A 48,145-nucleotide genomic window follows, 5' to 3' on the forward strand; every position below is an offset into this window, starting at 1 on the left:
CTTCTTCTGATCTGGCTGGTTTCGATCAAGCTGGATCTGCTTCCAACGAGCGGAAGCGGGAGCTTTAAACACCTGATTCTGCCATCGTTTACGGTATCATTGAGTTATATATCGACGTATATCCGCCTGATCCGCAATAATATGTTGGAAAACATGAAACAGGATTATGTTCTCTATGCCAATGTGAGAGGCATTCCAAACCGGCAGATTCTTCTTAAACACATTTTGAAAAATTCGATGCATACTTGTATTGTAGCGATCGGAATGAGCATACCGCAGCTGATTTCCGGAACGATCGTCGTTGAGAATGTATTTGCCTGGCCGGGGCTTGGGACACTCTGTATCAGCTCGATTTTTAACCGGGATTATCCGGTGATCCAGACGTATGTGCTATTGATCGGAGTACTATTTGTCGGATTTAATTTATTATTTGATATTCTTCAGACAATTTCAGATCCGCGTCTTAGAAAGGAGAGTCATTGATGGTAGGACGATTGATTCGAAACCGGGCGGCCGTTGGAACGATTGGTCTGGTGCTTATCGTGGCGCTCATAGGGATCTTTGCACCGTTTATCGCACCGAATGATCCGTATGCAACGGATATTTTAAATAAATTTGCCGGATTCAGCCAGCAGTATCCACTTGGTACCGATAATCTGGGACGGTGTATTTTGTCGAGAATGATTTATGGAATCCGTCCGACGCTGGGGCTGGCAGTCCTGACCATGCTTGGAACGATTGGCCTGGGAGCGTTGATGGGACTTTTGGCAGGTTATTTCCGCGGGATCGTGGAAGAGGTGATCATGCGCACAGTCGATGTAATGCTTTCATTTCCGAGCCAGATCATGGTGTTTGCAGTGGTAGCCCTGTTGGGAATCAGCGTGCAGAATGTAATTCTGGCCAATGTGTTTATTAAATGGGCCTGGTATGCGCGGATGATCCGGACAGGTGTTATGCAGTATCGTGACCGGAACTTTGTGCGCTTTTCACGATGTATAGGAACACCAGAATCTTTTATATTATTTCGCCATCTTGTACCGTCAATTGCGGCAGATCTGGCAGTTTTATCCTCTCTGGATGTCGGATGGGCGATTATCAATATTTCAACCCTCTCATTTCTGGGACTGGGTGTACAGGCACCGACACCGGAATGGGGAGCGATGCTGAGCGAGGCGAAGAATGTCCTCACCAGCAATCCGGTACAGATGCTGGTTCCGGGAATTGCGGTGGTAATTCTGGTAGCAGCGTTTAACCTGATGGGAGATGCCCTGCGGGATGTGCTGGATCCGAAGGAGGTGCAGAAATGAGCCTGAATCATGAGCGGGTGCAGCCGATTCTGCGGGTGGATGGACTGAATGTAGAACTGAAAATCAGAAATAAACAGAAAAAATTGGTCGAGAATGTAAGCTTTGAGGTAGAGCCGGGGCAGTGCCTGGGTATTCTGGGAGAATCCGGAAGCGGAAAAAGCATGACGGTAAAAGCAATTCTGGGACTTCTGGACCGCCAGTTCCGGATAGAAGGACAGGCATGGTTTGAGGGAAAGGATCTATGCCGGGCAGGACGGGATGAACTGCGGCGGCTGCGTGGGCAGAAGATAGGCATGGTTCTCCAGAATCCGATGACCTGCTTTGATCCACTTTACCGGATTGGAAGCCAGATGGCCGAGACCTTTGCAGCCCATACAGATTGGGATCGGGCAAAGATCCGGGAGATTTCCCTGGAAGTATTGGAAAAAATGAGAATTCATAATCCGGAGGAAGTGCTGGGGCAGTATCCACACCAGCTTTCCGGAGGAATGCTTCAGAGAATCATGATTGGGCTGGCACTGGCGATGAAGCCGGCACTTCTGGTGGCAGATGAACCGACAACGGCAATCGATGCCATCACCCAGGCTGAAATTTTGAAGGAATTTCAGCGGATCAAGGAAGAAAGTCATACGGCGATGATATTTATCTCCCATGATTTGGGGGCGGTTTCGAAGATTGCGGACGAGATCGTCGTGATGAATGGAGGAAAACTGGTCGAACAGGGCGATTTTGAACATATCTTAAGGCATGCAAAGGATCCGTATACACGGATGCTTGCAGAGACACGGCGCTCGGTCATGGAGCGCTACCGGCTTTGCCTGGATAATCAGGAGGAATTATGCTTGAATTAAAAGATATATGTGTCAGCTTCCGGAGTGAGCGTCAGGATAAATTGTTTGGAACCTCCAGGGACCAGGTGCTGTTTGACGTATCTTTGCAGGTGGAAAAGGGAAGCTGCCTGGGGATCTTAGGAGAAACCGGAAGCGGAAAATCGACGGTTGGACGTGTCCTTTGCGGACTTTTAAAACCGGATTCCGGGCAGGTGCTTCTGGATGGGGAGGAGATTTATCGAAACCGTCAGGGGAGAAAGAATCTGCAGAAGAAAATCAGTATTGTTTTTCAGGATTATACAACCTCGGCGAACCCGCGTTTCCGTATACGGGATATTCTGGCGGAGGGACAGCGGGCAGCAGCACGTAAAAAGGGAATACGGAAGCTTTCAAGAGAGAAAATAAAAAAAGGTGCCGGAGAGCTGATGGAGATGGTGGGACTAAGTTCAGATTTTCTGGATCGATATCCCCATGAATTGTCCGGCGGTCAGCTCCAGCGAGTCTGCATTGCCCGGGCGGTAGCCTGCGAACCGGAGATAATTCTGTTCGATGAGGCGATTTCATCTTTGGATGCACATACGCAGGTGCAGGTTATGGATCTGCTTATAGATTTAAAGGAGAAACTGAATCTGACGTATGTATTTATTACGCATGATTTGACGTCGGTTACCTATCTGTGCGATGAGGTGCTGTTTTTATACCGCGGACATATCACAGAATGCCGTCCGGTCCGGGAGCTGGGAAAGACAACGGATGAATATGCGCGCAGGCTGCTGCAGGCGATCGTTTAGATGGAATTGAGTAAAAGGAGCAGAAAAGTTCTCAGAACAGGAAATAGAACATGAAAATATATGAAACGAAGGTGGAGGCAGGCACGAAGCAGTGGCTGAAAATTCCGGTGGATGAGGAATGCAGCCTGAAAGCGGCGGCTTTCTGTGGTTCAAGACCGGGAAAACGGTTGATTGTTACAGCGGGGGTACATGGCTGTGAGTACATAGGAATTCTGGCAGTTTCCCGTCTGATTCAGGAACTGGATCCGAGGCAGATGAAGGGAGAGGTTGTATTTCTTCCGATTGCTAATGAAGGTGGATTTTATAAGGAAATCAAGCAGCTGGTACCGGAGGATGGTGTCAATTTAAATCGGGCATTTCCGGGAACGGAAATGGGAAGCCGGTCAGCGAAGATAGCAGCAGCTGTGGAAACGTATCTGTATCCAGATGCGGACTTCCTCGTGGATCTCCATAGTGGAGATATTCACGAGATGGTAGTTCCGTTTGCCTTTTTTCCGGTGGCAGCAGGCGAGACGGTAGAAAAAAAGGCGGCTGCAGCGGCAAGAGCGATGTCTTTGTCGTGGAGAGTGGCATCAACGGCGAAAAATGGTCTGTACAGCTGGGCAGCGCAGAAAGGAATCCCGGCTCTTCTACTAGAACGGGGCGGACTGGGACGTTGGACAGAACGGGAGGTGGATGCATATCGGATAAACCTGTATGAACTGCTGGTTCATCTGGATATTTTGCCAGAAAGTATTCTGGAATCAGTCAAAGGAATGAATTTAAAAGATTCAGAAAGCTCCCCGGAATCAGAGGTACTTCCATCCGGGAAAATAGAGCAAAGGGAGATTCGGATCATGCGCTATCTGGAGGCACCGGGAAATGGATTCTGGTATCCGGCTATCCGGGAAGGAAGCTGCCTGAAAAAAGGAGATTTACTGGGAGAAATCCGGCGGCTTGACGGCAGCCTGATGTATCGTTATGAATCAGAGCTTGACGGCATGGTCTTTTACTATACCTTGTCACTGGGGGTAAGTGAGGGAGAACCGCTGGTAGCATATGGCGAATGCTAAGAAAAAAGCATCTTTGGATGAAAGGATCCAAAGGTGCTTTTTGCATAGGAAAAGACGGTCAATAAAAAAATATCTGTCAAAAAAAGGGGATTATATGGTATGATAAATAGCAGAAAATAGATTTTTGAGGATAAATATAGAAATAGAGGAATATATATGAGACGAATTAAGCTAGTGGTTTCCTATGACGGAACCGCCTACTGCGGGTGGCAGCTACAGCCCAACGGAGTCACGATCGAGGAAGTGTTAAACAAGGCGCTTTCTTCTCTTTTAAAAGAGGATATCCAGGTCATCGGGGCGAGCCGGACGGATTCGGGTGTCCATGCGATGGGAAATGTGGCAGTTTTCGATACCGAGAGCCGGATTCCGGGGGATAAGATCTGCTTTGCACTCAACCAGCGCCTGCCGGACGATGTGCGGATCCAGGCGTCGGAGGAGGTGCCGCTTACCTTCCATCCACGCAAGGCAAACTGCGTGAAAACGTATGAATACAAGATTTTGAACCGCAAGATCGATATGCCGCTGCAGCGCTTATACAGCCATTTCTGCTATTTCAATCTGGATTTAGAGAAAATGCAGAAGGCGGCATCCTATCTCATCGGCGAGCACGATTTCAAGAGTTTCTGTACGGTGCGGACGCAGGCGGAGGAGACGGTGCGGACGATCTACAGCCTGACCGTGACGAAGGCGGACGACCTGATTACGATTCGCATCAGCGGCAGCGGTTTCCTCTACAATATGGTCCGGATCATCGCCGGGACGCTGGTTAAGATCGGCATGGGAGTTTACCCGCCGGAGAAGATGGAGGAGATTCTGGAGGAGAAAAACCGGGCGGCAGCAGGTCCTACGATCCCAGCACGCGGGCTGACGCTCGTAAGCCTGGAGTATGAAAAAGAGCTGGCACCGTACCTGGAGGGCGAAAATAAGCACTGGCACTATGTGCTCGATCAGAGAAATGTCCCGGAGAAAGGGCTTGCATACCTCACGATCGAGCGCTGTGAGCCGGAAGAGCTTGACGGTGTGCTGCGCCGCGTGATCCATCAGGCATACCGAAACGGCGCGAAACGGGTGTTTGTGCGGGATACGTTTGGAGAAGAGGGGAGCATCTGCGGATATTACCGGCTGAGACGGCAGCCGGAGACGGAAGAAGGCTGGCTGGAAGCCGTCTACGAGGGTGAACATCGGTGAGCATGAGTAGAACATTTGATTATCTGGTCTGTTTCAGCGTCTATTCGCTGATTATCCTGATTATAGGAAAATCATCGTTCGGTGAGAGCGATTCGATAGGGAAATTTTTTATCGGAGAACGGAAATGCGGGTTCTGGCGGCTGTTTTCCACCTTCGTCGGGACCTGGGTGTCCGCTGCGACCATTCTGGGATACACGGGCAATGTTTTTGAAAATGGAACCTCCGTGATCGCTGTGACGGTTATCCCGTGGTTCATCGGCGCGGGGCTGCTGTATCTCATCAGCGGTCGTATCTATGACTGCGACATGCTCACGATCCCGCAGTTTATCGGGGAGCGCTACCATTCCCGCTTTCTGCGGACCTGCTGTGCGCTGCTGCTCTCGGGCGGTTACGTTTTTTATCTGGTGATCCAGATAAAGGGATTTGGAATTGCGGCGGCGACGCTTTTAAATATTGATTATAAAGTTGCAATTTTTTTGGTTTATCTGTTTATTCTGTATTCTACCTTTGGAGGATTCAATTCAGTTACCAAGACGGATGGCGGAAACCTTATCATGCTCACGATCAGTATAGTGGTTGTCTATTTTGTCGTGGTCGGAGGAATAGAGGGAAGCGGATTTTTGACAAACGCGGAGGTGTTTAGCCGAAATGCGGCGGGCAGCGGGACGGACAGTTTTGGAAATCTGATGAAAGATTACAGCCTTACCATGTACCTCACGATGTTTTTTGGCTGGGGTATGGGGCTGGCAGCGAACCCACAGTATCTGATCCGGATTGTGGCGGCAAAGAGCCGTGAGACGGCGCGGAAAGTCCTGATCTGTTCGCTGGTGTTCTTGACATTTTTTTATTTCTGCCTGACCCAGATCGGTCTGGGGCTTCGGATCCTGTTTCCTTATCTGTCCTATTACTTCGGATCAGACGATATTTTTGTCTACGCAATTAATTATTTGCTCCGATCGCGGTTCAGCGGATTTTTCTTAATCAGCGTGATCGGCGCGTGCATGTCGACGGCGAACTCGCAGCTGCTTCTGATTGGCTCGATGATGTCCTACGATGTGGCGGCGCAGTATGGAAAATGGAAGAAAACAGAGGACCGTATCCTGGGGCTGACGCAGCTCTTTATCTTTCTCGGCGGAACGCTGGCGCTTCTGCTCTCCTTAAATCCACCGTCCAACAGCCTGTTTTTCGGCGCGGATATCTGGGGATTGTTTTCAGCAATTCTGACGCCACTTCTCTACGGCACGCTTTATTATAAGCGGGCAACGAGGACGGGCGCATGGGCGGCATTTGTGACAGGGGTAACCGGGACGGTGCTGCTTCAGCCACGCGAGCTGCCGGTTTACTGGGGATTTCCGGTGACGCTGTGTTCGACCCTGGTTTTTGTCCTTGCCCCGGTGCTGGAGAGTATATGGAAAAAACGTGCTTGCTAAAGGCGGGCATTTGGAAACATGAAGCTGTCAGACAACAGCGAGAAGGAGGCGAAAACGAGCGATGAATAAATGGCTGAAACGTCTTTCAAATTGGTTTTTCCAGATTGAAAATGAGGTCATGATTCCCTTTGTTCTGGTGGGAATCCTTGTCATCGGAAGTTTCAGCGTGATTTCCTATTATAATGGCTACACGATGCAGAAAAACAGCGAGCTGGAGCTGGCGGATACGCTGTTTGAGGATGTAAACCGCGATCTGCATTTTCTGGAAAAGCGTCTGCCGGAGGAGGAGATCGCGGAAAAATACCGGAATTTTGAGCGCGGGCGGATTCGGATTCTGGATCGTGACGGTGAGGAGATCACGGCTGGAACCCGTTGGGAAAACACATCGGTACTGGCAGTCAGCAAGGGGGACAATCCATTTGGCTGGCGGCTGGAGTACCGGATGGATGAGAGAATATTCGGGGAACGCATCTTAGAGCAGCAGAGCTATCTGGTAGTCGGCGCGATCGCGTCGCTGATTCTCATCTGCCAGGCAAGCATTTTCATTTCCCACAGTATCACGCGCCCCATCCGCCGGATGAGCCATACCTGTAAGGAAATCGAGGAAAACAAGGGCAGTTATCAGAAATACCGTTTTGAGGCGGTCAGCCGCCACGACGAGATCGGACAGCTGGCGGTTACCTTTGAGGGGCTGCTCAAAAACATGGATAATTACACGAAAATGGAATATACCAGCCGGATGGCAGCGACGCTGGCGCATGAGATCAAGAACCCGATCGCGGGCATCCGCTCCGGCATTCAGCTTTTAAAGGGCAGGACGGTCAAGGACGGCGATAAAATGCTCTGTGACAGCATGATCCATGAGATCGACCGTGTCACGGCGCTGATCATGAACCTTCTGACTTTGTCAATCCGGCGTGAATCACCGAAAACGGAGATTTCTGTGACCGGTGTTTTAAAGGAGATCGGAATGATCTATGCGAAAGGACCGGACAGCCGCCGCGCATCGCTTTTTGTGGAGGCAGAAGAGGGACTGAGGGCGTGTCTCAATGAAAATGAGTTTCGCCAGATCATTCACAACCTGATCAGCAACAGCCTGAGGGCGCTGGTACCGGACCGCGAGGGACAGATTAAGCTTATGGCAGCCGCGCAGGAGAAAGAAGTGATTGTGACGGTGCGGGACAACGGAAAAGGCATGACGGAGGAAGAAGTCTCCAAGGCGCTGGAACCATTTTATACAAAGAGCATCAACGGAACCGGGCTTGGGCTCTCAATCGTGAGCCGCCTGGTGGAGTCAAATGGAGGAACGATGGAGATCGTGAGCAAGCCGGGGGTAGGGACAGACGTGGTTTTAAAATTTCCGGGGAAAATGGTATAGTGTGACCATTTAATGAGGTATTTCACGAATTTAGTATTTAGAGTATAATGTTATGAAACAGGGAGGAGGATGCACATGGATCGAATTTTGATTGTGGACGATGAATTTCTGATTCGCTATACACTGGAGGAAGGACTGAAAGACAGGGGATATGACGCCTATTCAGCCGCAACCGTCGAGGAAGGGCTGGAGTTTGTCAGGAAATATCATCCGGGTGTGCTCCTTCTCGACAATCTCCTCGAAAACAGTGTCGGGATGGATGAGATTGTCAATTTCAAAAATGCAGATGAGGAACTGCAGGTCATCATGATGACGGCGTACGGTTCCGTCTCCCAGGCGGTTGAGGCGACGAAGCGCGGTGCATATGATTATATTTTAAAGCCGTTTGATGTGGATGAGATCGATATGCTGATCAAGCGGTGTCTGGAGCAGAAGCGCAACCGGGATTCACTCGTCTTCCTGAAAGGCGATGTGCCGCAGTTTTTAGGTGTCAGTGAGGCAGCTGCCCGGATCCGGCACCTTATTCAGGTGCTTGGGGAAAATTTGTCGGTCAATGTACTCCTGCGCGGGGAGACGGGAACGGGCAAGGAAGTTGTGGCGCGGCAGATTCATGCGAACAGCGCCCGCAAGGATAACCTGATGGTACGCATTAACTGCGGTGCGATTCCGGAAAATCTGATGGAGAGCGAGCTCTTTGGCTACGAGCGCGGCGCGTTTGCGGGGGCGCTCAAGACGAAAAAGGGCTTGATTGAGCTGGCGGACGGCGGTACGGTCTTTTTGGACGAGATCGGCGAATTGCCGATGGCGATGCAGACGAAACTTCTGACCTTCCTGGATGACCGGAAATTTAAGCGGATCGGCGCGCTGGAGGACACGGCGGTCGATGTTCGGATCATTGCGGCGACGAATAGAAATCTCGAGGAGGCGATCAAGGCGGGGCAATTCCGGGAGGATCTGTTCTACCGGCTGAATGTCATGCAGATCGAGATTCCGCCGCTTCGTGACCGGCGCGAGGATATCCCGGTGCTCTGTGACTATTACCTTGACTATTATAATAAAGCCTTTGCCCGCAATATCGAAAAAGTGGATCCGGATTTCATGCGGGAGCTGCTCTTGTACGACTGGAAAGGCAATGTCAGGGAGCTTAAAAATATTTTTGAGCGTTGTTTTCTCTTCAGCCAGGGAAATATCCTGGAAAAACACGTGGAGCTGGCGCCGGTCGAGCGGGAGGCAAGGCCGGAGAGCGGGGACTGCATCTATCTGAAAGATTTGAAAAAAGGACCGATCGACCTCGAGCAGGAGGTCGCGGCGCTGGAGAAACGATATATGTCGGAGGCGTTGAAACTTTCCGGCAATAACCTGACGCGGGCGGCGGCACTGCTCGGCGTCACCCGGTTCTCAATGAAACGGAAGATGGAGCGGGAAGACGGGGAGAAGTAGAAAAAGCAGAAAAACTGTATCAGGAGGAAGGACGAAAATGGTTGTCTGGTAAACCGGGTGCAGGAATGAATGGTAAAAGAGTGCAAAAAATCACATCGTGCAAAAACGCACGCCTAAAACGTGCGTTTTTGCACGATTTTTGTATATAAATTAAATTATTTTAAAAAATATTAAAATTATGATTGAAAAATACATAAAAGTCAGATAAAATATCATTAGAAGCAAAAAAACAAGGGGAACATACAAAAAACATCTCATCTTAAAAATAGTTTCCGATGGTTGTTGAAAACAGACAGAAGAAACGCTAAGCCGCAAAAATGAGATGTGTGAGCTAAGAAAGGGAGGAATGAACCATGTTTTATGTCGATTTAAACAGTGATTTAGGTGAGAGCTTCGGTAACTATACGATTGGTATGGATGAAGAAATTCTTCAGTACGTGTCTTCCGCCAACGTAGCCTGTGGATGGCATGCAGGTGATCCGATGGTTATGGATAAGACCATCGCATTGGCAAAGAAATACGGAACCGCAGTAGGAGCACATCCGGGATTTCCGGATCTGATGGGCTTCGGTCGAAGAAACATGGTGGTAACTCCGGAAGAAGCGAAAGCATATCTGAAATACCAGCTCGGCGCATTGAGCGCATTTACTAAGAGCCAGGGCGTAAAAATCCAGCACGTAAAACCGCACGGTGCATTCTACAACATGGCAGCTGTTGATGAGAAGCTGGCGAGAGCGATGTGTGAAGCAGTCTATGAAGTAGATAAAGATATCATCTTCATGGGTCTGGCAGGATCCCAGATGATCAAGGCGGCTGAGGAGGTTGGTTTACAGGCAGCGAGCGAGGTGTTCGCAGACCGTGCATACAACGATGACGGAACCCTGGTTTCCAGAAAACTTCCGGGAGCAGTCATCAAAGATAAAGACCTGGCAATCAAACGTGTCGTAAGAATGGTAAAAGAAGGAAAAGTTGAGAGCATCAACGGAAACGACATTTCCATCAAGGCAGATTCCATCTGTGTACACGGAGACAACCCAAAAGCGCTGGAGTTCGTAAAGAACATTCGTGAGACCCTGGTAGCCGAGGGAGTGGAGATTAAAAATCTGTTCCGCTAATACATATGTAAGGAGAAGAGAAATATGGGAGAAAAGAAAAAAAGTAATGCGAACACGACAGCCCTGATTGGCGCCGCGTTCCTGATGGCAACGTCCGCGATCGGACCTGGTTTCCTGACGCAGACCGCAACCTTTACCGGTCAGTACGGCTCTATTTTCGCACTGGCAATCATCTGTACCATTCTTCTGGATGTTACAACCCAGTTAAATATCTGGTCCATCATCGGTGTGTCTGGTATGCGTGGACAAGATATCGCAAATAAAGTTGTTCCGGGACTCGGATATTTCATCGCGTTCCTTGTGTCTCTCGGCGGTCTGGTATTCAATATCGGTAACGTCGGCGGCGCCGCAACCGGTTTTAACATCGTATTCGGTTTTCCGCTGAAAGTCGGAACCGTTGTAGCCGGTGTCATCGGTATTCTGATCTTCTTATCCAAGGATGCGAAAAACTTCATGGATAAGCTGACCAAATACTTAGGAAGCATCATGATTGTTACCGTACTTTATGTAGCATTCCGTTCAAAACCTCCGGTTGTTGAGGCAATCGGCAGTGTTGGACATCTGAACGAATTCCCGAACCTGGTATTCCCGATTATTACCTTGCTTGGCGGAAGCTGCGGCGGTTACATCACATTCTCCGGTGCACATCGTCTTCTGGATGCAGGTTTCTCCGGAACCAAGGATCTTCCGCATGTTCGCCGCTCCGTATTAATGGGCATCAGCGTATCGGGAGTTATGAGAATTTTACTGTTCCTCGCAGTTTTAGGCGTTGTTACAGCAACTCCGGAAGTAGTTGGAAGCGAAGCATGGGTAGCAAGCCCGCCAGCAGCAGCTTTTAAGGCAGGCGCAGGCATCATCGGTTATAAGATCTTCGGTCTGGTTATCCTGTTTGCAGCTATCACCTCCATCATCGGTGCAGCGTATACATCTGTATCCTTCTTAAAGACCCTGCATCCGTTCATCATGGAGAATGAGAAATGGTTCGTTATCGGCTTCATCGCTGTATCGACCGTTATCATGACATTACTTGGACAGCCGGCAACTCTTCTGGTTCTGGCAGGTTCCGTAAACGGACTGATTCTTCCGATTACACTGCTTGTCATTCTTCTGGCAAGCCGCAGGAAAGATATCGTCGGTGAAAATTACAAACATCCGACCGTACTCATCGTACTTGGTGTATGCGTTGTCCTTCTGACTGGTTACTCAGGAATCAAGGCTCTGCCGAAGATTCTTACCATCTTTGGTTAATGAATGAAAAAACGCGAAAAATGTGGTAAAATAATAAAAAACGATTAAACGGACAGGCGCCCGGCGGACTGGCTGGATGAGCACGCAGATGGCTGGCTTATGGTAGCAGGTCTGCCGGGCGTTTCCCTGTAACTGGCTTGTTGGGTCGGAAGCAGTTTTTAGGTTTTTCGAAGAAAAGCAGAACAGGCAGGCGGGGGCTTCGTTTATCTGACAGGAGGTATATATGAGCGAGGTAAGATACCTTGTAGCGGGCGACAGCGCTGTGTGCGTTGAGTTTGGCAATGAAATCAGCCCGGAGATCAACAAGAAAATCCGCGCATTCAAGATTGCGGTTGAAAAAAGTGATATACCGGGAATTGTGGAGACGGTTCCGACATACCGCTCCTTATTAGTACATTATCATCCGGAAGTGATCGGATTCAAGGCACTCACAGAAGAATTTGATAAATTGATGGGTTCCTTATCCAGCATTCCGATCCCGCCGCCAACCGTTATCGAAATTCCGGTTTTCTACGGCGGAGAGATGGGTCCGGATATTGAAAATGTAGCGGAGCACAATCACAAGACCGTGGAAGAGGTTATCAAGATTCATACATCTGAAGAATATCTAATCTACATGATTGGATTTATCGCTGGATTCCCATATCTGGGCGGTATGAGCAAAGAGATCGCAACCCCGCGTCTGAAGAGCCCGAGAGTGAAGATTGAGGGCGGATCCGTCGGTATCGCCGGTGAGCAGACCGGTATCTACCCGGTAGCATCTCCGGGCGGCTGGCAGTTAATTGGACGGACTCCGTTAAAACTCTATGATGCAGACCGCGAGAAGCCAGTGCTTCTGGAAGCGGGACAGTATATCAAGTTTGCTGCAGTAACCGAGGAAGAGTATAAAAAGATAGAAAAAGAAGTCGAAGACGGAACCTACAAATACGTTGTGTACGATAAGGAGGTATAAAGATGGGCATTAAGTTTGCAAGCGGCGGATTCCTCACAACCGTACAGGACATGGGACGCATCGGCTATCAGGAGTCCGGTATGTCTGTATCAGGCGTTATGGATCAGCGTTCCGCAGCGATCGCGAATATTTTAGTGGGAAATGATGAAAACGAGGCGGTTCTGGAAGTAACCCTGATGGGACCGATGATGGAATTTACAGAAGACAATATTATCGCAGTAACCGGCGGCAATCTGGTTCCGAAGGTAAATGGAAAAGATCTTCCGATGTATCAGGCAGTTTTAGTACATAAGGGCGATTCCATGAACTTTGCCGGTATGACAAGTGGAAGCCGCGCGTACATTTCAGTGGCAGGCGGGCTGGATATCCCGGTACAGATGGGCAGCAAATCCACTAACTTAAAGCTGAAAGTAGGCGGTTATCAGGGAAGAAAGATCGGCGGCGGAGACGAGATTGGTTTTGCTGCTCCGAAGACGACCCTTCCAAATATGAGAAAGAGAAAAGTGACGCCGGAGGACTTCTCCCAGACTGAGAAAACCATCCGCGTTGTCATGGGACCGCAGGATGACTGCTTTACCGAGAAAGGTGTAGAGACGTTCTTAAGCAGCACATATGCATTTACGAATGAGTCCGACCGTATGGGCTGCCGTCTCGAGGGCGAGGTCATCGAGCATAAAAATGGCGGCGATATTATCACAGACGGTATCGCCTTTGGTGCGATTCAGGTGCCGTCCCACGGACAACCGATTATCATGATGGCGGATCATCAGACCACCGGCGGTTATACGAAGATTGCTGGCGTTATCTCTGTGGACCTTCCGCTGGTTGCACAGTCCAGACCGGGTTATAAAGTACATTTCCAGAAAGTAACGGTTGAGGAAGCACAGAAGCTCTACATTGAGCAGGTGGAAAAACTCAAGGCACTCAAAGAAGAACTGGCAAAAGTACCGGAACCGTGCGGAGAACTCGATGCAGTGATTCAGGTAGTGGTTGGATGTGAATCGAAGAAATACTGGAATCCGATTGGAACCTACCGGGTTGTGATCGATGGAACTGAATATATGGTTGAATTAGAGGAAGAGACTGAAAGATTCAGATAAACCTCAGATTCATTGAAAGATATGGAGGGAACGTATATGGCAGATTATAGCAAAATGACACCACCGGAAGTATGGAAACTGATTCGGACTGGCGAGATTACCCGCCCGACGGCTGGCATGTGTGCCGGATATGCACAGGCAAATCTGGTTATCCTGCCGAAGAAGTACGCGGATGATTTTAAAGAATTTGCAAGAAAGAACCCGAAACCGTGCCCAATCCTGGAAGTCGTAGAGGGCACACCGGATATCCACGATATGGGCGAAGGCGCGAGCATCGTGACGGACATCCCGAAATATTTCATTTACCGCGACGGCGTGAAAGTCGATGAGGTGACAGATGTTTCTTCTTATTGGAAAGAAGATTCGGTTGCATTCCTGATTGGCTGCAGCTTCTCCTTTGAGGAGGCGCTTATGAAAGCCGGCATTGAAGTGCGCCATATCGCGCAGGGCTGCAATGTTTCCATGTACAAGACCAACATCCAGTGCGAGAGCGCCGGCGTGTTCAAGGGACCGATGGTTGTCAGCATGCGTCCGATGACACCGGAAAACGCACAGAAAGCCAAAGAGATCACAGACCGTTATCCAAACGTACACGGCGGTCCGGTCCAGATCGGCGATCCGGCAGCGATCGGTATCAAGGATATTTCCAAACCAGACTATGGAGATCCGGTCGAGATCCGCGAGGGTGAGATCCCGGTATTCTGGGCTTGCGGCGTTACCCCGCAGGCAGCGATTGAAAATGCAAAACTTCCGTTAGTCATTACTCACGCGCCGGGACATATGTTCATTACCAATGTCCTGAATACGGAGCTGAATGATTATCTGGAAGCGAAGAAGCAGAAATAGGCAGAATCGGTTCTTCCATTGCAGGAACGGTTTTATCGAAAAATAAGGTTTGACGGAGATTTCCCAGTCTCCTTCAAATAAATTCTCTTGAGAAAAGAGAAAAAGTTCATTACCAACCTAAAAAGCGGCGAAAAAGGAAGATGGAATCTGAGAGGAGGAAGTCTTCCTTTTTCATGTGTATCTCATGCGTATATCATACGCTTGGGATGAAACGCACTTACCTTGTAAATTCCTTGAGAAAATCGTTGAAAAAACCTTGTATTTTCAAGGAAAAACCGCTTGACACGTCCGGAAGCGTGTAATATAATAAGTCAGTATGACATGAGTCAGGAAGATGTCAGCACCAAAGCCCCGGAGCAGGCATTTCATGATATAGTTAATCTCAATTATATGAAGTAAAACAGGAGGTCAACCAATGAAGAGTTTTATGGCTAGTCCAGCAACAATCGAAAGAAAATGGTATGTAGTTGACGCTACAGGATATACATTAGGTCGTCTTGCATCTGAGGTAGCAAAGGTATTAAGAGGCAAGAACAAACCGATCTTCACACCGCACATGGATTGCGGCGATTATGTAATCGTAGTAAACGCAGAGAAGATCAAAGTAACCGGTAAGAAGATGGATCAGAAAATCTACTACAATCACTCTGATTATGTAGGTGGCATGAGAGAGACAACCCTTCGTGAAATGATGGCTAAGAAGCCGGAGAAGGTTATCGAGTTAGCAGTTAAAGGTATGCTTCCAAAGGGACCTTTAGGAAGAAGCATGATTACAAAACTTCATGTATACGCAGGTCCGGAGCACGAGCAGGCAGCTCAGAAGCCGGAAGTTTTAGAAATCAAGTTTTAATTAAAGGCACTGGAAGGAGGAAACTATAATGGCTAACAAATTTTACGGAACAGGCAGAAGAAAAAAATCTATCGCTAGAGTATACCTTGTACCGGGAACCGGCAAGATTACTATCAATAAAAGAGACATCGACGAGTACTTTGGTCTTGAGACCCTGAAAGTGGTTGTTCGTCAGCCGCTCGTAGCAACCGAGACAGTTGATAAGTTCGATGTACTTGTAAACGTACGTGGCGGCGGCTTCACAGGTCAGGCTGGCGCTGTAAGACACGGCATCTCCCGTGCACTTCTTCAGGCAGACGCTGATTACCGTCCGGTACTGAAGAAAGCTGGCTTCTTAACTCGTGACCCGAGAATGAAAGAGCGTAAGAAGTACGGTCTCAAAGCAGCTCGTCGCGCTCCGCAGTTCAGCAAGCGATAATCTACAGCTTAATAATGCTAAAAAAGCCCGGAAATACGCCATTTTCCGGGCTTTTTCTATGCCTGAAATCACCTGATTCCGATGGTGAAATTTGAGGAAATTTGACTTCAAATTAGCCCATTTTGATGGGTTTACCATGGGTTTACGGTCTATTTTTGAGCCTAATGGGTGGGAAAATGGGTTTACAGAAGGCCATTTTGGAGGGGAAATTCGCCCCATATCCTTGACAGATTTTCGGGAAAAATCCGGCTGAAACGGAATGAAAAATGGTGTCGGATTCGTTTGGCGAGTTCTGACGAAATCTGCAAAAAAATAATATCAGGTATCCTGTTACATAGAGCCTTGGCTCATTCTTTGAAAACGAGAATGGGTCGAGGCTTTATTTTTTTCGCCCGAAATCCGGCGAGACAAATTTGAGTAGGAGGTAACAGGTATGACGGATTTCAATCAGAAGACCCATGACACCGATGTGGGCAGTCATGGCAGACAGTCGAGGCAGATGATGGAGGTGTTTGAGAACCAGGAGTTTGGTTCGATCCGGTTGTTACAGGAGGCAGGCAAGACCTTCTTCTGTGCAAGCGACGTGGCGAAAGCGTTGGGATATGTGAATCCCTACGCCGCAGTGAAACGCCATTGTAGAGGCCCCCTAACGAAACGCGAGGGGGTCGTTCAGAAGGTGAATCAGTATGGAGATGCTGGAGAGCAGGTCGTTGAAATCTCCTTTATCACGGAAGGTGATGTTTACCGGCTGATCGTTCACAGCAAGCTGCCATCGGCAGAACGGTTTGAACACTGGGTGTTTGATGAAGTTCTCCCGTCCATCCGAAAGCATGGTGTGTATATGAGCGATTCTATTTTGGATCAGGTGATTTAGCATCCGGAGGTCATCTACACTCTGGCGCAGGAGCTTGTGGCCGAGAGAGAGCAGCTTGAGGGTATCCGCAAACAGCTGGATGCGGCGCAGCCCAAGGCAAACTACTTCGACACCTTTGTAAATTCTGAGGATTGCACCTGTATCCGGAATTTCTGTAAGGAAATCGGAATCCCGGAGAAGACGGCAGTGGCTCTCTTACTGGATCACCGCTATCTGTACCGTAGTCCAAGCGGCTGGCTGATGCCTTTTGCAGACAAATCTGCAAGGGGCTATTTTATTGTCCGGGATTGCTACGGCAGAAGTGGAAAGCTGGTGCAGCAGACGAGAGTGACCTGCAAGGGAAAGAATCATCTCTTCAAGTTGTTTAAGAAATGGGGTGTGATCGAATGACGCTTTTTACTGAGGGACGCCTTCAGGCGTTTGAACGCATGATGCAGGATACCGGTAAATACCATCGTCGGGAGGACAGCGAAGATCGTCCGCGCAAATGTTCGAAGAAAAAAGAGGAGCCTGCGAAAAAGGATGGTGAGCACCATGCCGATATTCAGGGTTGAGAAAAACAGCAATTACACAACGATGTGCAATTACCACCTGCGGGATCAGGGCCTCAGCCTGAAAGGGAAAGGACTTCTCTCTATGCTGCTCAGTTTGCCGGACACATGGAATTATTCGGTACGGGGATTATCTTCGATTACACCGGACGGCGTAGATGGAGTGCTTACAGCTCTGAAAGAGCTAGAGCGTCTTGGGTATCTGGAAAGGAACCAGCAGCGTGAGAGCAACGGTCGGATGGGCAGAGCGGAGTATGTGATCTATGAGATGCCAAGGAAAAAGCCGTGTTCGGAATCACCGTGTACGGAAAAGCCGTATACGGTAAATCCGGATACGGACACACCGGTTACGGAAAATCCCGCGCAATTAAGTACTAATAGAACAAGTACTGAAACAATCAATAAAAGAGAGAAGAAGGAAATCCAGCACCGGTATGGCTCATACGAAAATGTCCTTCTCTCTGACACGGAATACGGCAAGCTCCGGCAGGAGTTCCCAGGAGATTATCAGATGCGGGTGGAACGGCTCTCTGAGTATCCGCTTTGAGCTTTCTTTTATGAATATGGCTACGGATGCCTCGAATTTTGAGAAGATGGTGCGCATCCCGTACCAGAAGGATCATTTCAATCCGGTGCGCACGGAGTACAGCACCATGCTGCGCCGCCAGCTTGCCCAGGGCAACAACGGCCTGACCAAGACGAAGTACCTGACGTTTGGCATTGAAGCAGAATCCATGAAACAGGCAAAGCCGAGGCTCAATCACATTGAGAGCGACCTGATGAACAACTTCAGTCGGTCATTTTTTGCGGACAGTTCATACATGCTATCCTTTTCTGTTCTCTGCTCCTGCGTTTGCTCTCGTTTGATTTCTCCCTCCGTATCTTCTTGGCACAAGCAGGACAATACCTTGATGCACCAGAGCCCGGGACATATTCAACGCCGCACACCGTACAATTTTTAGCGGGCATTGCTGCCCACCGTTTTGTAGGTATGATATGTAATTCATCGACAAAGCCGATGAATTTATAGTAAATCTTGATTTCCTGCTTCACTGTTCCGTCTGCCATCTTCTCACGCTCCGAAACAAGTATCTTGTCTATGAGTGCGTTTATAACTGTTGCATCCAGTTCTTTTAAGCCTTGATAATTTCGGATAAGGGCGAGGAAGTCACGGATTCCCCGTGATTTCTCGTAGCTTTCATTAAGAGTTTCCGTCACCTCTTTCAGCCTTGCTTCAATTTCAAGCTGCTCTTTCTGGTATTTCCCCGACATCATCTCAAAATTCCGCTCGGTAATACGCTCCATGACCTTATCCTCGTAGAGAGAGGAAAACAGCCTGTCCAGTTCCGCAAGGCGTTTGTTCAGCTTCTTACGTTCTTTCTCTAATGCTTTCGCCCTGCTCTGGTCTGTTTCCGTGAGCCGCTTTTCTATGGCCCTGACCGCCTTTTCATCATTCACTGCCATATCCGCAAAACAGTTGATGTCGGCAAGAACGGCATTGAATAAATCCCTTGCTTCTATATTGTGGGCACTACACTCGCTTCTTCCGTTTCTTGCATAATTATTACATGAATACTGTACACAGTCGATAATCTCTGGGCGTTTCCTCCTGTGTACGTTCATTGCCCGCAGAGCACATCCGCAGTCCACACACTTGATAACGCCTGCAAAAATATTTACAAATCCTCCCTTGTTCTGTGGAAGCCTACGACTTGTAATAAGCTGTTGGACAATATCAAATTCCTCCTGCGTGACTATTCCCTCATGGGTATTGGGTATCACTTCCCATTCTTCGGGCAGCTTAGAGGGGCGTTTCTTGCTTTTCATATTGGCGGCAATCCGTTTGTAGCCTACAAGATTTCCCGCATATATCGGGCTTCTTAAAATGCTCCTCACGCTGTTCCCACTCCAAATATAGCGTTTGTCCTCGTTCCCCTCAAAATGACGTTCAAAGCCTGTTTCGCCACGCTCCGCCGCATAAGCGGCAGGGCGTAGGATATGCTGTTTATTAAGATGTCTGCAAATTTTGGCAACTCCATTCCCTTTTAATGCAAGGTCGAATATCTCTTTTACAACATGTGCCACTTTATCATCTATCAGCAGATGGTTGTGGTCGGCAGGGTCTTTGATATAGCCATAAGGGGCGGTAGTTCCCATGAATTTCCCCTGTTGAAACCTCGCCCGATATGCCGATTTTATCTTAACAGATATGTCAGCGGCATACATTTCGTTTAAAATGTTGCGGAAAGGCGTGATGTCCATAGCAGATTTATTCAAGGTATCTACGCCGTCATTGACCGCTATATACCTCACGTTATGCTCTGGGAAGAAAACTTCCAGATATAACCCACAATCAAGATAGTTTCTCCCCAGACGGGATAAATCTTTCGTAATCACGCAGTTTATCAGACCGCTTTCAATGTCTTTTATCATATTCTGGAAACTTGGTCTTTGGAAATTTGTACCAGAATAACCATCGTCCACATACGTTTTTGCTATGTGCCATCCCTGCTTTTTCACATAATCCGTGAGGATGGATTTCTGTGTCGCAATGCTCGCACTCTCGTTATCCGTACCATCGTCTTTAGATAAGCGGCAATAAATGCCGACTAAATAGATTTTCTTTTCTTCTTTGATTCCTGCCATACTGTAAAACCTCCGTATCTGTCCTATCTGTTTTCATGTCCCATTGCGTACATTCTAAGCGGACAGCCCCTCATTGTCGAAGGTGTCGCCCTCGGCAATCTTCTTCCGAATATCCTCGGAGATAATCGGGACAAACGCTTCTGTAACGGTCTGTGTGCCGACATATTCACGGCTGATTATCATCTGCACTGGTGCTTTTGGCACGATACGCTTTCTCTTTTTATCTGCTTTCTTATCCTCGCCCATACTTAAATCTTCCTTTCCAGACAGGGCAGGGAAGAGTTTGGAAATGTCCCCGCCCTGCCAATCAGATACCATTAATCCTCGCTGTTTAATTCTTTCTGTAATGCTTTAAGGAGTGCCGCCGCTTCATCAGCGTTCAGCGTGATTCCCTTGCCGCACTTTTCACGGTTCGGGGAAAAGCTGCGGATGTCATACTTCGGCTCTTTCCCATTCCATGAAATGAGATTGATTTCCTTTGTGTAGCCACTGTCGCCCGTAGACAATACTGCGATTTCCTTTACGATTTCATACTGGATTTCTCTCATTCTCCATACCTCAACTCTCTGTATTTACTTCCCGAAAAAAGAAGATTAGCGGCTGTCACGGTTGCGTTTCCTCTGCAACTCACGCTCCAAAAGTTTGATGATGGTTTCCTCCATCTGCTTCGGCGTTGTGTTCTTCGGAAAGTATTTTTTCAGCTTGCTTGTGTTGATTTTCAAGGTTTCTTTCTGGTTGCCCTTTTCCTCCGTCATAATCGCAAATATCGTATCCATGTCAAGCCGCCCGCTCTGGCTTAACTGTTTCATCCGCTGTGCCTGTGAGAGTGAGGGCGTTGCTTCTTCGCTCTCCATCGTGGCAAAGAGGTTTTCCTGCTCGTCTTTCTTCAAGAAGGACAGTTCCACCGCAGGCGTGAGGGCGATTTTCCCCTCGTCCACCATCTGCAAAATCGGCGGTATCAGTTCCGTCAGGCGGATAAAACGCTGCACGGTCATCCTGCCCACGCCGAAGCCCTGTGCCACCTTGTCGTCCGTCCGCAACTTCGTCACAACTTGTGACGAGGTTAAGTCTGTGCGGAAACCCTGCCGCTTCATGGCTTCGGATTTCATCTTGTAAGCAAACGCCCGCTCCGATGGCAGGATATTCTCACGCTGCAAATTGCTGTCTACAAGGGTGATGATGGCTCGGTCACGGTCTAAGGGCAGGACAAACGCAGGCACGGTATTTATCCCTGCAAGTTCAGAAGCACGGACACGCCGCTGTCCTGCAATCACTTCATAACCGTCCCCGTCCTCTTTCGGGCGTGTGATTATCGGCGTGACAATGCCAAATTCCTTGATGCTTTCCGCTAACTCTGACAGTGTTTCATCTTCTGCCACATGAAACGGATTGTCGGGGAACGGGTACAAGTCTTTGGTCTTTAACACCTTAAAATCCTGTTTCTTCATTCACATATCTACCTTTCTTTCGCTCTGCTTCTATGATTTTTCTGCAATTCTTCCAACACTTCGGGCGGTATTTTTGACAGCAGCCGCCCCATCTGCTCGTTGGTTCTCTGCAATTCAAATATCTTCTGATTCGCTTTCTGCACCTTTAGTTCCTGCTCGTACTTTTCATCACGCATACGCCCCGCATAGTCTGATTCCTGCCCAATTCTCTCTTTCAAACTGTCGATATACGCCTGCTGTTTCCCGATTTCCTTAGAGAATTTCTCCACGTCTGGCAGCCATGCAGAGAGTAAATCTAACGCTTTATCCCTTTTCTTCCCTGCGTTAAAGGCGTTGATGTCGGATAGGGCAGACACGATTTCTTCATACTGTTTATCAAGCCTGCCGCCTAATTTATAGAGCCATGTGGGGACGTGTTTCCGCTTGGTTTCCATTGAGGACTGCCCCCGTTCAAGCTGATTCCACCGTGAGGACATCCGCTCATGGTAGGCGGTCTGCCACTCGGATAATGATTTCTGGTTGCCTAAGATAGCTTTCGCTGACAGCTTATTGTCTGGCGTAATCGGCACAAAGCAGAGGTGCATATGGGGCGTTCTCTCGTCCATATGGACGACAGCGGAGAGGATATTCTGCTTTCCAACACGCTCCGAAATGAAGTCAAGAGCCGTCTGGAAATACGCTTTTTGTTCTTCGGGCGGTAACTGGTTCATAAATTCTGGTGAAGCTGTGATGAGCGTTTCCACCATCATCACGCTGTCTTTCCTTGTCCTGCACCCCGCTTCGGCTACCATGCGGTTAATCTCTTTCTTGTAGGTGTACTTTGGTGGTGCTATGAGATGGTAATTGTTTTTAGAGCGTTCCATATCTATATCTGGGTTGCTTTTGTAGGCTTCTTTCTTCCGCTCGTTGTGGCGTTCACAAGCCGCAACGCCGCCCGCTTTTCGTTTCTGGAAACGCAGGATTGCATAAGGCATAGGCGGATTCCTCCTTTCTTTCGGCGGGTGACCGTCCTTTGGGGTGACAGCGGTGACGGTGGTGACAGCAGTTTTGGGATACCCCCTGCCGACTGCCGCAACTGTCACCCTCACCCCCTGCATGACGGTCATGTCGATGATGACGGTGTTTTTGGGATACCCCCCTCGCAAGAGCCGTCACCGTCATGCCGCCATTCTTTTATCCGAAGCCGTAAGGCGTAGGATAGCAGGGCACAGCCCTGCCTTAAGGGAGTCCAGAGGGAACGTCTGGCACACGACTTTGCAGGGCAAAGTGTAGTGTGTTACACCCTGTAAACGCAGTCGGAAAAATCGGAATGATTTTTCTGACCGCAGGGGTGGTTTTACACGACCGAAAAGGGCGAGTAAATCTCACGCCTGCATTTTGCGTTTACGGGGTGTTCTCCCGTAGGGATGACAGCGGCAGGGTATCCTAAAATCACTGTCACCACCGTCACTGCTGTCACCCGCAGGGCAGAGCCGCCAGCTTTACATGGCTTTAAGCGTCAATGACAGTAACAGGGGGGTATCCTAATATCGCTGTCACCACCATCACCGCTGTCACCCGCCCTCCTTGCAAGGGCAATCCGCCTGCCGTCTTTCCTGCGGCTGTACTGGTAGCAGATACGGTTCTCGCTTAAAAATGTGGTGCGGTATTCATTCAGCCATTTCGTAATCACCGTGGGTATGGTTTCCGTTTCCCCCATAGCGGCTAACAGTTCCGTTGCCGTGCCTATCCATTCTTCCTTATCCCTCATAAAATCCACCAACCGAAAAAGGACATCTGGTATCGTTTCTTTCGCAAGCTGCTCCTGCGTTTTCCGCTCCACAAGCTCCCAACGGCAATCACGGAAACGCAGCGTGTATTCCTGATAAGGCGTGTCCCTGCCCGTCACATACAGCTTGGCGGTGTCAGACGCACGTTTCTCCTTTTCCAGAACAAAGGTAGCGTCCGCACTCCCCGTTAATCCTGTCGTCCCAGACACCTTGTTGAACACGTCGCTGTCATTCTGCTTTCGGATGTGGTGTACGACAATGACCGCCAGAGAGTGCCTGTCGGCAAAGTCTTTGATGAGGGAGATGTCCCCATAGTCGCTTGCATAGGCATTGTCTTTTGAAGCTGTACGGACTTTCTGCAAGGTATCAATGACAATGAGCCTGCTGTCTGGGTAATCTTTCAGATAATCTTCAAGCTGCACGATAAGACCGTCTGACAGCTTGCAGCTTGCCACGGCAAAGTGGAGCCGCCCGCTTGCTTCGTCCGTCAAACGAAATAACCTGTCCTGTATGCGGCAGAACGTGTCCTCAAGGCAGAGGTAAAGCACATCGCCCTCCATTGTCGGCATATCCCATAAAGGGATTCCCTGCGACACGCATAAGCATAGCTTCAGCATGAGCCAGCTTTTGCCTATCTTCTGTGAGCCGCAGAACAGCGATAAGCCTGTCGGGATAAGGCTGTCCACCACAAAGGATGGTTTCTCAAGCGGTTCATAAAGGAGCGTTTCGGCGTTGACTGTCTGTAACTTCTGCATGGCTTTCCTCCTTTCGGGCGGTGTCTTTGTTTTCGTTGCACATAGGCGTTGACCTCCTTAAAAATAGATTTACTCCCACGGAAAAAAGTGAGAGTATGTAATGCCGCCAATCCCACACAAATAAAAAACAGATTTCTTTTTCGGGCGGTGTCGGTCACGGTTGGAGATATTTCTTCAATTTCCGCCTTTACTTTCTCCTTTGCAATCGCAACAGATTTCTGTATTGCCGAAGCGGTGCAATGCTCCATAGCGGCGATTTGGTAAAAATTGAACTCATACTCGTAGTAGAGCAGGAAACGCCGCCTTTGTATCTCTGGAAGGCTCCCAACCGCCTTATAGAGCGTTTCATTCCGTTCTTCCTCAACCATGCGTTCATCAAGGCTCTTAGGCACACGCAACGCCCGTCTGTAAAGGGTTTCGTCCCATACCTCGTTAAACTCCCTGTGCCGCTCGTCCCATTAGAAAAGATTCCTGTTCCTGCGCTCCATCTGCCGAAACTCCATAAAGAACTGTTCCGACACTTCCAACTCGTGGGATTTGCCCTGCCCGTCCTTAAAGCTGATAAAATACCTTGTGCCGCTTTCCGTGGATTCCTCCCGAAGCGTGTATGCCTTAACCCTGTATGCCATCCTGTTGTCCTCCTGCAAAAAATGAGTGAGGGGATTTCCATCCCTCACCCAGTAGCCCGCAGGATGGCAGGCTGTTTTAGAAGCTATAAAATTTTCCGCAGCTTCTTCCGCAGATGGTCTAACCTCGCATAGATGGCACCAGTCGTCAAATGCACAAGCGGGGCAATCTCCTTTGTGGAATACCCCTGCATTTTCAGCAGGACGATTTTCAAGGTACGCCCGTCCACCGTGACTAATACTTGATAGAGATTTTCGCTCTCAATCTCTTCCAGTAACTCCGCAACCGTACCCACTTCCGCCTGCCGCTCCCTGCCTGCCATGTCCTCAAGATATTCCGCAACGTCATTCGTCCATCGGTAAAACCGCCTGTTGGAATTGAAGTCTGCCCTGTCCGCCATGCGTATCTGCTCAATGGTCGCTTCATCAACGCCGCACTCACGCAGCAGCTTTTCCTCCGCTTCTTTCCAGATACGCCATTTCCTGTCCTCCCGTCCGTGGTTGTATGCCATTCTTACTTCCTCCAATCAGAATTGATTGAGAGGGCAGAGAAAAGCCCCCTCATCTTCCCAAAGGAAAAAACAAGGGGGCTGAACGCCTTAAATTTTAATTTTCTATTATCTTTCTTAGTTTTATTAGGATTCTGGCTTTGCGTTTGTTTACAACGCTCTGGGTTATGCCCAACCTCGCCCCGACTTCACGCTCGGAAAGTCCGTCAAAAAAGATTGCCTGTATCAGCTCCTGTTCACTATCCGACAGCAAAGGCAGGGCGGCTTTCAGCCTGTCCACCATGACCGCATTGACAACGGTTTCTGCAATGTCCACCGCTTCATCAGTGATAAAGTCCAGAGGATTCCCCTCGCTGTCCGTAAATCCGTCGAGAGATAGCAGTCTATTCTTTGTATCTAATTTTTGCAGATAACGCCACCGTTCCTTGTCACGGTAGAAGTCTGTGTATTGCTCCCTCACGACTTCAAGCAGACAGCCTTGAATGGGGATAAACAGCTTGTCCATATAGGTCTGGTCGGATTCCCTGCAACGGCAGAACTCCGTGTAGGATAATTCCACATAGCCGCCACTTTCTCTGATATATACCTTTCTTGGTGCATATTTCACCATAAATACCTCCCATCTGAATTTTTGAAATGTAAAAAATCCAGATGGAGAGGCGGAGAACGACACCGCATATCAGAAACAGCCCTACGGCACTTTCCAACAAAAATCGACAAAAGAAAAACCGCAAAGGCTCTGTGACCTTTACGGTTATAGGAAATAGTAATTCTATTGTATGGAGATTGTACTTCTACTTTCAAGGTGAGAAGTACCGTTGCACTGGCAGAAATTTTTTAACTGGTTTCCTGCCGTTCTCTGATATGCTATGTATTGATAAATTTTGCTTCGTATGAGCAGATAGATAACTGCCCGAAAAAAGGACATAAAAAAATCCCTCCAAATTTAAAAACAAATTCAGAGGGTAATTTAGGGTATAACAAAATAACCCACCCGAATATCGTTTTTTTTATTTGGTGAGTTTGTTCTTTCAAATACGAAACAAAAAGAGCCGATGATTCGTGAATTGTTCCACAATTTCATCGGCTCTGCGTCTTAAGCGTCTGGCTCTTTGATGACAGTTATCTTCAAGTTGTCAACTTTAATCAATCTTTCTTGTCTGCATTTTGGACAATAAAGGGGATAATTCTCCAAAACAGTGTCCTTCCTAATTTTATTACGGGTTTTGCTCCCACAAACAGGACACAATATCCATTCGCATTTCATCATAATTAGTCTCTAATCCTTTCAAATCTCATTTTATATGACTTTTGCAAGCTGTTAAGCTAACTTGTGGAACATATGCCGAACCTTATCTATACGGCTATTCGGGCGGCGGGGTTGGCAAATAAATTTACCAATAGCTGGCTGGTATCCTTTTAACTCTGTCAAGCAGACTCCCTGCCCATTTGTGAAATAAGTTAAATCGTTCCTGTATTCTTGAATACATCTAGCAGGGATTTCTCCTTTCAGAATGACCTCGTCATTCTTTATCTGAGTACTTACAATATCTGCACAATACCTTGGAGCATCATGATACGCCCGTGAGAGATATTCCTGCGGTGCATAAATTTCAAAGTGGAGATATGGCTCTAATAGTTCTGTCCCTGCTTTTTTTAAAGCCTGCTCCAATACGATAGGGGAAAGCAGCCGAAAGTCTGCGGGGGTACTTACAGGACTATAATACAATCCATATTCAAAACAGATTTTACAGTCTGTCACTTTCCATCCATACAGCCCCTGCTCGCAGCCATAAAGAACCCCCTCCATAACCGCATTTTGGAACGATTGATTTAAATATCCAAGTGAAACTCTGCTTTCATACTGCACTCCGCTTCCAATAGGGAGCGGCTCTATGGACAACCCGACAGAAGCCCAGAAAGGATTTGGCGGGACTTCTATGTGGATGGTATATTCTGCTTTTCTAAGCGGTCTTTCCATATATATAACAGTAGGCTCTTTTATTTCTGCCTCCACATGATATTTTTCCTCAAGGATGGCACAAATGACTTCCATCTGCACATTCCCCAAAAAAGAAAGTATAATCTCATGCGTTGTAGTATCCACATAATATTTTAAAAGAGGGTCGCCATCTGAAATTTCTGTAAGTGCCCCAAGCAATATTTCCCGCTGTTCAGATTTCTTTACTGCAATCGTTGTTTGGAGCATAGGGAGAGGATTTTCAATAAATTTTCTCTGCGGCAACAGTATTTCGTTCCCCAAAATACTGTTTAGCTGCAAAACATCATTTGGTAAAATTACAATATCACCAGAGCAGGCTGTATCGGATGAATATAATTCACCGTTTGTCGGAACACACATCTCTGTGATTTTTATTTTCTCTTTTTCAGATATTCTAATAACATCCCTCAAATGCAATGTTCCGCTATATATACGCACATAAACAAAACGCCGCCTTTTCTCTGAATATTCAATCTTAAAAACCTGCCCGCATAGTTCAGATTGACCTTCAGGCGTTGATGAATAAAATTTACTGGCAATTACTTCTATAAGCTGCCGAATCCCCAGATTGTTTTTAGCGCTTCCGTGATAAACGGGAAATAACGTTCCGTTTTGGAATCTCCTGTTTTCTTCCTGTTCCAGTTCTGACATTTTAAACGGTTTCCCTGACATATATTTCTCTAATAGTTCATCGTTTCCCATAATTACCGCATCCCACTGTTCCATATCGTCATTGTCCGTTACATTTATATGGGGATGCTGCCCAACCTTTTGCTTCACTATAATTTCCGAAGAAAGCTTTGCTTTCATTTCCCGATATACCATTGGCAAATCAATCCCCTCTTGGTCAATTTTATTGATGAAAAAAATTGTCGGAATCTTCATTATCTGTAGTGCATGAAACAGTATACGGGTCTGTGCCTGTATGCCATCCTTTGCAGAAACTAATAATACTGCTCCGTCTAATACGGATAAAGAACGGTATACTTCCGCCAAAAAATCCATATGGCCTGGCGTATCTATAATGTTGACTTTTACATCCTCCCACTGAAAAGATGTCACTGCTGTCTGGATAGTGATTCCCCTTTGACGCTCCAAATTCATTGTATCTGTCCTTGTTGTGCCTTCATCTACGCTCCCTAGTTCTGCAATTGCACCACTGGTATACAATAAACTTTCCGTTAATGTTGTCTTTCCTGCGTCAACGTGAGCCAGAATGCCTAAGTTAATTATTTTCATGTGATTTTCCTCCTATCAACACCCAAAAAAGGGCATAAAAATACCCAGTGATAAATACTCCTATCACTGGGTAAATAACTCCAATAGCCCCAAAACACTTATATGTTTTCGGGCATATAAAATTACATGATAAAAGTATTCTTAAACTGGGTACAAAAAACTAAGCCCCATATTAAAAGTGAAACGGGACTGCTACTTTTTGTTCCCACTATCAAATTGACAGTTTATTTAAGAATACCTTGCCGCATATTTATCAACTCCTTGTATAATACTGAATCTAATTATATTCCTTAACCCTTTATTTGTCAAGCTGACAAACTAAAGCAGAAAAAGCGGCAGGATTTCCCCCTGCCACTAATCATCTGTTTATGCAAAAATAATTTCCTTTTCCACAATCTCCCTCGCACAAGCCCTTATGTTATTGAGGCATCCTGTCCATTCTAAGGCGTTTTCTGCCTTTAGCTGTTCCGTTATGCCCTGTGCCTGTTTCATACCCTCTATGAGCCTTTCAAAGCGTTCCTGTGCCTGTCTGTTGATGTCGGCAAGGTAGGCGTTTAGCCTGCCGCTTGTAAGAAGATTGGTGTATGTAACTTTACGGTACTGTTTTAGATAATCTAAATGCCGTTGCCCCCAGATGCCTATTGCCTGTTCTTCTTCGGCGGGTACAGTTAAGCACGGTATCAAATAATCCCCTTGCCTTTCGTATTTGCCGCCCAGTTCCTCAAATAATGATTTTGCCATTGTCTGTTACCTCCACATTCTTTTTTATTTTGAATGTCCGCAAAATCCGTCCTACATCAAACGCTTGGGTGTCCGGGCAAAATTGCTGAACGGTAAGGAACGGCTTCATCTGATGCACGATATGTTCCACATGGGTGACCATGACCGATTCAATTTCGATTGGAAGTGGCTGCCGGAGAGCGGGCTGTCGGTAAAGGACTTTATTGCCCCGACCGGGTTTGCCTTTCCGAAGAACCGTGTTTTTCAGATGGGTGGGATGTATGGTTCCATGTCCTATCTCCAGATTACGGCTTCCGACCTGTCGGATCAGCTGCTGAAGGACTTTCTGGATATGGAATCCAGCCAGATTGTGACCATGCACATTCAGTCGGTAGACCAGAACAAAGCAATCAAATCCATCAAGCACACCATTACGGAGCTGGATCGTTCCAAGATTGAGGAACAGAAGAAAGCTGTCCGTTCCGGATACGATATGGACATCATTCCGTCAGATTTGGCAACTTACGGCAGGGACGCAAAGGCACTGCTGAAGGAATTGCAGAGCCAGAATGAGCGTATGTTCCTGCTGACCTTTCTGGTGATGAATACCGGCGAGACGGAGCAGGAGCTGGAAACCAATGTGTTTCAAGCTTCCAGTATCGCGCAGAAGTACAACTGCAACCTGCGCCGTCTGGACTTTCAGCAGGAGCAGGGGCTGATGAGCTGTCTGCCGCTGGCACAGAACCTGATTGAGATTCAGCGCAGCATGACTACCAGCAGCACGGCAATTTTCGTTCCGTTTACCACCCAGGAACTGTTTCAGACCGGGAAAGAGGCTCTGTACTATGGGCTGAATGCTCTGTCCAACAACCTGATTATGGTTGACCGGAAAAAGCTCAAAAACCCCAACGGGCTGATTCTGGGTACTCCCGGTTCCGGTAAATCCTTCTCTGCCAAGCGAGAAATCGCCAATGCGTTTCTGGTGACGGATGACGATGTAATTGTGTGCGATCCGGAAGCCGAGTACACGGCACTGGTGAAGAAATTTGAGGGGCAGGTCATTAAAATCAGCCCTTCCAGCGCGCAGTATATCAACCCGATGGACATCAATGCGAACTATTCGGAAGAGGATACCCTGCGAAGTTCTGTCAAATGTAGATAATCTGACAATACGAACATGGCTCACACGTAGTCTTCGACACCGAATATCAGCCAGCACACATATGAGGATGGAAAATGTAGCAGCTTTTGAAAAATTGCTTTTTCTGCTCAAAGTGCTATAATTGGAATATACCGAATACAAAGGGAGGAAAGCTCCCATGCCAAGACCGCCACGGTGCCGTCGAATTTGTGGCGTACCACAGGTCGATACATTCTGTCCTAACGGGTGCGAGAATACCGAGCCGATCCTGCTGACGCTGGACGAATACGAGGTCATTCGGCTGGTTGACTTGGAGCAGCAAACCCACGAGCAGTGTGCCGCTCAAATGGAGATTTCCCGCTCTACCGTGCAGGAGATTTACGAAAGCGCACGGAGCAAGATCGTAGCGTGTCTTGTCCACGGGAAACCGCTGCACATCACCGGGGGAAACTACCGCATCTGCGGAGGACAGGAGGCAGCTCACTGCGGCCGTTGCTACCGGATGCAGAGAGCCAACATGGAAAAATCAGGCAAAACTTGCAAAGGAGATTCCATTATGAAAATTGCAGTTACCTATGACAACGGTCAGATCTTTCAGCATTTCGGTCACACCGAGCAGTTCAAGCTTTATGAATCTGTGGACGGCAAAATCGTCCATGCGGAAGTCGTTGATACCAACGGCAGCGGTCACGGCGCACTGGCAGGATTCCTGATGCAGAACGGCGTGGACACTTTGATTTGCGGAGGCATCGGCGGCGGTGCGCAGGCAGCACTCGCCGAAGCGGGCATCAAGCTCTACGGCGGTGTCAGCGGGGACGCTGACGCGGCGGTGAGCGCATTGCTCAACGGAAGTTTGGGCTACGATCCCAATGTTCACTGTGACCACCATGACCATGAACACGGCGAGGCTGGTCACTCCTGCGGTGACCACGGCTGCGGCAAGCATAGCTGCCATTGATATGGAACGCACACTGACACAACTTCCGTTCTGGTCATCCTTGACCGAACGCGAAATGGACATACTACGCCGAAGTGCCTTTGTCCGTCATTATAAAAAGGGTGCGTTCGTTCACAGCAGCGACAATGAATGTCTCGGAATGCTGTTTATTCTTTCCGGCGAGATCCGCACCTATCTTCTCTCTGATGAGGGGCGGGAGGTAACGCTGTTCCGCCTGTATCCGGGCGAACTATGCGTGCTTTCCGCCTCCTGCGTGATCAGTCAGATCACCTTTGATACACAAATGACTGCCGGAATGGATACGGACATTCTGATTATCTCTGCAAATGTCATTGCTGCACTCAAGGAGAAAAATCTCCATGTCCGCTGTTTTCTTTATGAACTGGCAACGAAACGGTTTTCTGATGTGATGTGGGCGATGCAGCAGATTATGTTCAAGGGATTGGATCAGCGGCTGGCAGAATTTCTCTTTGCCGAAGCGGAACGTACCGGCTCCGACACGATACGCATGACCCATGAGCAGATCGCCCAGCACATCAGCTCGGCACGGGAGGCAGTGGCACGGATGCTCAAAAGCTTCTCGGAGGACGGGCTGGTGGAGCTGAAGCGTGGTGCAATCACGCTGCGGGATAAGAACAGACTAAATCGTCTAAAATAAAAAGAAATGTGACTTCGTTACAGAAGAAAATCATAGATTTGCTACAATAAAAGCAGAAAAACAGGAAGGAGTATCCGCCATGAAAGAAACGAAATACGCAGGAACTCAAACCGAAAAAAACCTGATGGCTGCCTTTGCCGGTGAGTCCGAGGCGCGCAACAAATACACCTATTTTGCATCCAAGGCCAAGAAGGAAGGCTACGAGCAGATCGCGGCGCTGTTCCTCAAAACCGCTGATAATGAGAAGGAACACGCCAAGCTGTGGTTCAAAGAGCTGAACGGCATTGGCGACACCGCCGAAAACCTTCTCTCCGCCGCTGAGGGCGAGAACTACGAGTGGACGGATATGTACGACGGCTTTGCCAAAACCGCCGACGAGGAGGGTTTCCATGAGCTGGCCCAGCGTTTCCGCCTGGTAGCCGCCATTGAAAAGCATCATGAGGAGCGCTACCGTGCCCTGCTGCACAATGTGGAGATGGCGGAGGTCTTCGCCAAGAGTGAGGTCAAGGTATGGGAGTGCCGCAACTGCGGGCATATCGTGATCGGTGAGAAAGCACCGGAGGTCTGCCCGACCTGCAACCATCCCCAGAGCTACTTTGAAATTCACGCAGAAAACTATTAAAGAGAAAAGGAGAACGAATCATGGAGCAGAAGTTTTACATTTGCAAGCATTGCGGCAACATCATTGCCAAGGTCAAGGACACGGGCGTTCTCGTCATCTGTTGCGGTGAGCCGATGAGCGAGATCATCCCCGGTACCACCGACGCCGCCGTGGAGAAGCACGTCCCTGTCTGGACTGTGGAAAACGGCATCGTTCATGTCAAGGTCGGCTCCGTAGAGCATCCCATGCTGCCGGAGCACTACATCGAGTGGGTGTCCCTCCACACCAAGCAGGGCAACCAGCGCAAGGAACTGCACCCGGGCGAGAAGCCGGAGGTCTGCTTTGCGCTCTGCGAGGGCGACGAAGTCGAGGCGGTCTACGCCTACTGCAACCTCCACAGTCTGTGGAAAGCGTGATCGTTCCGCGCATGGTATCTTAGAACCAACATAGAGAACTGAATGTCATGTATTGCAGGCAGGAGGCAAACAAGTCATGAAAGCACATAAATATTGGTCAATCGGAGCGGTAATTACCATGTTTGGAACTTTTTGCACTGGATATAAAGGCTCAAAAACAACGCATAAGTACCTTGCGCTTAGTTCCTTGATCTGCATGGTTATGGCAGTATATACGGGTCATAAAATGATTTCAGGGAATAAGAAAACAAAGAGAGTAAAACAAGCGGAAGCTGTGGATATTCTTTGAGTAAGATAGGAATCGTTATTGTTTCTGATGACGATAAAGTCGGGCTAATGTTGTGTGCGAAATAAAAAACAAGAAAGAAGAATTTCATTATGAAATATGTATGCGATGTGTGTGGTTGGGAATACGACGAAGAAAATGGCTATCCGGAAGGCGGCATTGCACCGGGTACAAAATGGGAAGATATTCCGGATGATTTTGAATGCCCCTTATGTTTTGTTGGCAAAGACCAGTTTTCTGTGGCTGAGTAAGGAAGCACAACAAAACCTATAAACAAAGAGCCGTGAAGCAGTATGTAAGATACCGCTTCACGGCTCTTTCTCACTTATATAAAAATTTGCCGTAACGTAACCTCGTCACAGAAAAATGCTTTGTACTGCGGTATGATAAAGCCACAATCAATCAACAAGAAAGAGGTGGCGAACATGAAAATCAAGCTCAATTCCGATCAGGAGATTGTCAGCACCATCAGAGAAGGACTCAAGCGCACCGGCGGGTACTGCCCCTGCCGCAGGGAGAGCACAGAGGCGACCAAATGTATGTGCCAGGAGTTTAAGGATCAAATTGCAGATCCGGGCTTCGAGGGATTCTGCCACTGTATGCTCTATTACAAATCCTTGCAGGATTAAGGGAGGAACGCTATGCTGTCAAAGAAACTGGCCGCCATAGATAAGACGCGGTGCGTCGCCTGCGGCGTGTGTGAAAATACCTGTCCACTGGGGGCCGTCAAGGTGCGCCGCGGCTGCTACGCCGCTGTGGAGGCGGAACGATGCGTAGGCTGCGGCAAGTGCGCAAAGATCTGTCCCGTCGGCTACATTGAGGTGAAAGTGAGGGCTGACGCATGAAAGTAAAGCATTGGTACGATTACCTGTGGGTATATGCAATCATCTATTTTGCACTGGGCTTTTTCAATATCCTGTTCGCGTGGCTGGGCATGATCGATTTTCTTCTGCCGCTGTTCTTAGCCATCTTTGGTGGGAACAAATACTTTTGCAACCACCTCTGCGGACGAGGTCAACTGTTCAGCAAGCTGGGGACAGACCTTAAATGCTCCCGCTGCAAGCCCACGCCCCGCTGGATGTCCTCCAAGTGGTTCCGTTATGGCTTTTTGATCTTTTTCCTGACGATGTTCGGCAACATGGTGTTTCAGACATATCTGGTCGCTGCGGGTACTTCGTCCCTGCGGGAGGCCATTAAGCTGTTCTGGACCTTCCGTGTGCCGTGGGGCTGGGCCTACACCGCCGGAACGGTGACAGACTGGGTAGCCCAATTCAGCTTCGGCTTTTACAGCCTCATGCTGACCTCGCTGCTCATCGGCCTCATCGTCATGGTGCTCTACAAGCCCCGTACATGGTGTGCCTTCTGCCCCATGGGAACCATGACGCAGGGGATTTGCAAGCTGAAAAACAAAGAATAAACAAAGATAACAGAAAGGAGCCTTACTCATGGCTGAACTGAAAATTACTGCTGCGAATTTTGAAAATGAGGTACTGCGTTCCGACAAGCCCATTTTGCTGGACTTCTACGCCGACTGGTGCGGACCGTGCAAAATGCTCTCTCCCATACTGCATGAGCTTGCCGAAGAAAAAAGCGGCGCGCTCAAGGTGGGAAAGGTCAATGTGGACGAGCAGATGGAGCTGGCAATGCGTTTTCAGGTGTCCAGTATCCCGATGCTGGTCGTATTCAAGGATGGAAAGGCCGTTGCCAAATCGGTGGGCTATCGGCCTAAGTCGGAGATTGCCGCAATGGTGGAGGGCGCAAGATGAAAGTTGTAATCGTAGGCGGTGTGGCGGGCGGTGCTTCTGCCGCCGCCCGCATCCGCCGTTTGGATGAACACGCGCAGATCATCATGATCGAGCGCAGCGGCTATGTGTCCTATGCCAACTGCGGTCTGCCGTATTATGTGGGCGGTGTGATCAAGGAGCAGGAAGAATTGACGCTGCAAACTCCGGAGAGCTTTTGGGATCGCTTTCGCATTGATGTGCGAGTACGGCAGGAAGTAACTGCGATCAATCCCGCAGAGAAAACCGTCACCGTCCACGCACTGGACAGCGGGAAGGTCTACACGGAAACCTATGACAAACTGCTTCTTGCCCCCGGCGCAAAGCCGACGATTCCTGCGCTTTCCGGTGTGGACAGCGAGCGGGTCTTTACCCTGCGCACCGTGGAAGACACCCTCCGCATTCGACGCTTTGTAGAGGATCAGAAGCCGAAAACCGCTGTTTTGGCTGGCGGCGGCTTTATCGGTCTGGAAATGGCGGAAAACCTTGTGGAGATGGGCGTTTCGGTTACCATCGTCCAGCGTCTGAAGCAGCTATTAGCGCCGCTGGATGCGGATATGGCCAGCTTTGTCCATGCGGAAATGCGCAGACACGGTGTGGCTCTGCGGTTGGATGAAACCGTCACCGGATTCCGACAGGACGGAGATTCCGTGCTGACGCTGCTGGAGGAAAGTGAGCCGCTGCGCTCCGACATGGTGCTGCTGGCCATCGGCGTCACGCCGGACACCCATCTGGCAAAAGAGGCCGGACTTGAGCTGGGCATCCGGGGCAGCATCGCTGTCAACGAGCGGATGGAAACCTCCGTGCCGGATATCTACGCTGTGGGCGATGCCGTAGAGGTCACCCATTTCGTGACCGGCCAAAAAGCATTGATCTCGCTGGCGGGGCCTGCCAACAAGCAGGGACGCATTGCCGCTGACAATATCTGCGGCGGAAACAGCCGCTTTCACGGCTCTCAGGGCTCGTCTGTTCTGAAACTGTTTGGCTTGACAGCGGCCTCCGCGGGGATCAATGAGAAGGCAGCGCAGGCAGCAGGGATCGCTTACGACAAAGTCGTATTATTCCCGGCATCCCACGCTATCTATTATCCCGGCGCACAGTCTATGGCAATGAAGGTGATGTATGAAAAAGAAAGCCTGCGGCTGCTGGGTGCGCAGATCGTTGGCGGCGAGGGCGTGGACAAGCGCATTGATGTACTGGCAACGGCCATTCGCGCAAAAATGACAGCCTTGGAACTGACGGAGCTTGACCTTTCCTATGCGCCGCCCTATTCCTCTGCCAAAGACCCGGTCAATATGGCCGGTTTTATGATCGAGGATTTGGAGAGCGGGAAGGTACGGCAGTTCCATTGGAATGAGGTTGAGGACTTGCCTTGCGATGGCAATGCGACACTGCTGGATGTCCGTACAGAAGGCGAATATCGGCGTGGGCACTTGAATGGATTCCGCAATATTCCACTGGACGATCTGCGGGAGCATTTGGACGAGTTAGACCGGGGTAAGCCTGTTTATGTGAATTGCCAGACAGGGCTTCGCAGTTATCTGGCCTGCCGACTTTTGACGCAGTACGGTTTCACCTGTTCCCATCTCTCCGGCGGATACAGTTTTTATCAGGTCGTAATACAAGAGCGGCAGACAGCGCGGAGCGCCTATCCCTGCGGAATGGAGAAGCTATGAGTGAGAATTTATTTGGCTTGACGGTTGCGGCAGATAAAGGCTTAGATGATTTGCAGTGCCAGCGCCTTTTAAGCGAAAATCGCAGGTATCAGGAAGTCATGCTGCAATACCGATGTGCGCTGAAAGCACTGGAAAGCAGGTTGGAAATTCTAAACGAAGAGTTTTCATTGCAGCATGATCGCAATCCGATAGAAAGTATAAAAAGCCGCTTGAAGTCGCCGTCCAGCATTATGAATAAGATGCAGAAACGCGGACTTCCTCTGGATTTTCCGACCATGCAGACAAATATCATGGATATTGCCGGTGTGCGGGTGATCTGCTCTTTCGAGGAGGATGTGTTCTTTTTGGCAAAGTGCTTAAAAAAACAGTCTGACATTGAAATCATCACAGAGAAAGATTATATTTCACACCCTAAGCCAAATGGCTATCGCAGTCTGCACCTGACGCTCCGGCTGCCGGTATTCTTTGCGGAAAAAGTGATCCATGTGCCGGTGGAGATACAACTCCGTACAATCGCTATGGACTTCTGGGCAAGCCTTGAGCATACCATCCGCTATAAGAAAAACTTGCCGATAAATGCTGAAGTCGAAACTGAACTGAAAGAGTGCGCCGATTCCAGCAGAGAATGGGACGGTAAGATGGAACATTTACTGCATATCATAACATAATGTGTCGAATATAAAATGAAAAGCACGCACTTTGGTGCTTGCCTTGGACTTGCCAGGGACCGCCTTATCCGCCTTGGGTGGGCGACCCCTGCGAGCCCCAACCAATTTCTCCGCTTTCTGGTTTTCAGGCATAGTCTTTTCTGCTTTCGGCGGACTGCCACGGCACAGCTTTTTCGGCTTCTATATTGTAAGGAACATGGCTTTTCGCTGAATGGAAAGCGAAGCTGACCCGGGCTGGAGCGGTCTGTGTTAAAACGATATATTTTTTTGGAAATTATCTTGATAAAATTTATCAAGATTGATATAATGGCATTAACAAGCAAGCGAAAAGAGGATGTGGAGCATGATCATCACCAAAGAGACGGACTACGCACTGCGCATTTTGCGGGTGCTGCTGGACGGGGAGAAGCATTCGGTGGCCGAGATGTCGGAAACGGAATTGATCCCCAATCAGTTTGCCTACCAGATTCTGCGCAAGCTCTCCGCCGGCAATTTGGTGCGGGTGAGCCGCGGCGCCCTCGGCGGCTGCGCGCTGTCCTGCGATCTGGACGCGACCTCCCTCTACGATCTCATGGGGGTCGTGGGGGAGCGGGGCATCCTGTGCGCCTGCATGGAGCCGGGATATGAATGCCGCTGGCAGGACAAGCATGGGCGGTGCGCCATCCACTGTCAGCTGGCGGCCTTGCAGCAAAAGCAGGACGAGGCGTTCCGTGCCGTGAGCCTGCGCAGGCTGCTGACCGGCGGATACGATCCCCAAGATACAAGCAAGCTGTAAAATTTTAAGAGGAGGTACCCATATGCTGTTTCAAACCACGGCGGCGCACGAAGAGCTGCGCGCGAAGATCCGGAGTTTTGCGGAGGAGGAGATCAAGCCCCTCGCATTTTTAATGGATCAGAACAATGAGTTTCCCGAGGAGGCTGTCAAGAAGCTGGGTAAGCTGGGCTGGATGGGCATTCCCTACCCCAAGGAGTACGGCGGTGCCGGTCTTGATGCCCTGAGCTACGCCATCGCGGTGGAGGAGCTGGCCCGTGTGGACGGCGGCGCGGGCGTAATCCTCTCCGCCCACGTCTCCCTCGGCTCATGGCCCATTTTCGCCTATGGCACCGAGGAGCAGAAGAAGAAATATCTGGTTCCGCTGGCCAAGGGCGAGAAGATCGGCGCCTTCGGCCTCACGGAGTCCAACGCCGGATCCGACGCCGGCGGCACGGAGACCACGGCGCTGGATAAGGGGGACTACTACCTCCTCAACGGCGGCAAGATCTTCATTACCAACGCCCCTAAGGCGGACACCTATGTGGTTTTCGCCGTCACCACGCCGGACATCGGCACCCGGGGCATCTCCGCTTTCATCGTGGAGAAGGGCTGGAAGGGCTTTGAGTTCGGCGACCACTATGACAAGATGGGCATTCGCTCCTCCTCCACGGCGGAGCTGATCTTCAACGACGTGAAGGTTCCCAAGGAAAACCTATTGGGCAAGGAGGGCGAGGGCTTCAAGATTGCCATGTCCACGCTGGACGGCGGACGCATCGGCATCGCCGCGCAGGCGCTGGGCATCGCCCAAGGCGCGTTTGAGCACGCGTTGAGCTATTCCAAGGAGCGCGTCCAGTTCGGCAAGCCCATCGCGGCCCAGCAGAGCATCGCCTTCAAGCTGGCGGATATGGCCACCAAGCTGCGCTGCGCCCGGTTCCTCATCTACTCCGCGGCGGAGCTGAAGGAGCAGCACGCGCCTTACGGCATGGAGTCCGCCATGGCGAAGATGTACGCCTCGGACATCGCGCTGGAGGTCACCAACGATGCCTTGCAGATCCACGGCGGCAGTGGCTTCCTCAAGGGCATGGAGGTGGAACGGGCCTACCGCGACGCCAAGATCACCACCATCTACGAGGGCACTAACGAGATCCAGCGGGTGGTCATCGCCTCTCATCTGGTGGGCAGGCTGGGCAAGAGCTCCGGCGGCGAGAGCCGTTCGGCGGCCAAGAAACCCGCGCCCATCACCGGCATTCGCAAAAAGACCATCTTCCGGGAAGGGGATGCTGCCCAGCAGGTGGCCGACCTTGTAGCGGCGCTGAAGAAGGATGGTCACGACTTCTCCGTGGGCATCCCTATGGATACGCCCATCCCGCAGGCGGAGCGGGTGGTCTCCGCGGGCAAGGGCATCGGGGAGAAAAAGAACATGAAACTGGTAGAGTCGCTGGCCAAGGCTGCCGGCGCGGCCATCGGTTCTTCCCGCCCTGTGGCGGAGACTCTCAAATATCTGCCGCTGAACCGCTATGTGGGTATGTCCGGTCAGAAGTTCACCGGCAATCTGTACATCGCCTGTGGCATCTCCGGCGCATCCCAGCACCTTAAGGGCATCAAGGACGCCTCCACCATCGTGGCCATCAATAAGAACGGTAACGCGCCTATCTTCAAGAACTGCGACTACGGCATCGTGGGCGATGTGGAGGAGATCCTGCCCCTGCTCACTGCTGCGCTGGATAGCGGCGAAAAGCTGCCCGCGCCGCCTATGGTAAAGATGAAGCGGCCCACACCGCCGAAGCCCGCCCCCATCGGCGACCGCTACGTCTGCAGCGGCTGCGGCTACGAGTATGTGCCGGAGTTGGGCGACGAGGACGGCGAGATCGCGCCGGGTACGCTCTTTGAGCAGCTTCCCGCCGAGTGGGTGTGCCCGGAGTGCGCGGAGACGAAGGATCAATTTGTAAAGGCTTGAGCCGTGAAGGAGGTAAGATAAGATGTATTGCGTGCGTAAAGTAACAAACGACCTCTACTGGGTGGGCGCCAACGACCATCGCCTGGCCCTGTTTGAAAACTGCTTTCCCATTCCCCGGGGCGTAAGCTACAACGCTTACTGCCTGCTGGATGAAAAGACGGTGCTCTTTGACACGGTGGACTGGTCTGCCTGCCGCCAGCTTTTGGAAAATCTGGCGTATGTGCTGGATGGCCGCGAGCTGGACTACCTGCTGGTCAACCATCTGGAGCCGGATCACGCCGCCTGCATCGAGGAGATCCTGCTGCGCCATCCTAAGGTGAAGCTGATCTCCAACGAGAAGGCATTCATGCTCATGCGGCAGTTCGGCTTCCATGTGGACGGACATGAGTGCATCGAGGTGAAGGAGGGCGACACCTTCTCCTTTGGCAAGCACACCGTCACCTTTGTGGGCGCGCCTATGGTTCACTGGCCGGAGGCCATGGTGACCCTCGACGTCACCGACGGCGTCCTCTTTTCCGCCGACGCCTTCGGCACCTTCGGCGCGCTGGACGGTAAGCTGTTCGCCGACGAGGTGGACTTCGAGCGGGACTGGCTGGACGACGCCCGCCGCTATCTCACCAACATCGTGGGCAAGTACGGCCCCCACATCCAGCTCCTGCTGAAAAAGGCCGGCGGCGTTTTGGATCAGATCCAGTACATCTGCCCGCTCCACGGCCCCGTGTGGCGCAAGGATCTGGGCTGGTTCATCGAAAAGTACGACACATGGAGCCGCTATGCCCCTGAGACCCAGGGCGTGCTCATCGTCTACGCCTCCATGTACGGCAACACGGAGAACGCGGCGCAGGCGCTGGCGGCGTCGCTCTGCGATAAGGGCATGAGCAAGGTGGCGATGTACGATGTGTCCTCCACTCATGTCTCCCAGCTGATCTCCGAGGCGTTTAAGTACAGTCACATTGTCCTGGCCTCTGTGACCTACAATCTCGGCATCTACCCCGCCATGCATGACTTCCTCATGGATATGAAGGCACTGAATCTGCAAAACCGCACCTTTGCCATCATTGAAAACGGCTCATGGGCGGTGAAGTCCGGTGACCTCATGCAGAAATTTGTCAACGATGAGCTTAAGAACATGACGGTGCTCAACGAGCGGCTCAGCCTCGCCTCGTCCATGGGCACGGACAAGCGCACTGAGCTGGAAGCACTGGCGGACGCCATTCTGGAATCTATGAAGTAACTGGCAGGAAAGCCAAAACCAAGACAACAGACAACAAACAGCCCCGCCGTGTCGGCTGCAGAAAAACCGGCTTTCAAAAATAGAGCGGGCAAGCGTGATACTGCGCTTGCCCGCTCTTTGCCCAAAAGGACATGAAAAGTGACCGGAGAAGATGAGAGGATCGAAATGGAGATCAGAAAACGAAACGGGAAGTCTGTTCCTTTTCAACAGGAGAAAATTTTCAACGCCATGAAAAAAGCGTTTGATGGACAGGGAAGGGAGATTGGGGGCGGAGAACTGGAGGAGATCCTCACCGCCGTTCTCAACAATCTCTCCGTCACAGTACCGCTCACCGTGGAACGTGTGCAGGACGAGGTGGAGCGGACGCTCATGGAGCGCGGACACTATGAGGTGGCCAAGGCGTACATCCTCTATCGCGAAAAGCGGTCTGCGCTGCGCCGCGTCCGGCATACCATCGCGCAGACGGTGGGGGATAACTCGCTTGACGAGGTGCTGCGCCGTATCCAGATGGATTTTACCGAGGAAATCTACTCCCTCGCGGCGCTTCAAATGAAGTTTGAGAGCTTCTGTCGCCCGGGCATGACGGAGGATGAGAGGGCTGAGGCACTGACCAAGGCAGCGGTAGAGCTGACTACGGCAGAGGCACCCAAGTGGGAGTTCATCGCGGCGCGGCTTCTGAACCACTCCTTTCGCTGTCGCAACGCACAGGAATGGGAGGGGCGCGGCGTCGGCGACCTCTATGGCAGGCTTCGCTATCTGACGGATAAGGGACTCTACGGTGACTATATTCTTGCCCACTATACCCACGAGGAGATCGCTATGGCGGAGGACTTTCTCTGCCCGGAACGGGACGAGTTGTTCACCTACTCCGGCCTTGACCTGCTGCTCAAACGCTATGTGATCCAGTCACGCAGCCGCGTGCCGCTGGAAACACCGCAGGAGATGTTTTTGGGTATCGCGCTGCATCTTGCTATGAACGAAGGCTCTGACCGCATGGGGTGGGTAAAACGCTTTTACGATATGCTCAGCCGTATGGAGGTCACGATGGCGACACCTACCATGTCCAACGCACGAAAGCCCTACCATCAGCTTTCAAGCTGCTTTGTGGACACTGTGCCGGACAGTCTGGACGGCATCTACCGCTCGCTGGACAACTTCGCAAAGGTCTCTAAATTTGGCGGTGGAATGGGGATGTACTTCGGTAAGGTGCGCGCTGCAGGCAGCACCATCCGCGGCTTTCAAGGGGCGGCGGGCGGTGTTATCCGCTGGATCCGGTTGGTCAACGACACCGCCGTGGCGGTGGATCAGTTGGGGATGCGGCAGGGCGCTGCGGCGGTTTACTTAGACGCATGGCACCGGGATCTGCCTGAATTCCTTCAACTGCGCACCAACAACGGCGACGACCGCATGAAGGCGCATGATGTGTTTCCCGCCGTGTGCTATCCGGATCTCTTCTGGCGACTGGCGGAGGAGAACATAGACGCGCCGTGGCATCTCATGTGTCCGCATGAGATCCTCACGGTCAAGGGCTACGCACTGGAGGATTACTGGGGTACGGAATGGGAGAAGCGGTATCTGGACTGCGTCAATGACCCGCGCATCGAAAAGCGCAGCGTCACCGTCAAGGACATCGTGCGGCTGGTGCTTCGCTCGGCAGTGGAGACCGGCACGCCCTTCGCCTTCAACCGCGACAGCGTAAATCGTATGAACCCAAACGGCCACACGGGAATGATCTATTGCTCCAATCTCTGCACGGAGATCGCACAGAACATGGCGCCCATCGAGCATATCAGCACTGAGGTGCACACGGAGAACGGCGACACAGTGGTGGTGACGGCCACACTCCCCGGTGAGTTTGTGGTCTGCAACCTGGCGAGTCTGTCTCTCGGTAATCTGGCGGTGGAGGACGAGGCCTATATGGAACGCACGGTGGAAACGGCCATCCGCGCACTGGATAATGTGATCGACCTCAACTTCTACCCGTTGGAATACGCGCGGCTTACCAATCAGAAGTACCGCAGCATCGGCCTGGGCGTCAGCGGCTACCACCACATGCTGGCAAAGCGCGGCATCCGATGGGAGAGCGATGAGCACCTTGCCTTCACCGATGCGGTATTCGAGCATATCAACTACGCCGCCGTCAAGGCGGACACAGCACTGGCACGGGAAAAGGGTCGCTATGCGCTCTTTGAGGGCAGCGACTGGCAGACAGGCGCGTATTTTGAAAAGCGAGGTTATACCTCAGAAAAGTGGCGGGCGCTTGCGGAAACGGTGGCGGTGCAGGGAATGCGCAACGCCTATCTTCTGGCTGTCGCACCCACTTCCAGCACATCCATCCTCTCCGGCACGTCGGCGGGCATCGATCCAATTATGAAGAAATTCTTTTTAGAGGAAAAAAAGGGCAGCATGCTGCCCCGCGTTGCTCCGGAGCTTTCTATGGATACATGGTGGTACTATAAGGCGGCGCATCTGATCGACCAAAGCTGGTCGGTACGCGCCGCGGGCTTTCGCCAGAGACATATTGACCAGGCGCAGAGCATGAATCTCTATATCACCAACGACTATTCCATGCGTCAGGTGCTCAGACTGTATTTGGGGGCGTGGAGGGCCGGCGTCAAGACCATTTATTATGTCCGCAGCAAGGCCCTTGAGGTCGAGGCCTGTGAAAGCTGCTCGTCATAAGGAGGATAGCATGATGGAACTGAAGAAAAAGCCCCTCTTTAACCCGGAGGGCGACCCTGATGTGCGCCTGCGGCGCATGATCGGCGGCAATACCACCAACCTCAACGACTTCAACAATATGAAGTACGCTTGGGTCAGCGACTGGTACCGGCAGGCCATGAACAACTTTTGGATCCCTGAGGAGATCAATCTCTCGCAGGATGTGAAGGACTATCCCCGCCTGCTGTCAGCCGAGCGCAGCGCCTACGATAAAATTCTGAGTTTTCTTGTCTTTTTGGATTCCATTCAGACAGCGAACCTGCCTAATATCGGCGCCTACATTACAGCCAACGAGGTCAATCTCTGCCTGTCCATTCAGGCGTTTCAGGAGTGTGTCCACTCACAGAGCTACAGCTATATGCTCGACACCATCTGTTCCCCCGTGGAGCGCAATGACATCCTCTACCAATGGAAAACGGACGAGCATCTGCTGCGCCGCAACACCTTCATTGGGGACTGCTACAACGAGTTTCAGGAGCGGAAGGACGCTCCCACGCTGCTGCGCGTGATGATGGCGAACTATATTTTGGAGGGCATCTATTTTTACAGCGGCTTTATGTTCTTCTACAATCTCTCCCGAAACGGGAAGATGCCCGGCTCGGCGCAGGAGATCCGCTATATCAACCGCGACGAGAACACGCACTTGTGGCTGTTCCGCAATATCATCACGGAGCTGCAAAAGGAGCAGCCGGAGTTGTTCACCGCCGAGAGCGTACAAGCGCTGCGCGAGATGATGCGTGAGGGCGTGGAGCAGGAGATCGCATGGGGGCATTATGTGATCGGCGACGACATCCCGGGGTTGAACCGGCAGATGATCAGCGATTACATCCGCTATCTCGGCAATCTTCGCTGGACGAGCCTTGGCTATCCGGCATTGTATCCGGGCTTTGAGAGCGAACCGGAGAGCATGGAATGGGTCAGCCAGTACGCTGACGCCAATATGGTCAAGACCGATTTCTTTGAGGCACGCAGTACCGCCTACGCCAAGAGCACCGCACTGATAGACGATTTATAAGAAAACCAAAGACATCAGAATAGGAGGTATTTTTTATATGGATATCCGAACGGTAACAGATGCCATCCGCTATGTAGGGGTGGATGATAACACATTGGCACTCTTTGAAAACCAGTACCCCGTCCAGCCTATGGGAGTGAGCTACAACTCCTATGTCATTCTGGACGAGAAAATCGCCGTGATGGACAGCGTGGACGCACGGGCGGTGGAGGAATGGCTTTCCAATGTAGCGCAGGTGTTGGGGGGGCGCAACCCCGATTATCTTGTGGTCACACACATGGAGCCGGATCATTCCGGCAGCCTCATGCGGATAGCGCAAGAGTACCCGGAGATGAAGATCGTGGGAAACGCGAAAACATTTACCCTGATCAAGCAGTTCTTTGGCACGGGTGCATTGTCGGAAGACCGTATGCTGGAGGTTGGCGAGGGCAGCACGATCTCTCTGGGCTCACACCGGCTGCGCTTCCTGCTGGCACCGATGGTACACTGGCCGGAGGTGATGACGGCGTATGAGGAAACGGAAAAAATCCTGTTCTCGGCGGATGCCTTCGGACGCTTTGGCTCACTGGAACGGACTGCCCGTGCCCCCTGGGTGCCGCAGGCCCGACGGTATTATTACAATATTATCGGGAAATATGGCGCACAGGTGCAGGCTCTGCTGAAAAAGACCTCCGCGCTGGAGATCCAAACGATCTGCCCGCTCCATGGTCCCGTGCTTACAGAAGGGCTGGAGGAGTGTCTGCGGCTCTATGATCTCTGGTCACAATGGGAACCAGAAGAATCGGAGAGCATACTGATTGCCCACGCATCCATCCATGGAAATACTGCCCATGCGGCGAAGACCCTCAAGGGTAAATTAGAGAAAAAAGGCGTGCAGGTCAGCATATGTGATCTCACTGTGACAGATCTTTCCTACGCTGTTGCCAGTGCGTTCTACTGCGGGAAACTGGTGTTGGCCTGCTCCACTTATGACGGAGGACTGTTCCCGCCCATGAAGGCCTTTTTGGATCATTTACAGACAAAGGGATTCCGAAACCGCCGGATCGGCCTCATGGAAAATGGCTCATGGGCCCCTGCTGCCGCGCGGCTGATGCGCGCCGAGTTGGAAAAGATGAAGGAACTCCGACTGTGTGAAACGGAGGTATCGCTGCGCGGCGCACTGAACCAAACCAGCGAAGCGCAGATGGACGCTCTTGTGGCGGAGCTCTGCGCGGAATAAGCTGCAACAAACCGCAGCTATTCTCGTACAGATGATGGTCTTACTCATCTGCTTTATGTCCCAAGGGCAGAGTACCGTCATCTCAGGTTGAGGTCACGATGTGGTGTGGGGCGAGAACGGAGTCTTGAGAATACCCAAACAAAAGAAAGGAGCTGACAGATATGGCAGCTATGAATATGAATCAGGAGCAGTTTGAGCAGGCGACCCGGGGCGAAAAGCCCGTTTTGGTGGATTTCTGGGCGCCCTGGTGCGGCTATTGCCGGAGGATCGGCCCTGCGTATGAGAAGATCGGAGAGGAATACGCGGACAGCCTCGTTGTCAGCAAGATCAATATTGACGAGGAGCCGCGGCTGGCGGGGGCCGAGGGGATTGAGGTCATCCCAACTCTGGTGCTGTACCGGAACGGAAAGGCCGTGGATTCCATCACCGCGCCCGGCTCAAAGGCAGAGATCGACCGCTTCATTCAGGAAGCCTTGGCGAAATAACGGAGGGTTCAGATATGAACAACAATCATGTTTATGATATGCTCGTGGTGGGCGGCGGCCCGGGCGGGGCTGGACACCGTCGTGCTGGAAAAGCTGTCTGCTGGCGGGCAGATGGCCCTGACCGAGCAGATCGACAACTACCCCGGCTTTGAGAACGGGATCGACGGCTTCTCTCTGGCGGAGAAGATGCAAAAGCAGGCGGAGCGTTTTGGGGCACGCAGCGAATACGCGGAAGTTCTCCGCATGGATCTGACGGCGGTTCCCAAGCTCGTGGAGACCAGCGAGGGGATCTTACGGGGGAAAACCGTGGTGCTGGCCACCGGCGCAGACCCCAGAACGCTGGGAGTTGCCGGAGAGACGGAGCTGTTGGGCCGGGGCGTGGCCTACTGTGCCGCCTGCGATGGGATGTTTTACAAGGACAAAACGGTGGTCGTGGTGGGCGGCGGCAATTCCGCCGCGGCAGATGCCCTCCTTCTTAGCCGCGTGGCGAAAAAGGTGATCCTCGTCCACCGCAGAGACACCCTGCGGGCCACCAAGATCTATCACGAGCCACTGGAACAGGCCGAAAATGTGGAATTCCGCTGGAACAGCACCGTTTCCGCGCTGCTTTCCGGGGACAGGCTGACCGGCGTACGCCTGCGGGACACCGTCACCGGTGAGGAAAGCGTGGTGGACTGCGACGGCGTATTTGTCAGCGTGGGTCGACAGCCCGCCACGGCGCTGGCGGTGGGTCAACTGGCGCTGGACGGCGGCGGCTATATCGTGGCCGGAGAGACCACGGAAACCAGTATTCCCGGCGTTTACGCCGTGGGCGACGTGCGGACGAAGCCCCTCCGTCAGGTGGTCACCGCCGTGGCGGACGGCGCGGTGGCAGTCCACATGGCGGAGAAACATATCGCGGAAAACCGATAAGGAAGGTAGATTGAAAAAGCCATGTTTAAGGTCAGACCGGATACGACCGCAGTGGGGATGCCGACATATCTGCAAGGAAAACTGCCAGAGTGATGGCAGATAAGATCACCCATGTAAGATCGGGAGATATGTTGTCTCTCCATATCCAGTCCACGCAACAGTGAGCAACTGAACACAAAACACAGCCACAGATGTACTCTGCGGCTGTGCTTTTATGCATAGTACTTACGGAAAGGATTCGATGAGCAGATTTCTGTGATACGGATTTTGGATTCTCGCAGAGAGGAATTTCGATTGAGTAAAGCATATGAGCAGAAAATTGACGTGGTAAATGTCATTACTGCTCCAGAAATTGAAATGCTGATTATTCATGCAGAAGGAGCATATGATCAGTTTAAGCGTTCTGGAAAAAAACAAGCGAATTTTGTAAAACAAATCTTCGGATGCATGATGTGAAGTCGTATGAGATAGAATCGTCTTCGATGCCTCGTTGGGAAACCAACGAGGTATTTTTTTTGCCCCAATCCGACTGCATAGGACACTGAAAAAATCAAAACAAACCATATGTAGTCCTGCAAG

Annotated in this window: 51 protein-coding genes and 4 pseudogenes (1 of these 55 only partly in view); 43 read left to right on the plus strand and 12 right to left on the minus strand. The window is 50.6% G+C overall.

All coding sequences use genetic code 11. The features are described from left to right. The 21 genes and pseudogenes from opp1B to DXB70_RS14260 all read left to right on the plus strand — a co-directional run. Positions 1-483 carry the 3' portion of a nickel/cobalt ABC transporter permease gene (gene opp1B / locus DXB70_RS01385; RefSeq protein WP_117796486.1) on the plus strand. Its footprint begins 459 nt before the window's first position, so the window shows 483 of its 942 coding nt (coding positions 460-942); the start codon falls outside the window, past its left edge; the stop codon is at positions 481-483. Next, entirely contained in the window at positions 483-1,307 is an 825-nt protein-coding gene (gene opp1C, locus DXB70_RS01390) for a nickel/cobalt ABC transporter permease (RefSeq protein WP_107000778.1), read from the plus strand. Before opp1B ends, opp1C begins: the two co-directional genes overlap by 1 nt. After that, the gene (locus tag DXB70_RS01395; protein WP_107000777.1) at positions 1,304-2,158 is read left to right on the plus strand and encodes an ABC transporter ATP-binding protein; all 855 of its coding nucleotides are present in this window, start codon (positions 1,304-1,306) and stop codon (positions 2,156-2,158) included. Before opp1C ends, DXB70_RS01395 begins: the two co-directional genes overlap by 4 nt. Further along, positions 2,146-2,928 (plus strand): dipeptide/oligopeptide/nickel ABC transporter ATP-binding protein, encoded by a 783-nt coding sequence (locus tag DXB70_RS01400; protein ID WP_118481851.1) that lies wholly within the window; start codon positions 2,146-2,148, stop codon positions 2,926-2,928. Before DXB70_RS01395 ends, DXB70_RS01400 begins: the two co-directional genes overlap by 13 nt. A gap of 50 nt (positions 2,929-2,978) precedes the next feature. Further along, the gene (locus DXB70_RS01405; protein WP_118481850.1) at positions 2,979-3,980 is read left to right on the plus strand and encodes a succinylglutamate desuccinylase/aspartoacylase family protein; all 1,002 of its coding nucleotides are present in this window, start codon (positions 2,979-2,981) and stop codon (positions 3,978-3,980) included. Between the two features lie 156 nt (positions 3,981-4,136). Next, the gene (gene truA / locus DXB70_RS01410) at positions 4,137-5,168 is read left to right on the plus strand and encodes a tRNA pseudouridine(38-40) synthase TruA (protein ID WP_118672529.1); all 1,032 of its coding nucleotides are present in this window, start codon (positions 4,137-4,139) and stop codon (positions 5,166-5,168) included. Between the two features lie 2 nt (positions 5,169-5,170). Beyond that, complete coding sequence (locus DXB70_RS01415) at positions 5,171-6,598, plus strand: sodium:solute symporter family protein (protein WP_118293461.1); 1,428 nt, start codon at positions 5,171-5,173, stop codon at positions 6,596-6,598. A gap of 61 nt (positions 6,599-6,659) precedes the next feature. Continuing rightward, positions 6,660-7,976, plus strand: a complete 1,317-nt coding sequence (locus DXB70_RS01420) for a HAMP domain-containing sensor histidine kinase (RefSeq protein WP_117796482.1) — start codon at positions 6,660-6,662, stop codon at positions 7,974-7,976. 75 nt (positions 7,977-8,051) lie between these two features. Then, entirely contained in the window at positions 8,052-9,416 is a 1,365-nt protein-coding gene (locus DXB70_RS01425) for a sigma-54 dependent transcriptional regulator (protein WP_107000771.1), read from the plus strand. A 353-nt stretch (positions 9,417-9,769) separates the two neighbouring features. Next, positions 9,770-10,531, plus strand: coding sequence for a 5-oxoprolinase subunit PxpA (locus DXB70_RS01430; protein WP_022358636.1), 762 nt, complete (start codon positions 9,770-9,772; stop codon positions 10,529-10,531). A 24-nt stretch (positions 10,532-10,555) separates the two neighbouring features. After that, complete coding sequence (locus DXB70_RS01435) at positions 10,556-11,779, plus strand: NRAMP family divalent metal transporter (protein ID WP_117796818.1); 1,224 nt, start codon at positions 10,556-10,558, stop codon at positions 11,777-11,779. A gap of 223 nt (positions 11,780-12,002) precedes the next feature. Continuing rightward, positions 12,003-12,731 carry a 5-oxoprolinase subunit PxpB gene (gene pxpB / locus DXB70_RS01440; protein ID WP_118672530.1) on the plus strand — a complete coding sequence of 243 codons (729 nt, stop codon included), beginning with the start codon at positions 12,003-12,005 and terminating at the stop codon, positions 12,729-12,731. Between the two features lie 2 nt (positions 12,732-12,733). Further along, on the plus strand, positions 12,734-13,831 hold the full coding sequence (locus DXB70_RS01445; protein ID WP_118672531.1) for a biotin-dependent carboxyltransferase family protein: 1,098 nt from the start codon (positions 12,734-12,736) through the stop codon (positions 13,829-13,831). Between the two features lie 36 nt (positions 13,832-13,867). Then, positions 13,868-14,677 (plus strand): putative hydro-lyase, encoded by an 810-nt coding sequence (locus DXB70_RS01450; protein ID WP_022358508.1) that lies wholly within the window; start codon positions 13,868-13,870, stop codon positions 14,675-14,677. A gap of 415 nt (positions 14,678-15,092) precedes the next feature. Beyond that, positions 15,093-15,527 carry a 50S ribosomal protein L13 gene (gene rplM / locus DXB70_RS01455; RefSeq protein WP_107000767.1) on the plus strand — a complete coding sequence of 145 codons (435 nt, stop codon included), beginning with the start codon at positions 15,093-15,095 and terminating at the stop codon, positions 15,525-15,527. 28 nt (positions 15,528-15,555) lie between these two features. Then, positions 15,556-15,945 carry a 30S ribosomal protein S9 gene (rpsI, locus tag DXB70_RS01460; RefSeq protein WP_022358510.1) on the plus strand — a complete coding sequence of 130 codons (390 nt, stop codon included), beginning with the start codon at positions 15,556-15,558 and terminating at the stop codon, positions 15,943-15,945. 433 nt (positions 15,946-16,378) lie between these two features. Continuing rightward, positions 16,379-16,819, plus strand: a complete 441-nt coding sequence (locus DXB70_RS14250) for a BRO family protein (protein ID WP_243099876.1) — start codon at positions 16,379-16,381, stop codon at positions 16,817-16,819. Between the two features lie 36 nt (positions 16,820-16,855). Beyond that, on the plus strand, positions 16,856-17,209 hold the full coding sequence (locus DXB70_RS14255; RefSeq protein WP_243099877.1) for a phage antirepressor KilAC domain-containing protein: 354 nt from the start codon (positions 16,856-16,858) through the stop codon (positions 17,207-17,209). Then, positions 17,206-17,373, plus strand: coding sequence for a hypothetical protein (locus tag DXB70_RS14070; RefSeq protein WP_182448397.1), 168 nt, complete (start codon positions 17,206-17,208; stop codon positions 17,371-17,373). The genes DXB70_RS14255 and DXB70_RS14070 overlap by 4 nt, the downstream gene beginning before the upstream one ends. Positions 17,374-17,395: 22 nt before the next feature. Further along, entirely contained in the window at positions 17,396-17,917 is a 522-nt protein-coding gene (locus DXB70_RS01470; RefSeq protein ID WP_279221330.1) for a helix-turn-helix domain-containing protein, read from the plus strand. Beyond that, positions 17,904-18,161, plus strand: a pseudogene (locus DXB70_RS14260) (conjugal transfer protein TraE); the annotation flags it as partial. The gene DXB70_RS01470 and the pseudogene DXB70_RS14260, both read left to right, overlap by 14 nt. Here DXB70_RS14260 and DXB70_RS01480 read toward each other — a convergent pair. The 12 genes and pseudogenes from DXB70_RS01480 to DXB70_RS01545 all read right to left on the minus strand — a co-directional run bounded on the left by DXB70_RS01480 (position 18,160) and on the right by DXB70_RS01545 (position 29,105). Next, positions 18,160-20,016: a recombinase family protein gene (locus DXB70_RS01480; protein ID WP_001820670.1), complete on the minus strand. Its 1,857-nt coding sequence runs from the start codon at positions 20,014-20,016 to the stop codon at positions 18,160-18,162. The pseudogene DXB70_RS14260 and the gene DXB70_RS01480 overlap by 2 nt on opposite strands. Positions 20,017-20,070: 54 nt before the next feature. Further along, positions 20,071-20,334, minus strand: coding sequence for a hypothetical protein (locus DXB70_RS01485; RefSeq protein ID WP_000253176.1), 264 nt, complete (start codon positions 20,332-20,334; stop codon positions 20,071-20,073). Then, positions 20,334-20,564, minus strand: a complete 231-nt coding sequence (locus DXB70_RS01490) for a PC4/YdbC family ssDNA-binding protein (protein ID WP_001206986.1) — start codon at positions 20,562-20,564, stop codon at positions 20,334-20,336. Before DXB70_RS01490 ends, DXB70_RS01485 begins: the two co-directional genes overlap by 1 nt. A gap of 45 nt (positions 20,565-20,609) precedes the next feature. After that, the gene (locus tag DXB70_RS01495; RefSeq protein WP_000743700.1) at positions 20,610-21,464 is read right to left on the minus strand and encodes a ParB/RepB/Spo0J family partition protein; all 855 of its coding nucleotides are present in this window, start codon (positions 21,462-21,464) and stop codon (positions 20,610-20,612) included. A gap of 8 nt (positions 21,465-21,472) precedes the next feature. Further along, positions 21,473-22,438, minus strand: coding sequence for a MobV family relaxase (gene mobV, locus DXB70_RS01500; protein ID WP_001820668.1), 966 nt, complete (start codon positions 22,436-22,438; stop codon positions 21,473-21,475). Positions 22,439-22,962: 524 nt separating this feature from the next. Beyond that, positions 22,963-23,988 carry an AAA family ATPase gene (locus tag DXB70_RS01505; RefSeq protein ID WP_001170964.1) on the minus strand — a complete coding sequence of 342 codons (1,026 nt, stop codon included), beginning with the start codon at positions 23,986-23,988 and terminating at the stop codon, positions 22,963-22,965. A 154-nt stretch (positions 23,989-24,142) separates the two neighbouring features. After that, positions 24,143-24,617 (minus strand): annotated as a pseudogene (locus DXB70_RS01510) (sigma-70 family RNA polymerase sigma factor). An 83-nt stretch (positions 24,618-24,700) separates the two neighbouring features. Beyond that, the gene (locus DXB70_RS01515; protein WP_000323895.1) at positions 24,701-25,126 is read right to left on the minus strand and encodes a sigma-70 family RNA polymerase sigma factor; all 426 of its coding nucleotides are present in this window, start codon (positions 25,124-25,126) and stop codon (positions 24,701-24,703) included. Between the two features lie 94 nt (positions 25,127-25,220). Beyond that, complete coding sequence (locus DXB70_RS01520) at positions 25,221-25,730, minus strand: sigma-70 family RNA polymerase sigma factor (RefSeq protein ID WP_105116765.1); 510 nt, start codon at positions 25,728-25,730, stop codon at positions 25,221-25,223. 489 nt (positions 25,731-26,219) lie between these two features. Then, entirely contained in the window at positions 26,220-26,393 is a 174-nt protein-coding gene (locus tag DXB70_RS01535; RefSeq protein WP_002779755.1) for a cysteine-rich KTR domain-containing protein, read from the minus strand. A 51-nt stretch (positions 26,394-26,444) separates the two neighbouring features. Further along, entirely contained in the window at positions 26,445-28,364 is a 1,920-nt protein-coding gene (tet(O), locus tag DXB70_RS01540; protein WP_000691758.1) for a tetracycline resistance ribosomal protection protein Tet(O), read from the minus strand. Between the two features lie 366 nt (positions 28,365-28,730). Next, the gene (locus DXB70_RS01545) at positions 28,731-29,105 is read right to left on the minus strand and encodes a TnpV protein (RefSeq protein ID WP_001129922.1); all 375 of its coding nucleotides are present in this window, start codon (positions 29,103-29,105) and stop codon (positions 28,731-28,733) included. A 58-nt stretch (positions 29,106-29,163) separates the two neighbouring features. Here DXB70_RS01545 and DXB70_RS01550 point away from each other — a divergent pair. The 22 genes and pseudogenes from DXB70_RS01550 to DXB70_RS14265 all read left to right on the plus strand — a co-directional run. After that, positions 29,164-30,216, plus strand: a pseudogene (locus DXB70_RS01550) (DUF87 domain-containing protein); the annotation flags it as partial. 187 nt (positions 30,217-30,403) lie between these two features. Further along, a complete protein-coding gene (locus DXB70_RS01555) occupies positions 30,404-31,183 on the plus strand; it encodes a DUF134 domain-containing protein (protein ID WP_118672532.1) in 780 nt (259 codons plus the stop codon). A gap of 1 nt (position 31,184) precedes the next feature. Further along, complete coding sequence (locus tag DXB70_RS01560) at positions 31,185-31,841, plus strand: Crp/Fnr family transcriptional regulator (protein WP_118672533.1); 657 nt, start codon at positions 31,185-31,187, stop codon at positions 31,839-31,841. A gap of 79 nt (positions 31,842-31,920) precedes the next feature. Further along, entirely contained in the window at positions 31,921-32,463 is a 543-nt protein-coding gene (gene rbr / locus DXB70_RS01565; RefSeq protein ID WP_107000763.1) for a rubrerythrin, read from the plus strand. Between the two features lie 20 nt (positions 32,464-32,483). After that, complete coding sequence (locus DXB70_RS01570) at positions 32,484-32,858, plus strand: desulfoferrodoxin family protein (protein ID WP_118672534.1); 375 nt, start codon at positions 32,484-32,486, stop codon at positions 32,856-32,858. 76 nt (positions 32,859-32,934) lie between these two features. Then, complete coding sequence (locus DXB70_RS01575) at positions 32,935-33,147, plus strand: DUF6219 family protein (protein WP_107000761.1); 213 nt, start codon at positions 32,935-32,937, stop codon at positions 33,145-33,147. A gap of 89 nt (positions 33,148-33,236) precedes the next feature. After that, positions 33,237-33,395: a rubredoxin gene (locus tag DXB70_RS01580; RefSeq protein ID WP_107000760.1), complete on the plus strand. Its 159-nt coding sequence runs from the start codon at positions 33,237-33,239 to the stop codon at positions 33,393-33,395. Positions 33,396-33,527: 132 nt separating this feature from the next. Continuing rightward, a complete protein-coding gene (locus DXB70_RS01585; protein WP_107001011.1) occupies positions 33,528-33,773 on the plus strand; it encodes a ferredoxin-thioredoxin reductase catalytic domain-containing protein in 246 nt (81 codons plus the stop codon). A 12-nt stretch (positions 33,774-33,785) separates the two neighbouring features. Continuing rightward, positions 33,786-33,989 carry a 4Fe-4S binding protein gene (locus tag DXB70_RS01590; protein WP_118651665.1) on the plus strand — a complete coding sequence of 68 codons (204 nt, stop codon included), beginning with the start codon at positions 33,786-33,788 and terminating at the stop codon, positions 33,987-33,989. Beyond that, positions 33,986-34,561, plus strand: a complete 576-nt coding sequence (locus DXB70_RS01595) for a 4Fe-4S binding protein (protein ID WP_117796821.1) — start codon at positions 33,986-33,988, stop codon at positions 34,559-34,561. Before DXB70_RS01590 ends, DXB70_RS01595 begins: the two co-directional genes overlap by 4 nt. Before the next feature lie 28 nt (positions 34,562-34,589). Continuing rightward, positions 34,590-34,910: a thioredoxin gene (gene trxA / locus DXB70_RS01600; protein WP_107000757.1), complete on the plus strand. Its 321-nt coding sequence runs from the start codon at positions 34,590-34,592 to the stop codon at positions 34,908-34,910. Further along, positions 34,907-36,601: an FAD-dependent oxidoreductase gene (locus DXB70_RS01605; RefSeq protein WP_118651667.1), complete on the plus strand. Its 1,695-nt coding sequence runs from the start codon at positions 34,907-34,909 to the stop codon at positions 36,599-36,601. Before trxA ends, DXB70_RS01605 begins: the two co-directional genes overlap by 4 nt. Beyond that, complete coding sequence (locus tag DXB70_RS01610; RefSeq protein WP_107000755.1) at positions 36,598-37,269, plus strand: GTP pyrophosphokinase family protein; 672 nt, start codon at positions 36,598-36,600, stop codon at positions 37,267-37,269. The genes DXB70_RS01605 and DXB70_RS01610 overlap by 4 nt, the downstream gene beginning before the upstream one ends. Before the next feature lie 343 nt (positions 37,270-37,612). Continuing rightward, positions 37,613-38,044 carry an Rrf2 family transcriptional regulator gene (locus DXB70_RS01615; RefSeq protein WP_118482286.1) on the plus strand — a complete coding sequence of 144 codons (432 nt, stop codon included), beginning with the start codon at positions 37,613-37,615 and terminating at the stop codon, positions 38,042-38,044. A 22-nt stretch (positions 38,045-38,066) separates the two neighbouring features. Further along, a complete protein-coding gene (locus tag DXB70_RS01620) occupies positions 38,067-39,980 on the plus strand; it encodes an acyl-CoA dehydrogenase family protein (protein WP_107000754.1) in 1,914 nt (637 codons plus the stop codon). Positions 39,981-40,002: 22 nt separating this feature from the next. Beyond that, positions 40,003-41,214, plus strand: coding sequence for an FprA family A-type flavoprotein (locus DXB70_RS01625; protein WP_107000753.1), 1,212 nt, complete (start codon positions 40,003-40,005; stop codon positions 41,212-41,214). A gap of 165 nt (positions 41,215-41,379) precedes the next feature. Then, the gene (locus DXB70_RS01630; RefSeq protein ID WP_182448398.1) at positions 41,380-43,896 is read left to right on the plus strand and encodes a ribonucleoside-diphosphate reductase subunit alpha; all 2,517 of its coding nucleotides are present in this window, start codon (positions 41,380-41,382) and stop codon (positions 43,894-43,896) included. 10 nt (positions 43,897-43,906) lie between these two features. Next, positions 43,907-44,950: a ribonucleotide-diphosphate reductase subunit beta gene (locus DXB70_RS01635; protein ID WP_098924544.1), complete on the plus strand. Its 1,044-nt coding sequence runs from the start codon at positions 43,907-43,909 to the stop codon at positions 44,948-44,950. 37 nt (positions 44,951-44,987) lie between these two features. Continuing rightward, positions 44,988-46,169, plus strand: coding sequence for an MBL fold metallo-hydrolase (locus DXB70_RS01640; RefSeq protein WP_118672536.1), 1,182 nt, complete (start codon positions 44,988-44,990; stop codon positions 46,167-46,169). 161 nt (positions 46,170-46,330) lie between these two features. Continuing rightward, a complete protein-coding gene (locus tag DXB70_RS01645; protein WP_107000750.1) occupies positions 46,331-46,654 on the plus strand; it encodes a thioredoxin family protein in 324 nt (107 codons plus the stop codon). Between the two features lie 14 nt (positions 46,655-46,668). Then, positions 46,669-47,566 (plus strand): annotated as a pseudogene (locus DXB70_RS01650) (FAD-dependent oxidoreductase). Positions 47,567-47,860: 294 nt separating this feature from the next. Then, on the plus strand, positions 47,861-48,022 hold the full coding sequence (locus DXB70_RS14265; protein ID WP_233430214.1) for a hypothetical protein: 162 nt from the start codon (positions 47,861-47,863) through the stop codon (positions 48,020-48,022). The last annotated feature ends 123 nt before the right edge of the window (positions 48,023-48,145 follow it).

The sequence above is a fragment of the Clostridium sp. OM05-5BH genome, from assembly GCF_003481505.1.
Classification (GTDB): domain Bacteria; phylum Bacillota; class Clostridia; order Lachnospirales; family Lachnospiraceae; genus Otoolea; species Otoolea fessa.

Coding starts and splice junctions, on each gene's coding strand:
- DXB70_RS01505 (WP_001170964.1), bottom strand. CDS start 23,988: ATGCAGAAGTTACAGACAGTCAACGCCGAAACGCTCCTTTATGAACCG.
- DXB70_RS01480 (WP_001820670.1), bottom strand. CDS start 20,016: ATGGCAGGAATCAAAGAAGAAAAGAAAATCTATTTAGTCGGCATTTAT.
- DXB70_RS01415 (WP_118293461.1), top strand. CDS start 5,171: ATGAGTAGAACATTTGATTATCTGGTCTGTTTCAGCGTCTATTCGCTG.
- pxpB (WP_118672530.1), top strand. CDS start 12,003: ATGAGCGAGGTAAGATACCTTGTAGCGGGCGACAGCGCTGTGTGCGTT.
- DXB70_RS14070 (WP_182448397.1), top strand. CDS start 17,206: ATGACGCTTTTTACTGAGGGACGCCTTCAGGCGTTTGAACGCATGATG.
- DXB70_RS01545 (WP_001129922.1), bottom strand. CDS start 29,105: ATGGCAAAATCATTATTTGAGGAACTGGGCGGCAAATACGAAAGGCAA.
- DXB70_RS01575 (WP_107000761.1), top strand. CDS start 32,935: ATGAAAGCACATAAATATTGGTCAATCGGAGCGGTAATTACCATGTTT.
- DXB70_RS01610 (WP_107000755.1), top strand. CDS start 36,598: ATGAGTGAGAATTTATTTGGCTTGACGGTTGCGGCAGATAAAGGCTTA.
- DXB70_RS01595 (WP_117796821.1), top strand. CDS start 33,986: ATGAAAGTAAAGCATTGGTACGATTACCTGTGGGTATATGCAATCATC.
- rpsI (WP_022358510.1), top strand. CDS start 15,556: ATGGCTAACAAATTTTACGGAACAGGCAGAAGAAAAAAATCTATCGCT.
- DXB70_RS01485 (WP_000253176.1), bottom strand. CDS start 20,334: ATGGTATCTGATTGGCAGGGCGGGGACATTTCCAAACTCTTCCCTGCC.
- DXB70_RS01435 (WP_117796818.1), top strand. CDS start 10,556: ATGGGAGAAAAGAAAAAAAGTAATGCGAACACGACAGCCCTGATTGGC.
- DXB70_RS01515 (WP_000323895.1), bottom strand. CDS start 25,126: ATGGCATACAACCACGGACGGGAGGACAGGAAATGGCGTATCTGGAAA.
- DXB70_RS01405 (WP_118481850.1), top strand. CDS start 2,979: ATGAAAATATATGAAACGAAGGTGGAGGCAGGCACGAAGCAGTGGCTG.
- DXB70_RS01450 (WP_022358508.1), top strand. CDS start 13,868: ATGGCAGATTATAGCAAAATGACACCACCGGAAGTATGGAAACTGATT.
- opp1C (WP_107000778.1), top strand. CDS start 483: ATGGTAGGACGATTGATTCGAAACCGGGCGGCCGTTGGAACGATTGGT.
- rplM (WP_107000767.1), top strand. CDS start 15,093: ATGAAGAGTTTTATGGCTAGTCCAGCAACAATCGAAAGAAAATGGTAT.
- DXB70_RS01640 (WP_118672536.1), top strand. CDS start 44,988: ATGGATATCCGAACGGTAACAGATGCCATCCGCTATGTAGGGGTGGAT.
- DXB70_RS01470 (WP_279221330.1), top strand. CDS start 17,396: ATGTGCAATTACCACCTGCGGGATCAGGGCCTCAGCCTGAAAGGGAAA.
- DXB70_RS01615 (WP_118482286.1), top strand. CDS start 37,613: ATGATCATCACCAAAGAGACGGACTACGCACTGCGCATTTTGCGGGTG.
- DXB70_RS01420 (WP_117796482.1), top strand. CDS start 6,660: ATGAATAAATGGCTGAAACGTCTTTCAAATTGGTTTTTCCAGATTGAA.
- DXB70_RS01425 (WP_107000771.1), top strand. CDS start 8,052: ATGGATCGAATTTTGATTGTGGACGATGAATTTCTGATTCGCTATACA.
- DXB70_RS01605 (WP_118651667.1), top strand. CDS start 34,907: ATGAAAGTTGTAATCGTAGGCGGTGTGGCGGGCGGTGCTTCTGCCGCC.
- DXB70_RS01620 (WP_107000754.1), top strand. CDS start 38,067: ATGCTGTTTCAAACCACGGCGGCGCACGAAGAGCTGCGCGCGAAGATC.
- DXB70_RS01445 (WP_118672531.1), top strand. CDS start 12,734: ATGGGCATTAAGTTTGCAAGCGGCGGATTCCTCACAACCGTACAGGAC.
- trxA (WP_107000757.1), top strand. CDS start 34,590: ATGGCTGAACTGAAAATTACTGCTGCGAATTTTGAAAATGAGGTACTG.
- DXB70_RS01630 (WP_182448398.1), top strand. CDS start 41,380: ATGGAGATCAGAAAACGAAACGGGAAGTCTGTTCCTTTTCAACAGGAG.
- DXB70_RS14250 (WP_243099876.1), top strand. CDS start 16,379: ATGACGGATTTCAATCAGAAGACCCATGACACCGATGTGGGCAGTCAT.
- DXB70_RS01585 (WP_107001011.1), top strand. CDS start 33,528: ATGATAAAGCCACAATCAATCAACAAGAAAGAGGTGGCGAACATGAAA.
- DXB70_RS01555 (WP_118672532.1), top strand. CDS start 30,404: ATGCCAAGACCGCCACGGTGCCGTCGAATTTGTGGCGTACCACAGGTC.
- rbr (WP_107000763.1), top strand. CDS start 31,921: ATGAAAGAAACGAAATACGCAGGAACTCAAACCGAAAAAAACCTGATG.
- DXB70_RS01570 (WP_118672534.1), top strand. CDS start 32,484: ATGGAGCAGAAGTTTTACATTTGCAAGCATTGCGGCAACATCATTGCC.
- DXB70_RS01625 (WP_107000753.1), top strand. CDS start 40,003: ATGTATTGCGTGCGTAAAGTAACAAACGACCTCTACTGGGTGGGCGCC.
- DXB70_RS01430 (WP_022358636.1), top strand. CDS start 9,770: ATGTTTTATGTCGATTTAAACAGTGATTTAGGTGAGAGCTTCGGTAAC.
- mobV (WP_001820668.1), bottom strand. CDS start 22,438: ATGCCTTATGCAATCCTGCGTTTCCAGAAACGAAAAGCGGGCGGCGTT.
- DXB70_RS01395 (WP_107000777.1), top strand. CDS start 1,304: ATGAGCCTGAATCATGAGCGGGTGCAGCCGATTCTGCGGGTGGATGGA.
- DXB70_RS01560 (WP_118672533.1), top strand. CDS start 31,185: ATGGAACGCACACTGACACAACTTCCGTTCTGGTCATCCTTGACCGAA.
- DXB70_RS01645 (WP_107000750.1), top strand. CDS start 46,331: ATGGCAGCTATGAATATGAATCAGGAGCAGTTTGAGCAGGCGACCCGG.
- DXB70_RS01400 (WP_118481851.1), top strand. CDS start 2,146: ATGCTTGAATTAAAAGATATATGTGTCAGCTTCCGGAGTGAGCGTCAG.
- DXB70_RS01490 (WP_001206986.1), bottom strand. CDS start 20,564: ATGAGAGAAATCCAGTATGAAATCGTAAAGGAAATCGCAGTATTGTCT.
- DXB70_RS01535 (WP_002779755.1), bottom strand. CDS start 26,393: ATGATGAAATGCGAATGGATATTGTGTCCTGTTTGTGGGAGCAAAACC.
- truA (WP_118672529.1), top strand. CDS start 4,137: ATGAGACGAATTAAGCTAGTGGTTTCCTATGACGGAACCGCCTACTGC.
- DXB70_RS01590 (WP_118651665.1), top strand. CDS start 33,786: ATGCTGTCAAAGAAACTGGCCGCCATAGATAAGACGCGGTGCGTCGCC.
- DXB70_RS01580 (WP_107000760.1), top strand. CDS start 33,237: ATGAAATATGTATGCGATGTGTGTGGTTGGGAATACGACGAAGAAAAT.
- DXB70_RS01635 (WP_098924544.1), top strand. CDS start 43,907: ATGATGGAACTGAAGAAAAAGCCCCTCTTTAACCCGGAGGGCGACCCT.
- DXB70_RS01495 (WP_000743700.1), bottom strand. CDS start 21,464: ATGAAGAAACAGGATTTTAAGGTGTTAAAGACCAAAGACTTGTACCCG.